Annotated in this window: 57 protein-coding genes (2 of these 57 only partly in view); 25 read left to right on the top strand and 32 right to left on the bottom strand. The window is 60.1% G+C overall.

Annotated elements, in window-relative coordinates:
• A protein-coding gene (locus tag QF010_RS27200; RefSeq protein WP_429534287.1) for a ferredoxin--NADP reductase crosses the window boundary here: on the bottom strand, positions 1 to 650 show its 5' portion. The gene continues 127 nt to the left of window position 1, outside the view; the window shows 650 of its 777 coding nt (coding positions 1–650); the start codon lies at positions 648 to 650; its stop codon lies beyond the left edge, outside the window.
• Positions 651 to 994: 344 nt separating this feature from the next.
• On the opposite strand from QF010_RS27200, the gene QF010_RS27195 reads away from it, so the two are divergent.
• Together QF010_RS27195 and QF010_RS27190 are read left to right on the top strand one after the other, a co-directional pair.
• Entirely contained in the window at positions 995 to 1726 is a 732-nt protein-coding gene (locus QF010_RS27195) for a helix-turn-helix transcriptional regulator (RefSeq protein ID WP_429534286.1), read from the top strand.
• 175 nt (positions 1727 to 1901) lie between these two features.
• Positions 1902 to 3026: a methyltransferase gene (locus QF010_RS27190; protein ID WP_429534285.1), complete on the top strand. Its 1125-nt coding sequence runs from the start codon at positions 1902 to 1904 to the stop codon at positions 3024 to 3026.
• A gap of 82 nt (positions 3027 to 3108) precedes the next feature.
• On the opposite strand, the gene QF010_RS27185 is transcribed toward QF010_RS27190, so the two are convergent.
• Genes QF010_RS27185 through QF010_RS27175 form a run of 3 tightly spaced genes read right to left on the bottom strand, consistent with a single transcriptional unit; the run spans position 3109 to position 5787 of the window.
• Positions 3109 to 3279: a DUF2474 domain-containing protein gene (locus tag QF010_RS27185; protein ID WP_080932640.1), complete on the bottom strand. Its 171-nt coding sequence runs from the start codon at positions 3277 to 3279 to the stop codon at positions 3109 to 3111.
• 57 nt (positions 3280 to 3336) lie between these two features.
• Positions 3337 to 4344 carry a cytochrome d ubiquinol oxidase subunit II gene (gene cydB / locus QF010_RS27180; protein ID WP_008149156.1) on the bottom strand — a complete coding sequence of 336 codons (1008 nt, stop codon included), beginning with the start codon at positions 4342 to 4344 and terminating at the stop codon, positions 3337 to 3339.
• Positions 4345 to 4347: 3 nt separating this feature from the next.
• Complete coding sequence (locus QF010_RS27175) at positions 4348 to 5787, bottom strand: cytochrome ubiquinol oxidase subunit I (protein ID WP_033054250.1); 1440 nt, start codon at positions 5785 to 5787, stop codon at positions 4348 to 4350.
• 361 nt (positions 5788 to 6148) lie between these two features.
• Here QF010_RS27175 and QF010_RS27170 point away from each other — a divergent pair, with 361 nt between their 5' ends.
• The 3 genes from QF010_RS27170 to QF010_RS27160 all read left to right on the top strand — a co-directional run bounded on the left by QF010_RS27170 (position 6149) and on the right by QF010_RS27160 (position 8051).
• Positions 6149 to 7387, top strand: coding sequence for an MFS transporter (locus tag QF010_RS27170; protein ID WP_033054249.1), 1239 nt, complete (start codon positions 6149 to 6151; stop codon positions 7385 to 7387).
• A gap of 84 nt (positions 7388 to 7471) precedes the next feature.
• Complete coding sequence (locus QF010_RS27165; RefSeq protein ID WP_033054248.1) at positions 7472 to 7750, top strand: type II toxin-antitoxin system RelE/ParE family toxin; 279 nt, start codon at positions 7472 to 7474, stop codon at positions 7748 to 7750.
• 13 nt (positions 7751 to 7763) lie between these two features.
• A complete protein-coding gene (locus QF010_RS27160) occupies positions 7764 to 8051 on the top strand; it encodes a HigA family addiction module antitoxin (protein ID WP_033054247.1) in 288 nt (95 codons plus the stop codon).
• Positions 8052 to 8057: 6 nt separating this feature from the next.
• On the opposite strand, the gene QF010_RS27155 is transcribed toward QF010_RS27160, so the two are convergent.
• Both QF010_RS27155 and QF010_RS27150 read right to left on the bottom strand, forming a co-directional pair.
• The gene (locus tag QF010_RS27155; protein WP_033054246.1) at positions 8058 to 8609 is read right to left on the bottom strand and encodes a DJ-1 family glyoxalase III; all 552 of its coding nucleotides are present in this window, start codon (positions 8607 to 8609) and stop codon (positions 8058 to 8060) included.
• Between the two features lie 66 nt (positions 8610 to 8675).
• A complete protein-coding gene (locus QF010_RS27150; RefSeq protein WP_429511856.1) occupies positions 8676 to 9131 on the bottom strand; it encodes a DUF4879 domain-containing protein in 456 nt (151 codons plus the stop codon).
• 214 nt (positions 9132 to 9345) lie between these two features.
• On the opposite strand from QF010_RS27150, the gene QF010_RS27145 reads away from it, so the two are divergent.
• Together QF010_RS27145 and trmA are read left to right on the top strand one after the other, a co-directional pair.
• Positions 9346 to 10641, top strand: coding sequence for an NCS2 family permease (locus tag QF010_RS27145; RefSeq protein ID WP_429534284.1), 1296 nt, complete (start codon positions 9346 to 9348; stop codon positions 10639 to 10641).
• Entirely contained in the window at positions 10638 to 11717 is a 1080-nt protein-coding gene (trmA, locus tag QF010_RS27140; protein ID WP_429534283.1) for a tRNA (uridine(54)-C5)-methyltransferase TrmA, read from the top strand. Before QF010_RS27145 ends, trmA begins: the two co-directional genes overlap by 4 nt.
• A 54-nt stretch (positions 11718 to 11771) precedes the next feature.
• Here the strand turns inward: trmA and QF010_RS27135 are convergent, their stop codons facing one another.
• Positions 11772 to 12218: a DUF2442 domain-containing protein gene (locus QF010_RS27135; RefSeq protein WP_033054242.1), complete on the bottom strand. Its 447-nt coding sequence runs from the start codon at positions 12216 to 12218 to the stop codon at positions 11772 to 11774.
• Complete coding sequence (locus QF010_RS27130) at positions 12215 to 12643, bottom strand: hypothetical protein (protein WP_033054241.1); 429 nt, start codon at positions 12641 to 12643, stop codon at positions 12215 to 12217. The genes QF010_RS27135 and QF010_RS27130 overlap by 4 nt, the downstream gene beginning before the upstream one ends.
• A gap of 338 nt (positions 12644 to 12981) precedes the next feature.
• On the opposite strand from QF010_RS27130, the gene QF010_RS27125 reads away from it, so the two are divergent.
• The 3 genes from QF010_RS27125 (at position 12982) to QF010_RS27115 (ending at position 15335) form a co-directional block, all read left to right on the top strand.
• Complete coding sequence (locus QF010_RS27125) at positions 12982 to 13893, top strand: LysR family transcriptional regulator (protein WP_429511853.1); 912 nt, start codon at positions 12982 to 12984, stop codon at positions 13891 to 13893.
• 141 nt (positions 13894 to 14034) lie between these two features.
• Entirely contained in the window at positions 14035 to 14475 is a 441-nt protein-coding gene (gene aroQ, locus QF010_RS27120) for a type II 3-dehydroquinate dehydratase (protein WP_429534282.1), read from the top strand.
• 5 nt (positions 14476 to 14480) lie between these two features.
• The gene (locus tag QF010_RS27115; protein ID WP_033054388.1) at positions 14481 to 15335 is read left to right on the top strand and encodes a shikimate dehydrogenase; all 855 of its coding nucleotides are present in this window, start codon (positions 14481 to 14483) and stop codon (positions 15333 to 15335) included.
• Positions 15336 to 15371: 36 nt separating this feature from the next.
• On the opposite strand, the gene QF010_RS27110 is transcribed toward QF010_RS27115, so the two are convergent.
• Positions 15372 to 16049: a TetR/AcrR family transcriptional regulator gene (locus tag QF010_RS27110; protein WP_033054235.1), complete on the bottom strand. Its 678-nt coding sequence runs from the start codon at positions 16047 to 16049 to the stop codon at positions 15372 to 15374.
• Positions 16050 to 16151: 102 nt separating this feature from the next.
• A complete protein-coding gene (gene quiC / locus QF010_RS27105) occupies positions 16152 to 18053 on the bottom strand; it encodes a 3-dehydroshikimate dehydratase QuiC (RefSeq protein ID WP_429534281.1) in 1902 nt (633 codons plus the stop codon).
• 307 nt (positions 18054 to 18360) lie between these two features.
• Here quiC and QF010_RS27100 point away from each other — a divergent pair, with 307 nt between their 5' ends.
• Positions 18361 to 19662, top strand: a complete 1302-nt coding sequence (locus tag QF010_RS27100) for an MFS transporter (RefSeq protein WP_429534280.1) — start codon at positions 18361 to 18363, stop codon at positions 19660 to 19662.
• A 46-nt stretch (positions 19663 to 19708) separates the two neighbouring features.
• Here QF010_RS27100 and QF010_RS27095 read toward each other — a convergent pair whose 3' ends face one another.
• From QF010_RS27095 to QF010_RS27080, 4 genes are all read right to left on the bottom strand, one after another.
• Entirely contained in the window at positions 19709 to 20587 is an 879-nt protein-coding gene (locus tag QF010_RS27095; protein WP_033054230.1) for a DMT family transporter, read from the bottom strand.
• Between the two features lie 43 nt (positions 20588 to 20630).
• Entirely contained in the window at positions 20631 to 21446 is an 816-nt protein-coding gene (locus QF010_RS27090; RefSeq protein ID WP_033054229.1) for a sugar phosphate isomerase/epimerase family protein, read from the bottom strand.
• Between the two features lie 2 nt (positions 21447 to 21448).
• Complete coding sequence (locus tag QF010_RS27085) at positions 21449 to 22261, bottom strand: Gfo/Idh/MocA family protein (RefSeq protein WP_429534279.1); 813 nt, start codon at positions 22259 to 22261, stop codon at positions 21449 to 21451.
• 113 nt (positions 22262 to 22374) lie between these two features.
• Positions 22375 to 23151: an IclR family transcriptional regulator gene (locus tag QF010_RS27080; protein WP_033054227.1), complete on the bottom strand. Its 777-nt coding sequence runs from the start codon at positions 23149 to 23151 to the stop codon at positions 22375 to 22377.
• Positions 23152 to 23328: 177 nt separating this feature from the next.
• Between QF010_RS27080 and QF010_RS27075 the strand changes: the two genes are divergently transcribed.
• The 4 genes from QF010_RS27075 (at position 23329) to QF010_RS27060 (ending at position 27964) form a co-directional block, all read left to right on the top strand.
• A complete protein-coding gene (locus tag QF010_RS27075; protein ID WP_429534278.1) occupies positions 23329 to 25077 on the top strand; it encodes an FAD-dependent oxidoreductase in 1749 nt (582 codons plus the stop codon).
• Positions 25061 to 25894: an aldo/keto reductase gene (locus QF010_RS27070; protein WP_429534277.1), complete on the top strand. Its 834-nt coding sequence runs from the start codon at positions 25061 to 25063 to the stop codon at positions 25892 to 25894. The genes QF010_RS27075 and QF010_RS27070 overlap by 17 nt, the downstream gene beginning before the upstream one ends.
• 216 nt (positions 25895 to 26110) lie before the next feature.
• A complete protein-coding gene (gene ypfJ / locus QF010_RS27065) occupies positions 26111 to 27004 on the top strand; it encodes a KPN_02809 family neutral zinc metallopeptidase (RefSeq protein ID WP_033054225.1) in 894 nt (297 codons plus the stop codon).
• On the top strand, positions 27005 to 27964 hold the full coding sequence (locus QF010_RS27060; protein WP_033054224.1) for an alpha/beta fold hydrolase: 960 nt from the start codon (positions 27005 to 27007) through the stop codon (positions 27962 to 27964).
• Between the two features lie 121 nt (positions 27965 to 28085).
• On the opposite strand, the gene QF010_RS27055 is transcribed toward QF010_RS27060, so the two are convergent.
• The 3 genes from QF010_RS27055 to QF010_RS27045 all read right to left on the bottom strand — a co-directional run bounded on the left by QF010_RS27055 (position 28086) and on the right by QF010_RS27045 (position 30218).
• Positions 28086 to 28679, bottom strand: coding sequence for an HAD family hydrolase (locus QF010_RS27055; protein ID WP_033054223.1), 594 nt, complete (start codon positions 28677 to 28679; stop codon positions 28086 to 28088).
• Positions 28676 to 29545 (bottom strand): acyl-CoA thioesterase II, encoded by an 870-nt coding sequence (tesB, locus tag QF010_RS27050; protein ID WP_033054222.1) that lies wholly within the window; start codon positions 29543 to 29545, stop codon positions 28676 to 28678. Before tesB ends, QF010_RS27055 begins: the two co-directional genes overlap by 4 nt.
• A 103-nt stretch (positions 29546 to 29648) precedes the next feature.
• On the bottom strand, positions 29649 to 30218 hold the full coding sequence (locus QF010_RS27045; protein ID WP_429534276.1) for a GNAT family N-acetyltransferase: 570 nt from the start codon (positions 30216 to 30218) through the stop codon (positions 29649 to 29651).
• Positions 30219 to 30303: 85 nt separating this feature from the next.
• On the opposite strand from QF010_RS27045, the gene QF010_RS27040 reads away from it, so the two are divergent.
• Positions 30304 to 31224, top strand: coding sequence for a histone deacetylase family protein (locus tag QF010_RS27040; protein ID WP_429511842.1), 921 nt, complete (start codon positions 30304 to 30306; stop codon positions 31222 to 31224).
• Between the two features lie 187 nt (positions 31225 to 31411).
• The gene (locus QF010_RS27035; protein WP_429534275.1) at positions 31412 to 32653 is read left to right on the top strand and encodes a TIGR03862 family flavoprotein; all 1242 of its coding nucleotides are present in this window, start codon (positions 31412 to 31414) and stop codon (positions 32651 to 32653) included.
• A gap of 226 nt (positions 32654 to 32879) precedes the next feature.
• Here the strand turns inward: QF010_RS27035 and rhlE1 are convergent, their stop codons facing one another.
• Both rhlE1 and yedA read right to left on the bottom strand, forming a co-directional pair.
• Positions 32880 to 34214, bottom strand: a complete 1335-nt coding sequence (gene rhlE1 / locus QF010_RS27030) for an RNA helicase RhlE1 (protein WP_429511840.1) — start codon at positions 34212 to 34214, stop codon at positions 32880 to 32882.
• Between the two features lie 52 nt (positions 34215 to 34266).
• Positions 34267 to 35193, bottom strand: a complete 927-nt coding sequence (gene yedA, locus QF010_RS27025) for a drug/metabolite exporter YedA (RefSeq protein ID WP_429511839.1) — start codon at positions 35191 to 35193, stop codon at positions 34267 to 34269.
• A gap of 163 nt (positions 35194 to 35356) precedes the next feature.
• On the opposite strand from yedA, the gene QF010_RS27020 reads away from it, so the two are divergent.
• Positions 35357 to 35809 carry an Lrp/AsnC family transcriptional regulator gene (locus QF010_RS27020; RefSeq protein WP_008149219.1) on the top strand — a complete coding sequence of 151 codons (453 nt, stop codon included), beginning with the start codon at positions 35357 to 35359 and terminating at the stop codon, positions 35807 to 35809.
• A gap of 22 nt (positions 35810 to 35831) precedes the next feature.
• Here QF010_RS27020 and QF010_RS27015 read toward each other — a convergent pair whose 3' ends face one another.
• From QF010_RS27015 to QF010_RS27005, 3 genes are all read right to left on the bottom strand, one after another.
• Positions 35832 to 36443: a 3'-5' exonuclease gene (locus tag QF010_RS27015; protein WP_046048736.1), complete on the bottom strand. Its 612-nt coding sequence runs from the start codon at positions 36441 to 36443 to the stop codon at positions 35832 to 35834.
• Positions 36444 to 36465: 22 nt separating this feature from the next.
• Entirely contained in the window at positions 36466 to 36945 is a 480-nt protein-coding gene (locus tag QF010_RS27010) for a LabA-like NYN domain-containing protein (RefSeq protein ID WP_046048735.1), read from the bottom strand.
• 137 nt (positions 36946 to 37082) lie between these two features.
• Positions 37083 to 37841, bottom strand: a complete 759-nt coding sequence (locus tag QF010_RS27005; protein WP_429534274.1) for a DUF2076 domain-containing protein — start codon at positions 37839 to 37841, stop codon at positions 37083 to 37085.
• Positions 37842 to 38019: 178 nt separating this feature from the next.
• Here QF010_RS27005 and QF010_RS27000 point away from each other — a divergent pair, with 178 nt between their 5' ends.
• A complete protein-coding gene (locus QF010_RS27000; RefSeq protein WP_033054208.1) occupies positions 38020 to 38694 on the top strand; it encodes a YciC family protein in 675 nt (224 codons plus the stop codon).
• Between the two features lie 257 nt (positions 38695 to 38951).
• Positions 38952 to 40025, top strand: a complete 1074-nt coding sequence (locus QF010_RS26995; RefSeq protein WP_429511837.1) for an endonuclease/exonuclease/phosphatase family protein — start codon at positions 38952 to 38954, stop codon at positions 40023 to 40025.
• Between the two features lie 121 nt (positions 40026 to 40146).
• Here QF010_RS26995 and QF010_RS26990 read toward each other — a convergent pair whose 3' ends face one another.
• The 5 genes from QF010_RS26990 to QF010_RS26970 all read right to left on the bottom strand — a co-directional run bounded on the left by QF010_RS26990 (position 40147) and on the right by QF010_RS26970 (position 46053).
• A complete protein-coding gene (locus QF010_RS26990; protein WP_429534273.1) occupies positions 40147 to 40983 on the bottom strand; it encodes an ABC transporter ATP-binding protein in 837 nt (278 codons plus the stop codon).
• Positions 40971 to 41774 (bottom strand): ABC transporter permease, encoded by an 804-nt coding sequence (locus tag QF010_RS26985; RefSeq protein WP_033054201.1) that lies wholly within the window; start codon positions 41772 to 41774, stop codon positions 40971 to 40973. Before QF010_RS26985 ends, QF010_RS26990 begins: the two co-directional genes overlap by 13 nt.
• Positions 41775 to 41783: 9 nt before the next feature.
• Positions 41784 to 42770: an ABC transporter substrate-binding protein gene (locus tag QF010_RS26980; RefSeq protein WP_429534272.1), complete on the bottom strand. Its 987-nt coding sequence runs from the start codon at positions 42768 to 42770 to the stop codon at positions 41784 to 41786.
• 398 nt (positions 42771 to 43168) lie between these two features.
• Positions 43169 to 44539, bottom strand: a complete 1371-nt coding sequence (locus QF010_RS26975) for an aspartate aminotransferase family protein (RefSeq protein WP_033054197.1) — start codon at positions 44537 to 44539, stop codon at positions 43169 to 43171.
• Positions 44540 to 44562: 23 nt separating this feature from the next.
• Positions 44563 to 46053, bottom strand: a complete 1491-nt coding sequence (locus QF010_RS26970; RefSeq protein WP_429534291.1) for an aldehyde dehydrogenase — start codon at positions 46051 to 46053, stop codon at positions 44563 to 44565.
• Positions 46054 to 46278: 225 nt separating this feature from the next.
• Here QF010_RS26970 and QF010_RS26965 point away from each other — a divergent pair, with 225 nt between their 5' ends.
• A complete protein-coding gene (locus tag QF010_RS26965; RefSeq protein WP_008152888.1) occupies positions 46279 to 47199 on the top strand; it encodes a LysR substrate-binding domain-containing protein in 921 nt (306 codons plus the stop codon).
• A gap of 65 nt (positions 47200 to 47264) precedes the next feature.
• Here QF010_RS26965 and hrpB read toward each other — a convergent pair whose 3' ends face one another.
• Positions 47265 to 49781: an ATP-dependent helicase HrpB gene (hrpB, locus tag QF010_RS26960; protein WP_429534271.1), complete on the bottom strand. Its 2517-nt coding sequence runs from the start codon at positions 49779 to 49781 to the stop codon at positions 47265 to 47267.
• A gap of 110 nt (positions 49782 to 49891) precedes the next feature.
• Here hrpB and QF010_RS26955 point away from each other — a divergent pair, with 110 nt between their 5' ends.
• The gene (locus tag QF010_RS26955; RefSeq protein ID WP_429534270.1) at positions 49892 to 50311 is read left to right on the top strand and encodes a polyribonucleotide nucleotidyltransferase; all 420 of its coding nucleotides are present in this window, start codon (positions 49892 to 49894) and stop codon (positions 50309 to 50311) included.
• 29 nt (positions 50312 to 50340) lie between these two features.
• Complete coding sequence (locus tag QF010_RS26950; protein WP_033054191.1) at positions 50341 to 51246, top strand: cation diffusion facilitator family transporter; 906 nt, start codon at positions 50341 to 50343, stop codon at positions 51244 to 51246.
• Here the strand turns inward: QF010_RS26950 and QF010_RS26945 are convergent.
• Positions 51231 to 52247, bottom strand: coding sequence for a DUF6515 family protein (locus QF010_RS26945; RefSeq protein ID WP_429534269.1), 1017 nt, complete (start codon positions 52245 to 52247; stop codon positions 51231 to 51233). The genes QF010_RS26950 and QF010_RS26945 overlap by 16 nt on opposite strands.
• Positions 52248 to 52683: 436 nt before the next feature.
• On the opposite strand from QF010_RS26945, the gene QF010_RS26940 reads away from it, so the two are divergent.
• Positions 52684 to 53163: an Lrp/AsnC family transcriptional regulator gene (locus QF010_RS26940; protein WP_007937367.1), complete on the top strand. Its 480-nt coding sequence runs from the start codon at positions 52684 to 52686 to the stop codon at positions 53161 to 53163.
• 149 nt (positions 53164 to 53312) lie between these two features.
• Positions 53313 to 53522: a DUF2788 domain-containing protein gene (locus tag QF010_RS26935; RefSeq protein WP_007937369.1), complete on the top strand. Its 210-nt coding sequence runs from the start codon at positions 53313 to 53315 to the stop codon at positions 53520 to 53522.
• On the opposite strand, the gene QF010_RS26930 is transcribed toward QF010_RS26935, so the two are convergent.
• From QF010_RS26930 to QF010_RS26920, 3 genes are all read right to left on the bottom strand, one after another.
• Positions 53517 to 54158 carry a pseudouridine synthase gene (locus QF010_RS26930; RefSeq protein ID WP_033054187.1) on the bottom strand — a complete coding sequence of 214 codons (642 nt, stop codon included), beginning with the start codon at positions 54156 to 54158 and terminating at the stop codon, positions 53517 to 53519. The genes QF010_RS26935 and QF010_RS26930 overlap by 6 nt on opposite strands.
• A 70-nt stretch (positions 54159 to 54228) precedes the next feature.
• Positions 54229 to 55728: an AMP nucleosidase gene (gene amn / locus QF010_RS26925; protein ID WP_178082220.1), complete on the bottom strand. Its 1500-nt coding sequence runs from the start codon at positions 55726 to 55728 to the stop codon at positions 54229 to 54231.
• Between the two features lie 21 nt (positions 55729 to 55749).
• Positions 55750 to 56171 carry the end of an acyl-CoA dehydrogenase family protein gene (locus QF010_RS26920; RefSeq protein WP_429511829.1) on the bottom strand. 1228 nt of this gene lie beyond the right edge of the window, so 422 of the gene's 1650 nt are visible here — the last part of the coding sequence; its start codon lies beyond the right edge, outside the window; its stop codon occupies positions 55750 to 55752.

Below are 56171 nucleotides of genomic sequence, written 5' to 3'. Positions count from 1 at the left end.
TGCTCGGCCGTCAGCGCCAGGCCTGCCGCCCGCTCCAGCTCGCCATTTTCGATCAGCGCAGTGATCCGGCCGCTCAGCGCGCCAGGATGCTGCTCGCGGGTGACGGTGGTGATGAACTGCAGCTTGTGCGCAAACTCCGCTAAATAGTCGCGCAGGGCCAACCCGCTGACGAGGTCCTGATAAGCCAGTTCCCGGGCTTCGCGCACACTGTAGACCAGGATGATTCGTTCGAATTTCTCCCAGATCTCGAAGTCCTGCAGGATCGACAGAAACGGCGCCAGGCCGGTGCCTGTGGATAACAACCAGAGATCACGACCGTCGACAAAGCGATCCAGCGTCAGGTAACCAAAGGCCTGACGCTCGACCAGCAGCGTATCGCCGACTCCCAGCCGACTCAGCTCACTGGTGAACTCCCCGCCTGGCACCACAATGGAAAAGAATTCGAGGAACTCGTCATAGGGCGACGACACCATGGAATAGGCGCGCCATACGGTGCTGCCATCAGCCTTGGTAACGCCCAGCCGGGCGAATTGCCCTGCACGGAAACGAAAACCCGGATCCCGGGTGGTCCGCAGTGTGAACAGACTGGGGGTCAGCGACTGGACCTCGAGCAAGGTCTGGCGAGTGAATTTTTCTGCGCTGGCGGTCATGGGGTGCTCCATTCAACAGATAGCCACAGTGTCCCGCAAACCGGAGGGCTTAAACACCGCTGATTTGTAGTGGCTTTAGCCAGGGACTCATTCATATTAACTTCATAATACGACTTAACATTAACCACCCGGTTAACGCACAAATTCAAGGCTGATTAAGCAAACCCGACATTTCGTTATCTATACCAGTACTCCCTAACGTTAGAACCAGATACTTGCTTAAAAATCGCAAACAAAGCCAAAAAGTCTCACACAAATATAGGAAACGTCCTACACTCGGCTCGTGCCAGATCATTGGATCCAAAAAAGGCACCCCCATGTAATGCCACATCTGGAGATACACAATGGAGAGGTGGAAGGAATCACAACTCAATCAATTATCACGGGCAACGGAGATTGATATTGCCTACCGGATTTCACTGGGTTTCGCGAAAAATATAGGCTTTAAATTTTTTGCCTTTTCAACGACATATCAAACAAAAACTGACCACTTTAATACAATCCAGCTCAACAACTACCCTACGGACTGGAACATTGAATATGAACAAAAAAAATTCAGCGCAATAGACCCGGTAGTGGCTCACTGCAATCACTCCAGATTGCCTGTCCTTTGGAGCGAAGAACTTTTTTCCAAAACCCCATGCTTGTGGGATGCGCTTGAGAAACAAGGATTGCAGCACGGCTGGTCGCAATCGGTCCATGACGAGGACAGTGGTGTTTGCAGCATTCTGAGCCTGGCCAGAAGCCATTGCCCGATCACTGCGTTTGAGCTGTATGAAAACCTCGGTTTTTCAGTGTTCATCGGGCGCCACCTGCATACGTTGATCGCACAGACACTGCCCAGGAAATCGACCAAGCCACCCGTGCCGCATTTGTCCCCCCGCGAGATCGATGTATTGAAACTGGCGGCGGATGGCAAGACTGCCTATGAGAGTGCCAGAATCCTCAATCTCAGCGCACGCACAGTCAATTTTCATGTGCAAAGCGCGATTCTGAAACTGGGGGTCAATAACAAGATTTCCGCAGTCATCGCCGCCACCAGGGACGGTATTCTCAATAGCAGCGCGATACGCTGACCGAAAAAACCTGCAAGTAATCCAAAAGAAAAAAACGTACCATTTGCGGTCCTTCTTGAGTGTTGACGTGTGAGCCTTCACGACGCAGTACACTCGGACGGTCTCGCCCGCTACAACGCCCTTGGGCTGCGGGACACCTGTTGATGACCCCGTTGATTACCCAGAGCCCCGCCTCATGCCCTTGCTCGAAACACCCTTCGCCCGACTCGACCTGATCCGCCAGCCCGAACAGCAGAACGAACCGCTGCAGGCCTTTGACGCCGCAGACGAATACCTGCTCACCCATCTGGCTGACCAACAGCCCTCGGCCGACACTCGGGTTTTGGTGCTCAACGACAGCTTTGGCGCATTGGCCGCCAGCCTGGCGGGCAAGGTTCAAGTGACCAGCAGCGGCGACTCGTTCCTGGCCTTTCAGGGTCTGGAAAAAAATCTGATCCGTAACGGCCAGGCGTTTGATGCCGTGCCAAGCGTACCGGCCAGCGAAGCCTTTTCAGGCCCCTTTGACCGGGTACTGATCCGGGTCCCGAAAACCCTCGCCTTGCTGGAAGAACAACTGATTCGTTTGCAGGGTCAACTGGCGCCGGGGGCTCAGGTGATTGCTGCGGCGATGATCAAGCATTTACCCCGCGCCGCGGGCGACCTGCTGGAACGCTACATCGGGCCGGTGCAAGCCTCGTTGGCGGTGAAGAAGGCTCGGTTATTGTTCGCGACCGCTGAAGTCAAAGCGCCTGTCGTGTCTCCCTACCCGACCCGTTATCGACTCGACGCCCCTGAGATCGAACTGCTGAATCACGCCAATGTGTTCTGCCGCGAAGGGCTGGATATCGGCACGCGAGCGTTTTTGCCGCACCTGCCAACGAACCTCGGCTCAGCGCGGGTTGCCGACCTCGGTTGTGGCAACGGGGTGTTGGCCATCGCCAGCGCCCTGCAAAACCCCGAGGCCCACTACACGCTCGTGGACGAGTCGTACATGGCCGTGCAATCGGCAGCTGAAAACTGGCGCGCGGCGCTGGGTGACCGGGAAGTGGTCGTACGTGCCGGCGATGGTTTGGCGGGTCAGGAACCTCAGTCTCTGGACGTCGTACTGTGCAACCCTCCGTTTCACCAACAACAAGTCGTCGGCGACTTCCTGGCCTGGCGCATGTTCCAACAGGCCCGAGAGGCGCTGGTGGTAGGCGGCGCGTTGTACATCGTTGGCAACCGTCATCTGGGTTATCACAGCAAGCTCGCGCGGTTGTTCCGCGGTGTCGAGCAAGTGGCGGCCACGCCCAAGTTCGTGATCCTTAAAGCCCGAAAATAATCCCAGGCAAAAAAAACCCTCCAGCACAGGAGGGTTGTAAATCCGTGCCGCAAGGCAACGGGATGGGATCTGGTGCAAAAAATCAGTGGGTCGTCAGGCCCGCGGCATTCATGAACATGCGCATCAGGCTGGCCACGATGAACAGCGCCACAACGCTGCCGGCCCAGATCATCGCCAGCCAGCCGAGTCGCTGCCAGAGCGGCTTTTTCTCTGCTGCTTCGATTTCCTGCAAGGAATGTTTACCCGCCTTCATCGCAATCTCCTCTGAAGAAATGACGCAGGTATCAGCCCTGCGCCACTGTCGCGTGCTCTAGTGATAGCCATCTTCGTGGGTGACCTTGCCGCGGAACACGTAGTAGCTCCAGAAGGTGTAACCCAGGATGAACGGGATGATGAACAGCGTGCCCACCAGCATGAAGCCCTGGCTTTGCGGCGGTGCGGCGGCGTCCCAGATCGAGATCGACGGCGGCACGATGTTCGGCCACAGACTGATGCCCAGACCGCTGTAGCCGAGGAAGATCAGCACCAGCGTCAGCAGGAATGGCGTGTAGTGCGCATTGCGAGCCACCGCGCGGATCAGACCGTACATGGTCACCAGCACCAGAATCGGTACCGGCAGGAACCAGAACAGGTTCGGCAGGGTGAACCAGCGAGCGGCAATCTCGGCGTGGGCCAGCGGGGTCCAGATGCTGACGATACCGATCACCGCCAACACCACGAAAGCCAGTGGCCGAGCCAGGTCATGCATCTGCTCCTGCAACTTGCCTTCGGTCTTCATGATCAGCCAGGTGCAACCAAGCAGCGCATAAGCCACCACCAGCGCCACGCCGCAGAACAGGGTGAACGGCGTCAACCAGTCCAGTGAGCCCCCGGCAAATTGGCGATTGACCACCGGCAACCCATCGATAAATGCCCCCAGCGCTACGCCCTGGAAGAACGTCGCGGCAATCGAACCACCGATGAACGCCTTGTCCCAGAGATGGCGCTTGTCGTCCCTGGCCTTGAAGCGGAACTCGAACGCCACGCCCCGGAAGATCAGCCCGATCAGCATGAAAATCAGCGGCAGGTACAACGCCGAGAGCACCACCGAATAGGCCAGCGGAAAGGCCCCGAACAACGCTGCGCCGCCCAGCACCAGCCAGGTTTCGTTACCGTCCCAGACCGGCGCGACGGTGTTCATCATCACGTCACGATCGGTCTTGCCCGGAATGAACGGGAAGAGAATCCCGATCCCCAAATCGAAACCGTCCATGACCACGTACATCATGATGCCGAAGATGATGATCACGGCCCAGATCAGCGGAAGATCAATACCCATGAGTCAAATCTCCTTGGTCAGGCTGGGGCTGTGGTCGCTGTCACCGTTGTCATCGGCGGCGGACAGCGGACGGGCCGGCGTGCGTTTCTGGCCAGGACCACCATCGTTGGTTTCCTTGCCTTCGTCGATCTTCGGCCCTTTGCGCACCAGGCGCATCATGTAGCCCAGGCCGGCACCGAACAGCGCGAAATAGACCACGACGAACATGATCAACGTGATGCTCATCTGCATGAAGCTGTGATTGGAGGACGCATCCGCCGTGCGCATCAGGCCATAGACCACCCAAGGCTGACGGCCGATTTCAGTGGTGAACCAACCGGCGAGGATCGCGATCAGGCCAGACGGTCCCATCCACAACGCCAGGTACAGGAACGGCCGCGAGGTATAGAGCTTGTCGCGTTTACGCAGCCACAGGCTCCACAAACCGGTGAAGATCATCAGCATGCCCAGACCCACCATGATCCGGAACGACCAGAACACGATGGTCGAATTCGGCCGGTCTTCAGGCGGGAACTCCTTGAGCGCCGGGACCTGTTTGTCCAGCGAGTGCGTGAGGATCAGGCTGCCCAGATACGGGATCTCTACCGCGAATTTGGTCCGCTCTTCTTTCATGTCCGGCCAGCCGAACAGGATCAGCGGGGTCGGCTCATCGCCGTGGTTTTCCCAATGACCTTCGATCGCGGCGATTTTCGCCGGCTGATGCTCGAGCGTGTTGAGGCCGTGGAAGTCACCGATGACCGCTTGAATCGGCGCCACGATCAAGGCCATCCACATGGCCATCGAGAGCATGGTGCGGATCGCCGGGTTGTCCTTGCCGCGCAGCAAGTGCCAGGCCGCCGAGGAACCGACGAAGAAGGCGGTCGCGACGAACGCTGCCGTCGCCATGTGCATCAGGCGGTACGGGAACGACGGGTTGAAGATTACCGCCAGCCAGTCCACCGGAATCACCTGGCCATTGACGATTTCGTAGCCTTGCGGCGTCTGCATCCAGCTGTTGGAAGCGAGAATCCAGAAGGTCGAGATCAAGGTGCCGATGGCGACCATGACCGTGGCAAAGAAGTGCAGATTGCGCCCGACCTTGTTCCAGCCGAACAGCATGACACCGAGGAAACCGGCTTCGAGGAAGAAGGCGGTGAGTACTTCGTACGTCAGCAGCGGCCCGGTCACGGAGCCGGCGAAGTCCGAGAAGCGGCTCCAGTTGGTGCCGAACTGATAGGCCATGACGAGCCCGGAGACCACGCCCATGCCGAAGTTGACGGCAAAGATCTTCGACCAGAAGTGGTACAGATCGCGGTACGTGTCGTTATGGGTTTTCAGCCACAGGCCTTCGAGCACCGCCAGGTAACTCGCCAGGCCAATGGTGATGGCGGGAAATAGAATGTGAAACGAAATGGTGAACGCGAACTGCATCCGGGCGAGATCAAGTGCCTCCAAACCGAACATAAGTCTTCCTCTGTCAGGTAATACCGGCTGAAGGCTTCTGGCCTACACCCACTGCCCCCACGGATATGGAGTGTGGCGAATTTGAATTCGTTCTTTTTTTACAAACATCACAACGTAGGGAGTCTGGCCATCTGGCCGCCGGATCAATTCCACGAGCGGTCTTGATCTGGATCAAGCAACGTTAAAAGAGTAGTCCCATTTTTGACGATGGACGGTGTGGTCTTTTGCCGCGTGACAGGTTGCCTCACCGATGGGGGCCAGGCATATCGGTGTCTAGCTAACGAAATTTCCCAGCCCTGCAACTTCTGGTTACAGCTTGGTGATAATCTCGACCCTCCCATCGCTCAAGACCGGCCCTCAGATGCCCAGCCAAGCGCCCTTGCTGTTACGTCATCACCGCCCATTTATCGCGTTCTGGCTGGCTCGGGTGTTTACCGCCAGCGGCTTTCAGATGCTCACGGTGGCCATTGGCTGGAACCTCTACCAACTGACCGGCAATGTGCTCGATCTGGGCCTGGTCGGTCTGGTGGAGTTCGCCCCGCGGGTGCTGTTCATGCTGCACACAGGGCATGTCGCGGACCGTTATGACCGGCGCAAGGTGGCGGCAATCTGTCAGTCCCTGCAAGCGTTGATCGCCCTGTCGCTGGCCATCGGTAGCGCGACCGACAATGTCACCCGGGAGATGATCTTCATCCTCGCGTTCCTGCTCGGTGCCGCCCGCTCCTTCGAAATGCCGACCACTCAGGCCCTGTTGCCGAGCATCGTGCCCAGCGCGCTGTTCCCCCGCGCCGTCGCCGCCGCCCAATCCGCACAGCAATCGGCGACTATCGTTGCCCCGGCCCTCGGTGGGTTGCTTTACGCCTTCGGCAGCGTCTGGGTCTATGGCCCGACAGTGATCCTCTACCTCATCGCCTGCATGCTGATGCTCAACCTGCCTGCACGGCAGACACCGCTGAACAAGGGCAAGGCAACCCTGGATTCGCTGTTGGCGGGCATCCGCTTCATTCGTAGTCGTCCGGACATTCTCGGGGCGATTTCTCTGGATTTGTTTGCGGTATTGCTCGGTGGTGCGACGGCGTTGCTGCCGGTGTTCGCCAAGGACATCCTGCTGACCGGCCCTTGGGGCCTTGGCCTGCTGCGCTCGGCGCCGGCAGTCGGTGCGCTGCTGATGTCGCTGTACCTGGCGAGATTTGCCGTGGAGCGCAAAGTCGGACGGGTCATGTTTACCGCAGTGGGTGTATTCGGCGTCGCGACCATTGCGTTCGGCCTGTCGACCTCGTTCTGGTTTTCCCTGGCGGTGTTGGTGGTGTTGGGCGCGGCGGACATGATCAGCATGGTGATCCGCGCCTCCTTCGTGCAACTGGAAACCCCGGATGAAATGCGCGGCCGGGTCAGTGCCGTGAACGGTTTGTTCATCGGCGCCTCGAACCAGTTGGGCGAGTTTGAATCCGGCTTGACCGCCCACTGGTTCGGCACTGTGCCAGCGGTGGTCATGGGCGGTATTGGCACATTGGTGGTGACCGGGGCGTGGATCAAACTGTTCCCGACCCTGGCTAACCGCGACCGCATGCATGTGTCGGTGGAAGAAGTGAAGGTATAGAGCAGTTGCCAATCACACTTTTGCCGAGCGGGTGCAATACATAGATAGGGCAGCTGGTGTAATGTATCGCCTTACACTTGTCCCATGATCAAATCCTTTCAGCACAAAGGCCTTCGTGGCTTCTATGAAACAGGTTCGACTCGTGGGATCCGCGCAGACCATGCGAAGCGTCTGTCTCGAATGCTTCAGTTCATGGACCGCGCCATGCTACCTGGCGATCTGGACCTCCCGGGATGGCGATTGCACCCACTCAAGGGAGAGTTGACCGAATATTGGTCACTGAGCGTTTCGGGGAACTGGCGAGTTATTTTTCGTTTTATCGGTTCAGACATCGAACTGGTCGACTATCTGGACTACCACTGACAGGAGGCAGGACATGCCCATGCACAACCCGCCACACCCTGGCGAAACCCTTTTGATGGATGTATTGCCTGAACTTGGCATCACCGTCACAGAGCTGGCTCGGCACCTGCGATTTGCGCGCCCGCATCTATCGCGAGTGCTGCATGGCCACGCGCCGATCAGTCCTGATTTGGCGGTACGCCTGGAGCGGGCTGGAATTGGCAAGGCCAGAATGTGGCTAGGTATTCAGACCGACTACGATCTTTGGCAAGCGGAGCATCGTGAGCAACCGGTCATCGAACCCATTGCCGTCCACGCCTGACACTCTCTAAACCACCAACTCCCCCGCCACCGCCGCTCGCCTGGCTTTGCCGCAGAGTTGTTCCACCAGCGTCAGGGCGAATTGCAATGCCGCCCCTGAACCTTGGGCAGTGATGCAGTTGCCATCGACCACCACCGGTTGATCGACGAAAGTGCAGCCCGACAGTTGATGGCTGGCCGATGGCAGGCAGGTCATGCGCCGCTGACGCAGTACGCCAAAGGCTTGCAGCGCCAGCGCCGGGGCCTCGGCGATGCCGGCGAACAGGCGTCCGGCCGCCGCCTGATCCTTGATCAATTGTTGCAGGGGTTGATGCGCCGCCAGATGTTGCGCCCCCACGGCACCGCCGGGCAGGACGATCAGATCGAACGGCTGGGCCAGCATATCCACCAGCATCGCATCGGACGTCACTCGGGTGCCGCGCGCGCAGGTGAGCATGCGCCGCCCCTCGATGCTGGCCACCACCACTTCGACCTTGGCACGGCGCAGCACATCGATCAGGGTCACTGCTTGCAGGTCATCGATGCCCTCGGCGAGGGTAATCAGAGCTCTAAAGGTCATGGGCGCAGTCCACTGGATGATCTTTAAAGCGTAGTCAGCTTTCCTGCCCCTTGTTCGAGCCGGCCGTTACTTGATGTAAAGCTGCGTCGACAGCGTATTGCCGGGCGAGTTGATCGACGTGTTGCTGAAGGTGAACGTGCCTTCCTGTTTACCCGCCAGATCGAAGACATACAGATAGCCGACGGTTTTTTTCCCGACAGTGCAATCGGTCAGATTGCCGTTATCAAAAGCACAGACCGGGGTCCGGGTGCCGTTCATTTCAAAACCATCCAGCGCGACATGCGCGCTACGACCGTAACCGACTTCCAGCACGTAGACCTTGATGTTCGGTCCACTGTGATTGCAGCGGGTTTGCTCTTGCCCTTGGGCAATGTCTTCAAAGCCGCAGCCCGGCGACTCGACCTTGAGTACCTTCACCTGACTCAGCGGGGCCGCCGATGCAGCCGAGGCGGTGTGTGCCCCCAGGAAAAAGGCGATCGCCATTGCGAATACGGCAATCAGACGTTTATTCATGCAATACATAAGTACCCCCAAGACCAGCGCGCAGTATGGCGCACTTGGCTTTACCGCAAAACATCGACGACGATCGCAGCCATAAGCAGCCATAGCCCCACGCTGCTGGTATGATGCGCGGCTTTTTCCGACCCACAGAAAATTACCAGGCGCCAGCAGCGGTCTGTGCTTTGCTGTTGAGGTCGATACATTCACGGCGCCTGGCGCGCCACGGGGAGCAGACATGCTGGAAAGGCTGTTTCAACTCAAGGCACACAACACCAACGTGCGGACCGAAATTCTGGCGGGCTTCACGACCTTTTTGGCCATGGCCTACATTCTGTTCGTCAACCCGAGCATCCTCGGCGAGACCGGCATGGACAAGGGCGCGGTGTTCGTCGCCACGTGTCTGGCAGCCGCCTTCGGCTCCACGGTGATGGGCCTGATAGCCAACTACCCGATCGCTCTCGCGCCGGGCATGGGCTTGAATGCCTTCTTTACCTACACCGTGGTCCTGCACATGGGCCACACCTGGCAAGTGGCGCTGGGTGCGGTGTTCATCTCCGCCGTGTGCTTCTTCCTGCTGTCGATCTTCCGCATCCGCGAATGGATCATCAATAGCATCCCGCTGCCGCTACGTTCGGCGATTGCCGCCGGTATCGGCCTGTTCCTGGCGCTGATCGCTCTGCATAACGCGGGCATCGTGGTCAGCAACCCGGCCACGATGGTCGGCCTCGGCGATTTGAAACAACCGGCCCCGATCCTTGCGACCCTCGGCTTTGCCCTGATCGTGGCGCTCGAAGCGCTTAAAGTGCGCGGCGCGGTACTGATCGGCATTCTGGCAGTGACCATCGTTTCGATCGTGATGGGCTTCACCCCGTTCGGCGGCGTCATGTCGATGCCACCGTCCCTGGCCCCGACCTTCCTGCAGCTGGACATCAAGGGCGCCCTGGACATTGGTCTGGTCAGCGTGATCTTCGCGTTCCTGTTCGTCGACCTGTTCGACAACTCCGGCACCCTGATCGGCGTCGCCAAGCGCGCCGGCCTGATGGGCAAGGATGGCCACATGCCGAAAATGGGTCGCGCCCTGATCGCCGACAGTACCGCGGCCATGGCCGGTTCGCTGCTGGGCACTTCGACCACCACCAGCTACATCGAATCCGCAGCCGGCGTGAGTGCCGGCGGCCGCACCGGCCTGACCGCTGTTGTCGTGGCGATTCTGTTCCTGTTGGCGCTGTTCTTCTCGCCATTGGCGGCCAGCGTTCCACCCTTTGCTACCGCACCTGCACTGCTGTTCGTCGCGGTATTGATGACATCCGGCCTGGCCGAAATAGACTGGGACGACATCACCGTCGCCGCACCGGTCGTGGTCACTGCTCTGGCCATGCCGTTCACTTATTCCATCGCCAACGGCATCGCCTTCGGTTTCATCTCCTGGACCGCGATCAAGTTGCTGTCCGGCCGCGGCCGTGAGCTCAACTCGGCACTGGTGATTCTGTCGATTCTGTTCGTGATCAAGTTGGGTTGGTTCAACGCATGACTTTTGATTCCAAGGCTTACGCCGTTCAGCTCGAAGAGAAGGTCACGCGCCTGCGTGACCTGTTGGCCCCGTTCGGTGCGCCAGAACCTGCGGTGTTCGACTCGCCGCTGAAAAACTTCCGCCTGCGCGCCGAATTCCGCCTGTGGCGCGAAGCCGGTGAGCGTCACTACGCGATGTTTTCCCAGGAAGACAAACGCACGCCGATCCTGATCGAAGAGTTCCCGATCGCCAGCCTGCGCATCAACGAGTTGATGCCGCAGCTGAAATCGGCATGGAAAGCCAGTGCAGCCCTGAGCCACAAGCTGTTTCAGGTGGAGTTCCTGACCACCCTGGCAGGCGATGCGATGATCACGCTGTGCTATCACCGCCCGCTGGACGAGCACTGGCACGCGGCGGCGTCGAAACTGGCAGCCGACTTGAACGTCAGCATCATCGGCCGCTCCAAGGGCAAACGCGAAGTGATCGGTCACGATTACGTGGTCGAGCAGATGGACGTCGGCGGTCGCACCTTCAGCTATCGCCAGCCGGAAGGCGCGTTCACCCAGCCCAACGGCACCGTGAACCAGAAGATGCTCAACTGGGCTTACGACTCACTCGGTGATCGCTCCGACGATTTACTGGAGCTGTATTGCGGCAACGGCAACTTCACCTTGCCGCTCGCGACGCGCGTACGCAAAGTGCTGGCCACTGAAATCAGCAAGGCGTCGGTCAATGCCGCGTTGAGCAATCTCAGCGAAAACGCTGTGGAAAACGTCATCCTGGTGCGCTTGTCTGCCGAGGAGCTGACCGAAGCCCTGAACGAGGTTCGTCCTTTCCGTCGTCTGCACGGTATCGATCTGAAGAGCTACGAGTTCGGTAGCGTCTTCGTCGATCCGCCTCGCGCCGGCATGGATCCGGACACCTGCGAACTGACCCGTCGCTTCGACAACATCCTCTACATTTCCTGCAACCCTGAAACCCTGGCGGCCAACATCGCCCAGTTGCACGACACCCATCGCATCACCCGATGCGCAATGTTCGACCAGTTCCCGTGGACCCATCACATGGAATCCGGGGTGTTGTTGACCCGGCGGTAATTGCCAGTACCCGATACAAATCAGCCGTCATCACGACGGCTTTTTTGTGGGTGTTCAATCGGTGGCATCTGTCTTGCGCGGACGCCCGCCCTTGCGGCCATTCACCCGCGCAGCCTCGGCTTTGGCGGCGCTGCTTTGGCGACCATTGCGCGAGGCGATGACCGAGGCGGCCATGTCCATCAGCGGCTTGCTAGCCGAAATCATCCCGGCGATGGAAACGTGCAGATTCTTGCCCTCGTGGCAGAGCGCAGTCCCGGAAAAGCCGACTTTCAGGTCTGCGAAATCCTCGACCTCGAAATCATCAAATTCCGGATAGTGCTGCACGGGCAACAGCACGCCACTGCCATCAATGAAACTGACCGCCAGACACGGTTCTACATAAGCCACCGAAGTCACCCGCAAACCGCTTTTGTGGCGCACTTGCCCACGCTGGATGGCTTCATCCAGCACCGTATCGGTCACGGGCCGATCGACCAGCATGCCTGCCTGTATCGTTTTCATAGCTGGATCTCCACGCCCTCTGGAACGCCGATCAGCGCCAGCAGGGTCTTGTTCGTCTCGGGTTCATAGCAAGCCGAGCCAATCATCCAGGTCGTACTCGCAATCCTTTTTACCACCACAACTTCGCTGGACTGCCAGTCCCATATCTGATGATCGAGACAGACCGTGTTCAGCTTGTCCCACCAGATGGTACGAGCACGCCGCAAGTGGACCGGTTGTCGCAGCGCATGACGCAATCCTTCCAGCACGGCAACAGGTGGCCGGTTTGAATGAGGAACCACGTCCCACAACTCGACACTGTTATGCCAGAAGCTGAATTTGAAGCGCGCACTCCAGCTCCCGGCGTCCACATGCGCGTGCGGCGGACAGTGTTCATCACGCAACATGATCACCATTGAAAACCCTTTGTAGCTGAACAATCTCATGCTAACCCATCCGTTAGGTTAATGAGTCCAAAGACTCGACATTCCCTGGAAAATCCGACAATTGGCTCTTCGCTAAACCGTCATCACGACTCTGAGACTAGCGCCAAGCCTCGCCTCGGACCGGTGGATAACCGCGCAAAATGGTAAGCAATCCTTTCCTCGATCCCAAAAAAAGCCGTCACGAGGACGGCTTTCCTGGTTTTCTACACAATCACTGAGGCTGATTTTTTCGGTACTCGGTCGTGGTCATTCCGGCGTAACCCCAATTATCGGTGTCGACTTAATTCATCTACAGTGGCGGAATTCAGTCCTTCATTTGATCCCTGGTGTAATCAATCATGCAGCGACAATTCGACGATCTTCAGCTGGGCAGCATCGAACTGTTTTGTCTGGCGGCCGAAGCCGGCAGTTTTACCGCCGCCGCGCTGGTGGCTGGCGTGACGCCCGCCGCCGTGAGCCGCTCGGTGTCGCGCATGGAGGAACGGCTGGGCGTGCGGTTGTTCGCCCGCACCACCCGCAGCGTCAAACTGAGCGACAGTGGTCGGCGGTATTACGAGGAATGTCGCCAGGCGCTGGCGCAATTGGTCGAGGCCCAGCGTGAGGTCATGGGTCAGCAGCAACAGCCTTCCGGCACCTTGCGTATCAGCATACCCACCACCTATGCCCATCACCGGATTCTGCCGTTGTTGCCGGCTTTTCGGGCACGCTTTCCAGCGGTGAAGGTTGAGTCGCACATCAGCAATCGCAACATCGATTTCGTCGGTGAAGGCTATGACATGGCGATCCGCGTGCGGGCGATTCCGGATTCCGGCCTGATTGCCCGACAGTTGGAAGACGCCGCGCTGGTAATGATTGCCAGTCCTGACTACCTCAAGCACGCGGGCACTCCACAAACGCTGGATGATCTTAAACAGCACGAGTGCATCCAGTACGAATTGCCCAGCAGCGGTAGGCGGATTGCCTGGCTGTTCAACGACAACGGCGTGCACCGGGAGATTCTCGCCGAGGGCAATCTCAGTTGTTCCGACGACGTACTGGGCGGCGTGACCCTGGCCAAACATGGCGCGGGACTGTTTCAGACCTATCGCTTTATCGTCGAAAACGAATTGGCCGATGGCTCGCTGGTGGAAGTGCTCAAGCCATATGGCGGACGCTCGCGACCGTTCACCCTGCTCTACCCGCAAACTCGCCATATGCCGTTGCGATTGAGGGCGTTCATCGATTTCCTGGTGGAGCATCTGCCCCGCTGAAAAACCAAAACCGTCCGATCACCGCACACATTAACCCCGAGACTCGCCTCTTCAATTGACCAAATTAACCATCTAGTACATTTTATCTCCACAGGCTGAAACCCTCGGCCAATGCCAAAAACAATAAGTGGAGAGACCCCGATGCCCCCTATCGTTCTGGTGCTCAACGGCCCGAATCTGAACCTGCTCGGCACCCGTGAACCGGCGACTTACGGCCACGAAACCCTGGCCGACATCTCAGCGTTGTGCGGTCGTGCCGCCGAAGAGTTCGGCCTGGCGGTGGAGTTTCGCCAGACCAATCATGAAGGCGAACTGCTCGACTGGATTCACGCCGCGCGCGGCCGTTGCGCCGGGATCGTCATCAACCCGGCCGCCTGGACCCACACCTCGGTCGCGATCCGCGATGCCCTGGTCGCCAGCGAATTGCCGGTGATCGAAGTCCACCTGTCCAACGTTCATGCTCGCGAGCCCTTCCGCCACCACTCTTTTGTGTCGGCCATCGCCACGGCGGTGACGGCCGGTTTCGGCAGCCACGGCTATCGCCTGGCGCTGGAGCATTTCAGCCAACGTTTGAAGGGGTGAACGCCGTGACTCAGACCAATGCTGTACTGGCCGGACTGATCGGCGCCGGCATCCAGGCCTCTCGCACCCCGGCGCTGCACGAGCATGAAGGCGATGCCCAGGGTTTGCGTTACCTCTATCGTCTGATCGATCTGGACCAGTTGAAACTCGACAGCAGCGCCCTGCCCGACCTGCTGATGGCTGCCGAGCGGATGAACTTCACGGGTCTGAACATCACCTTTCCGTGCAAGCAGACGATCATCCCGCTGCTCGACGAGTTGTCACCAGAAGCTAGAGGCATTGGAGCGGTGAACACGGTCGTGCTGAAGGACGGCAAACGCATCGGCCACAACACCGATTGCCTGGGCTTCGCCGAGGGTTTCCGTCGTGGCTTGAAGGGCGTTGCCCTTGAGCGCGTCGTGCAAATGGGTGCCGGTGGCGCTGGCGCGGCAGTGGCCCACGCCCTTTTGAGTGAAGGCGTACAGCTGCTGAACATTTTTGACGTGGACCTCAGCCGTGCCCAGAGCCTGGCGGACAATCTCAATCAACATTTCGGCGTCGGCCGGGCGGTGGCGGGCCATGACTTGCCGAGCACCCTGGCCCAGGCTGACGGCCTGGTGAACACCACCCCCATGGGCATGAAAAAACTGCCGGGCATGCCAGTGCCGGTGGAATTGCTTCACGGTGGGTTATGGGTGGCGGAGATCGTTTACTTCCCGCTGGAAACCGAACTGCTGCGCAACGCCCGCGCGCTGGGTTGCCGAACGCTGGATGGCGGCAACATGGCCGTGTTTCAGGCAGTGAAGGCGTTTGAGTTGTTCAGCGGTGTGGCGCCGGATGCGCAGCGGATGCTCGAGCACTTTCAGAGCATGAATGGCTGAACGGATGCGGTGAGGGGGCAATCCCCTCACCCCACGTCAGGCCTGCAGATAGCGCAAAACCGACTCGCAAATCATCTCTCGATGACGTTGCTTGATACTTTCGTCCGGCAAGTCGACCTGAAAGATCTCACCGAAAGTATGGCGGTTCGACACGCGATAGAAGCAGAACGAGCTGATCAGCAGATGCACATCCAACGGCTCGAGCCCGGCACGGAACACGCCTTCTTCAGCACCGCGGCGCAAAATCTCGCCCAGTGAATCGAGGATTGTGTTGTTCATCGCCTTGATCGCATCGGAGCGCTTCACGTATTCAGCGTTGTGAATGTTCTCGATGCTGACAATCCGCACAAAATCGACGTTGCGATCATGGTGGTCGAAAGTGAATTCCACCAGCCGCCGAATCGCTTCCACCGGCGCCAGTTCGGTCAGGTGCAGACGGTTTTCGGTGCTGCGGATATCGCCGTAGAGTTTCTCCAGCACCTCGACGTAAAGCTGTTCCTTACTGCCGAAGTAGTAATAGATCATGCGTTTTGAGGTATGGATGCGCTCGGCAATCGCATCGACGCGAGCGCCGGAAAGCCCCTGCTGGACGAACTCGACAATCGCCTCTTGAAGGATATTCTCGCGGGTCTTTTCCGGGTTGTTCTTGCGACTCTTGCGCGGCTCGACAATCGGTTCGTCGGGCGCTGCGGAGAGTTCTGAAGTTATCGTCATTGCGGGCTCACGGCCATCACTGCACAGGTTGGCGATTATGAGCCGCGCCGCACAGTGAAGGAAGCCGCGCGGCAGCGGTTTGTTTCCGTGTTTACGATTTTCCTACAACTTTGCCTGACGTACAGCACCGCTTCGCGACTTGGCCATGGCCGCCAGTCGCACCGCGACGTTGGCTGCGCCGTAACCTGCGTAGCCGTTCTTGCGCTGGATGATCTCGAAGAAGAAGCGCCCTTCGAACGGTTCGGTATACACATGGAACAGCTCGCCACCCTGGGCGTCGCGATCGTAAAGCACATTGTAATAGGCCAGTTCGCTGAGGAACTCGTCGTCGAAGTCGAACCGCGCAGCGAGGTCATCGTAGTAATTGAGCGGGATATCCAGCAGCGGTACGCCTGCCTCCTTGGCCCGGCTGACTTCGGCAAAGATGTCGTCGCAATCGAAGGCGATGTGATGCACGCCGGAGCCGCGATAACTCGACAATGCGTGTGAGATTGCGGTGTTGCGATTCTCGGAAATGTTCAGCGGCAGGCGGATCGAACTGTCCCGACTGCGCAGCGCCCGACTCTTCACCAGGCCATACGGATCAGGCAGCACCACCTCATCGTCCGCTTCGAAATCCAGCAGGCTTTTATAGAACAGCACCCAACTGTCGAGGCTGTCGGCCGGCAGCGCCATGGCCATATGGTCGATACGCTTGAGGCCGCCACTGGCCACGGCGGCGGGTTGCAGATTGAAGTCGGTGCCGTAGACATCGGCGTCCTGGTCTACCAGATAAATCAGGCTGCCATCCGGCGCGCGCACTGCGGCGAGCTCCAGTTCATTGGGGCCAACCAGCCCGCGATACGGCTGACCTTTATAGGCCACGGCCCGCGCCAGCGCGCTGGCGCTGTCCTTGACCCGCACGGCGGTGGCGCACAGCGATGGGCCGTGAGCCTCGAAAAAACTGTGGGCGAACGAGTAAGGCTCAGAGTTGAGGATCAGGTTGATATCACCCTGACGCAGCAGGCTGACGCTCTTGGAACGGTGTTGTCCTGCCTTGACGAAGCCCAGCCGCTCCAGCCAGTGGGACAGCTTGGCGCCAAGGCTTTCGTCCACGGCGAATTCAAGAAACTCGATGCCGTTGTACTCGCTGGCCTTAGGTGTCTCGAACAGAATGTCGACAGTCGCCGGGGGCTCGGCTTCCTGCGCCAGACGTTCGCGGGTTTTCTCTTCCAGGTACAGCAACGAGCGCAAACCATCGGCGGCATTGGCCCGTGGCGGCGCGGCGCGGAAGCCGTCGTTGAAGATCTCCAGCGACAATGGCCCGGTGTAACCGCTCTTGATGATCGGCGCGAGGAAACCCGGCAGATCGAATTCACCCTGGCCCGGGAAGCAGCGGAAATGCCGGCTCCACTCCAGCACGTCCATGGCCAGGATCGGCGCGTCGGCCATTTGCACGAAGAAAATCTTGTCGCCGGGAATCTCGGCAATCGCGCTCGGATCACCCTTGAGCGACAGCGTGTGAAAGCTGTCGAGCAACACGCCGAGGTTTGGGTGATCAGCCTGACGGACGATGTTCCACACCTGTTGATAAGTGTTCACGTGGCGGCCCCAGGCCAGCGCTTCGTAGCCGATCCGCAAACCACGGGCACCCGCGTGCTCGGCCAGCAGGCGCAAGTCGTCGACTAAAATCTGTTCGTCACCGATAGAGTCGGCCGAAGCGTTGCTGCACACCAGCACCAGGTCCGTACCCAGTTCCTGCATCAGGTCGAACTTGCGCTCGGCCCGCTCCAGGTTGCGTGGCAGGCGGTCGCGGCGGCAGCCCTCGAAATCCCGGAAGGGTTGAAACAGCGTGATCGCGATCCCGAGGTCGGCGCACATCTGTTTAATTTCCCGCGGACTACCGTCGTAGTAGAGAAGGTCGTTCTCGAAAATCTCCACCCCGTCGAAACCGGCGGCGGCGATGGCTTCAAGTTTTTCCGGCAGGGTACCGCTCAAGGACACGGTGGCAATGGAACGCTGCATATATCGACTCCCGGTGGAGGCTTCGGCTACAGGGAATTTGCGCCGCTTTTAAAAGAATGAGCGAATTATTGAGCCGGGTTGTTTAATGAGCAATTCAAAGTGTACTACCCAGTTAGTTTTGCGTGCGATTATCGAACACAATGGCCCTTGGCGAATTGACGATTTTTCGTCCACTGCGCAACATCGACTCCACATTGAGCCCGGTCACACACCTCGGTCTCGGTGACCAAAGACCCAGAACACCACATAAAAACAATCGGTGGCCTACATGACTCCTTCTCAAAGCTCTCCCGTGGAGCGTTCCTCCATGACTTCTGCCACTGGTGGCATCGGCGACAAGATCCGTGGCGCGATGGCGGTCGGCAAAACCCGTTGGGGCATGCTGGCGCTGGTGTTCTTCGCCACCACCCTGAACTACATTGACCGCGCCGCACTGGGCGTGATGCAGCCTATCCTGGCCAAGGAAATGAGCTGGACGGCGATGGACTACGCCAACATCAACTTCTGGTTCCAGGTCGGCTACGCCATCGGTTTCGTGCTGCAAGGCCGGTTGATCGATCGGGTCGGCGTCAAGCGCGTGTTCTTCTTCGCCGTGCTGCTCTGGAGCCTGGCGACCGGTGCCCATGGCCTGGCCACTTCGGCCGTCGGTTTCATGGTCTGCCGATTCATTCTGGGTCTGACGGAAGCCGCCAACTATCCGGCGTGCGTGAAGACCACCCGGTTGTGGTTCCCGGCCGGCGAACGCGCCGTGGCCACCGGCATCTTCAACGCCGGCACCAACGTCGGGGCGATGTTCACGCCAATGCTGCTGCCGCTGATCCTTCATGTGTGGGGCTGGCAAGCCGCGTTCCTGTGCATGTCAGCACTGGGCGGGATCTGGTTGCTGTTCTGGGGCTTGAAGTACTTCAACCCGGAAGATCATCCGAGCGTTAAACAATCGGAACTGGACTACATCCAGAAGGAAGTAGAGCCGGAACAATCCCGCGTACCGTTCTCGAAAATCTTGCGGATGCGTGGCACCTGGGCCTTCGCCCTGGCTTACGCGATCACCGCGCCAGTGTTCTGGTTCTACCTCTACTGGCTGCCACCGTTCCTCAATCAGCAATACAACCTGGGGATCAACGTGACCCAGATGGGTATCCCGCTGATCATCATCTACCTCACTGCCGATTTCGGCAGCGTCGGCGGCGGGATCCTGTCCTCGTTCCTGATCGGCCGCGGCGTCAACCCGATCAAGGCGCGGCTGATGTCCATGTTCCTGTTCGCCTGCTGCATCGTCGGCGTGATCATGGCGGCGGGTTCGAGCAGTCTGTGGGTCGCGGTGTTCGCCATCTCCCTGGCCATCGGTGCGCACCAGGCCTGGACCGCGAACATCTGGAGCCTGGTGATGGACTACACGCCTAAACACATGATGAGTACGGTGTTCGGCTTCGGTGGCATGTGCGCGGCCATCGGCGGGATGTTCATGACCCAGTTGGTCGGCCACATTCTGACGATCACCAACAACAACTACACCGTGCTGTTCACCATGATTCCGGCGATGTACTTCATCGCGCTGATCTGGATGTACTTCATGGCACCGCGCAAGATTCCTACCGTCACCCCGTAAAACCTCTCCTCTTGGCAGGCCTGATTCCAGGCCTGCCCTGCTTCTCTCACCGACGACTCTGCTGCCAGGCTGCCGCCAACCCGCTGCAGCAAATTACCGCGATCCCGACCACCGTGGTCAGGGTCGGCGTGTGAGAAAACAGCAACCAGCCCAGCAAGCCGGCAAAGACAATCTGGCAATAACCGAACGGCGCCAACAATGCAGGGGCGGCGTGACGGAAGGCTTGTGTCAGAAACAGGTGAGCCGTCATCCCGCAGGCGCCCAGCGCCACCATCATCAATCCATGGCCCAGGCTGGGGACTTGCCAGAAGAATGGCACCAGCGCGCTCATCACCAGGGTGTTGCACAGCCCGGCGAAGAAGTTGCTGGTGGTCGGGCTATCAATGTTGCTGAGCTTGCGGGTGAGCAACTGATAGAAGCAGAAAAACAGCGCCGAGCAGAGCGGCAGCAACACCGCAGGGGTAAAGAGTTCTCCGCCGGGATGGACGATGATCAACACGCCGATGAACCCGCAAATCACCGCAATCCACTGGCCACGCGTGACGTGCTCGCGCAGCAGTGGCACCGACAGCGCAGTCACCAGAACCGGCGCAAGAAAGTTGACCGCCGTGGCTTCCGCCAAGGGGATGTACTGCAAGCCGGTGGTGAAAAACAGACTGGTGCCCAACAGGCACAACGCCCGCAACAGCTGAAGTAACGGCCGTTTGGTTCGTAGGACACCAAGCCCGGATTGCGGTAGAAAAATCCCGGCCATGAGTAAGGTGTGAACCACATACCGGGCCCACACCACCATGACGATCGGGTAGAAGCCCGAGAGGTATTTCGACAAGGCGTCGTGACTGGAAAACAGGAAGGTCGCAACGACGATCAGCAGAATCCCTTTGAAGGGTTGGTTTACACCGGAGAGCGGAGTGCTGACGGTCATTCGGTATCCCTTTTGTTTTGCATCAACTAGTTAAAAGCATCCCTTACAGCCGCGCTAACAACTCATGGGTTTTACTCAACGCCATCCGCGCCCGCTGCAACCCGCTCACGCCCTGCTCAAGCAACTTCACGGTGGGGATCTCAAGGCTCAACGGAATATCGGCCGGTAAATACTGCAACAACCCCGCCAGATCACAATCGCCATCGCCCGGAAAACGCCGCTCGTTACGGGCCTGGCGCAGAATCTCTGCCATGTCATTCGGCCGTGGCCCGGCAACGTCGCACAGCTGGGCATACCGTAACCGTGACGGGGCAACTCTGGCCAGAGCTTCCAGCCGCGAAGCCGAACGGTCGAAGTGAAACGCATCCACCAACACCGCGCCGTTTTCACGCCCCGCGTTTTCGACGATGCGCACCGCCTGTTCGAGATTGCGCGCATCGGTCCACGGCATGAACTCCAAATGCGGATGAAGCCCGTAAGGTGCCGCCAGATCACACAGCCGAGCGAAGTTGTCGGTGAGCCGCTGTTCGTCAGGATCGTTACCGGCCACCAGCAATTCACTGGCACCGAATTCGGCACCGACCGCCAGAATCTTCTCGAAATCGGCGACGACGGTTTCCGGTTTAAGACGCAGGATCTCGACATCCAACACACGAATGCCGGTCTCGCGCAGTCGCGTCAACGTCTTGCGCCGTAACCCGATATCGGCGACCAGCGCAAAGTGGTGTTCTTCAGGCGTCGCAGGCTCCAACCGTAATCCGACATGACTGTAACCAGCCTGTGCTGCCACTTCGACCATCTCCGGTGGTGACAATTCCAGCACCGTCAGGCTGGCCAGGGAAAAGATCCGATCGTTCATGGTCATTCCTCGATCAAGGTCGGTGCGCAGGCACGACCGGTTTCGGCGGCCTCGCGTATCGCTTCAATCAGCGCCAAGGTGCGGGCGGCATCCGCGACGCTCACCAACGGCTCGACTTCCCGACGCGCCACACGCACGAAATGCTGCAACTGCAAACGCAGCGCTTCATCGGCGCTGAAGTTTTCCTGCACCGTCAGCAACGGTTGATGCCATCCCCCATCGGTATCAGCGTAGTGCCAGCGCTTAAGTTGCGGAATGCTCAACGCACCGCCGGTCCCGGCGAGCAGATAACACGGTTGATCGGCCTGACGTGGGTACACCGGGTTCTCGCCGCAATCCAGCTCCCAGCTCCAGGGCGCCGCGACCGCATCGGAACCGGTCAGGCTGCCCAGCGCGCCGCTGTGCACCAGTTCATAGGCGCGGACGATCAACGGATTATGCCGACGATGATGACCGACCAGCACCGGAACGCCGGTGGCTTTCGAAGCGCCGACCAGTTCGCGGACTTCATTCAAGTGCACGCCCACCGGTTTTTCCAGCAGGACCGGCACGCCGACAGCGAGGCAATCAAGTGCGGTGCTGACGTGCAGCGTATTCGGATTGGCGACGATCACCGCGTCTGGCTTGACCTGCTCCAACATCTGACGGTGATCAGCGAAATACGCCACGCCCCACTCCGCCGCCAGCCCCACTGCCTGCGGACCCGGATCGGCCACTGCGCACAAGGTTGCTTCCGTCAGGGATTGCAGATGCCGGTAATGCTGCTGGCCCATATTGCCAGCCCCGATCAGGGCAATACGCAAGGGTGAACTCATCGTGCGGTCCTCTTGTGATCATTGTTGGAAGGGCGACTTCCAACAATTTAGAACCTGGTTCCAGATTCTTACACAAGCAAACCGAAAAAGTGTGCGAACAACGCACACATCAATCAGCTGAACAACTCAGACGCCAGACTGGCCGCCGACAGTTCCTCAGTAAACCTCAACAACAATGGTGCCAATTCATGCAATCGCGCCCCCGGCATCCGCGCGCTGGGCCCCGCGATGCTCAGCACGCCGATGACTCGACCATCACTCGGATGTCGCACCACCGCAGCAATCGCCGAGGTGCCCACCGCCGAACTTTCCTCGACCCAGGCATACCCCTGCTCCCGCGCCATACGCAGGCGCTCCAGCAGTTCGATGTTGGAACGTGGTGCATTCGGCCCAATGTCCTTCGGCCGCTCGCCACCCTGCCGTTCGACCAGGGACAGCGCCTCGGCATCACTCATACACGCCAGCCATGCATGCCCCGACGCCGTATAAAACAGAGGCGCATCGCGGCCCATGTCCGGGTCGTAGCGCAGGCCGGAACGGGCGCCCTGGGATTTGGCGATCCAGATCTGCCGCTCACCTTCAATCACCCCAAGCCGCACCAGCTCGCCGGTTTCCTGGGCGAGGCGGTCAAGCACCGGCTGCACAATATCGGCACCGCTACCCGACAGGTAACGGAAACCCATGGCCACCAGTTTGGTCGACAGGTGATACCGCAGGTTCTCTGGATTTTGTCGCACGTAACCCAGCCGAATCAGCTCGGCGAGCAACCGGTGGGTCGCGCTTTTGGGAATATCCAGTTGCTCCGCCAGCGTCTGCATCGGCAGGCCCCGTGGGTCACTGGTGAGGCTTTCAAGCACGCTGAAAACACGTTCGATCTGACTGCCGGCCATGGGAAGTTCCACACAAAATTTGTCCGATTCTAGAAGACAACCGACCGAATGCGAAATCTGGAACCCACTGTCCGATAACCGCCCGCTTTACCCGGTGAAAGGTTGCCGAGTTCGATTACGCTCCTATATTTTCTGGAATCAAATTCTAAAAAATACAAACCGCTGGAGCTTCAGACGATGCCTGCCGAATCAAATAATCTCCCGGATATCGATTGCGACGTGCTCATCGTCGGCTCCGGTGCGGCGGGACTGTCCACTGCAGTCACCGCGGCGTGGCACGGCCTAAAAATCATCGTGGTCGAAAAAGATCCAGTGTTCGGCGGCGCCACAGCATGGTCCGGTGGTTGGGCGTGGGTGCCGTGCAATCCCCTGGCCCAGCGCGCCGGGATCGTCGAAGACGTCGAGCAGCCGCGCACTTACCTGAAACACGAATTGGGCGAGCGTTACGAGCCGGCCATGATCGATGCTTTCCTCGAAGCCGGTCCGCGGATGGTGGCGTTCTTTGAGCAGCACACCTCGCTGCAGTTTGCCGACGGCAACGCCATTGCCGATATTCATGGCGATACACCGGGCGCCGGCACGGGAGGACGCTCGGTCATCGCGGCGCCTTACGACGGGCGAAAAGTCGGCAAGCTGCTTAAGCGTCTTCGCAAGACCATGCGGGAAACTTCGTTCATGGGCATGCCAATCATGGCAGGCGCGGACCTCTCGGCATTTCTCAATCTGACCCGCTCGCTGTCGGCGGCCTGGCACGTGACCCGGCGCTTTTCGCGGCACCTGCTCGATCTCGCTGTGCATGGTCGGGCGATGCAACTGGTCAACGGTGTCGCGCTGGTGGCTCGGCTGGCAAAGTCCGCCGAAGACCTCGGCGCATTGCTCTGGGAGTCGGCGCCCGTTACTGAGCTGCTGCGCGATGGCGATCAGGTTCGAGGCGCGATGGTCAGCACCGCCAAAGGCAAGGTTCGCATCCGTGCGCGCAAGGCCGTGGTGTTGGCGGCCGGTGGTTTTGCCAATGACATCGAGCGGCGCAGGGCATTGTTTCCCCGTACGCCAACCGGGCACGAACACCTGGCGTTGCCACCTCTCGGCGTCTGCGGCGATGGCCTGCGACTGGGCGAAAGCGCTGGCGCGCGGGTGAACACCGATCTGGCGTCGCCCGTCGCCTGGGCACCGGTTTCGCAAGTGCCACACAAGGACGGCAGCCTCGGCCACTTCCCGCACATCATCGAGCGCGGCAAACCGGGGATCATTGGCGTGTTGAGCAACGGCCAGCGCTTTGTCAACGAAGCCAACGGCTACTTCGACTATGTGACGGCCATGGTCGCCGCCGCCCCGAAGGGCGAAGCAGTCGTCTCCTGGCTGGTCTGCACCCATGGCTTTCAGCGGCGTTATGGCCTGGGTATCTCTCGGCCGTTTCCGCTGCCGCTGTCATCCCTTATCCGCAGCGGCTATCTGAAAACCGGCAACACCCTTGAGGAACTGGCCCAGGCCTGCGGCATCGACCCGAAAGGTTTGCGCAGCACCGTGTCCGAATACAACCGGCACGCGCGCAAGGGTGAAGACCCGCTGTTCGGTCGCGGTTCGACGCCTTACAACCGCAAACAGGGTGATGCGTTGCAACAACCCAACCCTTGCGTCGCACCGATCGAACAAGGCCCCTTCTATGCCGTGAAAGTCCAGCCCGGCTGCTTCGGCACCTTCGCCGGCCTCAAGGTCAATGAACATGCCCAGGTGCTCGGCGAATCGGGGGAGGCCATCGCCGGGCTGTACGCAGCAGGCGGAGACATGGCCAGCATCATGGGCGGGCACTACCCCGCCGGCGGCATCAATCTGGGCCCGGCGCTGACCTTCGGCTACATCGCCGCGCGACATATCGCAGGTATTACCGCTTACGAACAGGAGATCGACTATGCAGCGCATCGTTAACGCACAGGGTTTGAACATGCCCAAACTCGGCCTCGGCACCTGGCCGATGCTCGGCGAGGAATGCACTCGCGCCGTGGAACAGGCCTTGGCATTGGGTTATCGGCACATCGACACCGCCGCGGCCTACAACAATGAAGACGCCGTCGGCCAGGCGCTGGTGAACAGTCCTACCCCTCGCGATCACATCCACGTCACCACCAAAGTCTGGTGGGATCAGCTTCAACCCGATGCCATGCGCCATTCCATGGACCGCAGCCTCAAGGCCTTGCGCAGCGATTACGTTGACCTGTTCATGATCCACTGGCCGACCACCGACTGGGACTTGCCGAGCACGATCGAGACCCTGGTGTCATTCAAGGAACAAGGACTGGCGCGCAACATCGGTGTGGCGAATTTTCCACTGCCGTTGTTGCGCAAAGTCGTCGAGGAACTGGGTATTCCGCTGTCAGCCATTCAGGTCGAGTACCACGTACTGCTCGGACAAAACGCTCTGCTGAACTACGCCCGCCAACATGATCTGGCGCTGACGGCCTACACGCCACTGGCCCGCAACAAGGTCTCGGACATCCCACAAATCCGGCAGATCGCCGCCAAACACGGAGTCCTGCCAACGCAAGTGGCACTCAAGTGGCTGCTTGATCAACCGAACGTGGCCGCCATTCCAAAAGCCCGCAGCCAGGCCAATCAACTGGCCAACCTGGCAGCGCTCGAGGTGAATCTGGATGACGAAGACCGAACGTTGATCGCCGGTTTGTCCAAACGCGAACGCCAGGTCAATCCAGACTTTGCGCCAGTGTGGGATGCGTTCGACCGTTAATTTCGCCGACGCAGGTGGTCGCCTGCTCGATAAAAACCCGTCGCCTGAAGGAATTAGATGGGTTGTCCGTGTTCAATACGAGTCTGGAAGACTTCCGGCAACCCATCACAGGTTGCCGGGAAGGCTGCTGTGCGCAACAAAAGATGGACGACCGGACTGGCGCCGCTCCCACTCAGCAGCAACACTCATCCCCACGGACACTCAGAGGATTCCCACATGCTATGGAAAAAAGGCCGACGCAGCGACAACGTGGTCGATGCCCGTGGAGATGATGTCGGCGGTGGCGGTGGCGGGATGCGCTTCGGTGGCGGCAAGGGCCTGAGCCTGACGGCGATTATCTTGATCGTCGGGATCGGCTGGATCACCGGCCAGGACCCGATGCAAATCCTCGGGCAACTGACCGGGCAGATGAGCGAGCAATCGGCACCGGCCCCGACTCAAACCCGCAAGGCGCCGCCGGCCACTGATGAAGGCGCCGAGTTCGTGCGCTCGATCCTCGGCGATACCGAAGACACCTGGGGGCAGATTTTCCAGCAGGCCGGTCGTCAATATAAGGACCCGACCCTGGTGCTGTTCAGCAACCGCGTCAACTCGGCCTGTGGCCTGGCGACATCTGCGACCGGCCCGTTCTATTGCCCGGCGGACCAGAAGGTCTACCTGGACATGAGTTTCTTCCAGGAAATGTCCCAACGTTTTGCTGCCGCTGGCGACTTCGCTCAGGCCTACGTGATCGCTCACGAAATCGGACACCATGTGCAGACCTTGCTTGGTGTTTCCGCGAAAATTCAGACCGCTCGCCAACAGGGTCGGCAGATGGAAGGCGACGGCGGTTTGCTGGTACGCCAGGAACTGCAGGCCGATTGCCTGGCCGGAGTCTGGGCCAACAACGCGCAGAAACGGCTGAACTGGCTGGAACCCGGTGACATCGAAGAAGCCTTGAACGCCGCCAACGCCATCGGCGATGACCGCTTGCAACAGCAAGGTCAGGGTCGTGTGGTGCCGGACTCGTTTACTCATGGTACGTCGGCGCAAAGGGTGCGCTGGTTCAAAACCGGATTCGCACAAGGCCAGGTCGGCCAGTGCGATACCTTTGCAGCGAAAAACCTATAAATGAATAAGTGGCTGTTAGCTCTACTGATCACCTGCGCAAGCGCCCAGGCTGCCGAGCATGCGGTCAAGGACGTCAGCCCCGGACGCCTGTTGCTGACTTCAGGTGAAATCGCGGTGGGCATCGGCCCGGCGCCGAAGAAAATCGAACGCGTGCTGATCATCATCCATGGTCGATTGCGCAATGCCGACACCTATCGCCAGAGCGCCGTGCGCGCGGCCGAACAGGCCGGGCAAAGCGCGAGTACCTTGGTGATCGCACCGCAATTTCTCAATGAAACCGACGTCACGGCCCATACCGTGGCTGACAGCGTATTGCGCTGGCAGGGCAATGACTGGATGGCGGGCGGTTTATCCACCGCTCCACTTTCCATGAGCTCCTACGCGGCGCTCGACGAAATCATCGCCCGAATCGGCGATCGAAAACAGTTTCCGGACGTGAAGCAGATTGTCATTGCCGGTCACTCCGGCGGCGCTCAGGTGGTGCAGCGATACGCGTTGCTGGGCCACGATCAGCCAGCGCTCAAGGCGGCCGACATACAGGTGCGTTACGTCATCGCCAACCCATCGTCTTATGCGTACTTCGATGAACGACGGCCGGTGGCGTTCAGCCACGCCGGTTGCCCGAATTTCAATCGCTGGAAGTACGGGCTGACGGATTTGCCCGCCTATGCCAAAGGGCAAAACGCCAAGCAGCTGGAGGAAAACTACGTCAAACGCGATGTCGTTTACCTACTCGGGCAGCAGGACAGCGACCCGAAGCAGCCGGCGCTGGATAAAAGCTGTGAGGCCCAGGCTCAGGGAGCCAATCGATTGGCACGCGGGCGCAATTATTTTGCTTATCTGAAGCGGCTGCATCCTCAAGGTTTGAGTCAGCAACTGATTGAAGTGCCCGGGGTCGGGCATGACGGGGATGGGATGTTTAACTCGCCGCAGGGGCAGAAAGCGTTGTTCGGTCAGTGAATTCTGTATTGCCTGATCTGACGCTATCGCGGGCAAGCCCGCTCCCACAGGTTTTGTGTTGTACAAAATATTGTGATCAACACAGAACCTTGTGGGAGCGGGCTTGCCCGCGAAGGGGCCCTCAAGCCGACAACATTTCCCGCAACACCACGCAATCGGCGGCATGCCAATCCGTCAATTCCGGCCACGGATTATCCGGCAGGTTCACCAACACCGTCCGCGCCCCTGCCGCCCGACCGCAATCCAGATCAAAGCGGTAGTCACCGACCATCACCATCTCACTGGCCGGGACATTCCAGGCCTGGGCCAACTTCAGCAAACCACCGGGATGCGGTTTTGGCGGTGCTTCATCACGGCCCAGCACATCCTCCACCGCGAAGCAGTCGGCCAGGCCGATCGCCTCCAGCGTGACATGCGCCAGTTCGCGCGCATTGCGCGTGAGAATACCCAGGCGATAACCGCGCCCGGCCAGCTCACGCACCAGCTCTACCGCACCCGGAGCCGCTTTCGAACCGAGCGCCAGGTCTCGTTCGTGTTCCAGCAACCACGCATGTTTGGCGGCGGCTTCATCGGCCGGCAGCGCGGCGAGGTGGGTCAGGATGTCGTCTTCGGCAGGAATCGCCAACGCCACGCGGATCGCCGCGAAGTCATGCACGGCCACCGTCAGGGTGCCGTCCATGTCGAACACCCAGTGCCGCACCTCGGCCAGGCTCATGCCCAATCCTTACGGTGGCGAATCAGGCCTTCCTGCGTGACCGACGCCACCAGTTGCCCGGCACGATTGAACACGCTGCCACGGGAGAAACCGCGCGAGTTGCCCGCCCAAGGACTGTCCATCGCATACAGCAACCAATCATCGGCGCGTAGATCCTGATGGAACCACAGCGCGTGATCGAGGCTGGCGACCTGCATGTCTTTCTGCCAGACCGATTTGCCATGGGGCTGCATCGATGTGGTCAACAGACCGAAATCCGAGGCGTAGGCCAGCAGGTATTTATGCAGCGCCGGCGAATCGGCCAAAGCACCGTCGGCGCGAAACCAGACGTATTTGATCGGATCGGACGGTTGCGGGTTGTAGGGATCTTTCTCGGTGATCGGGCGAAACTCGATCGGTTTCGGGCACAGCAGTTTTTCACGCATGTGCTCGGGAATCAGGTCCGCACGCTGCTGAGCGAGCTCCAGCTCTGACGGCAGGTTTTCCGGGCCGACTACGGTTGGCATCTCCGACTGATGCTGGAAGCCTTCTTCGTCGTACTGGAACGACGCACTGCAGGTGAAAATCGGGTTGCCCTTCTGGATCGCCGTCACCCGGCGCGTGCTGAAACTGCCACCGTCGCGTACCCGATCAACCTGATAAACCACGGGCAGCGCGGAATCGCCCGGACGCAGGAAATAACCGTGCATCGAATGCACGTGGCGCGCTTCTTCGACCGTCTGACTGGCCGCCGACAGGGACTGACCGATTACCTGACCACCGAACAGCTGACGAAAACCCAGGTCCTGGCTGCGGCCACGGAACAGGTTTTCTTCAATCGGCTCCAGGGTCAGCAGGTCAACCAGATCATCCAACACTTGGCTCATTCAGACTCTCCTCACACAACGCATGCCGCGCAGTCTTGGCTGCGACGGTCGATTCAATTTCTGGCCAGGGCCCGTGGGAGCCATTGTAAACGTCCGCGCCGGCTTATCCATGCAAGGTTTGCAGCCATTGTTCACGGGTGATGCGGTACAGCGCATGGTGACGCAGGGGATGATCGGCCGCGAGCATCGGGTGATCGAAATCATCGGCTGAATCATGGTGCATGCCGATGGCCTGCATGACTTTCTGCGACGGCGTGTTGGTTTCGGTGGTGAAGGACACGACTTCTTTCAGCGCCAACCGGTCAAACCCGCAGCGCAGAGCGGTCCACGCCGCTTCACTGGCATAACCAAGGCCCCAGTGCTCGCGGGCCAGGCGCCAGCCGATTTCGGTGGCTGGGGTAAAACGCGCGTCGAAACCGACCACGGCGAGCCCGGTAAAACCAATAAATGCCCCGGTGTCCTTGCGCTCCAGCGCCCAGAGACCGAAGCCATTTTCGGCAAAATGGCCACGAATCCGCCCGATCAGCGAGGCACTTTCCAGACGACTCAAGGGCGCCGGAAAATATCGCATCACTTGTGGATCGGCGCACATCGCCGCAAACTCCGGCAAATCCTCATCACGCCACTGCCGCAACAGCAATCGCGCGCTCTCGAGTTCCTGTATCGGTTCCATCGTGCCCCCCGTTCCCATGCCACAAGTCTACATCGCTGGTAGGATCCTTCACTCTTTCCTACCGACCGTCCTGTATAAATCAGCCATGCCCCTGCCCCTGATCTACCACGAAGACTACAGTCCCGAGTTCCCGGCGGATCACCGCTTCCCCATGGACAAGTTTCGCCTGCTGCGCGATCACCTGGTGGACAGCGGACTGACCCGGGACGCAGACCTGCTGCGCCCCGACCTCTGCCCGCCAGAGATTCTCGCGCTCGCACATGACCCTGCGTATATCAAACGCTACATGGGCGGCGAGTTGTCCCGCGAAGACCAGCGGCGCCTCGGCCTGCCATGGAGCGAAGCCCTGGCCCGGCGCACCGTGCGTGCGGTTGGCGGCTCGCTGCTGGCCGCCGAGCAGGCGCTGGAACATGGTTTGGCCTGTCACTTGGCCGGCGGCACCCATCACGCGCATTACGACCATCCCGCCGGGTTCTGCATCTTCAATGACCTGGCGGTGATCAGCCATTTCCTGCTGGAAAGCGGCCGTGTGAACCGGGTGCTGATCTTCGACTGCGATGTGCACCAGGGCGACGGGACTGCACGTATCCTGCACAACACCCCGGAAGCAGTGACGGTTTCCCTGCACTGCGAGAAGAACTTTCCTGCACGCAAAGCCGAAAGTGACTGGGACATTCCACTGCCCAAGGGCATGGGTGATGCCGACTACCTGAAGGTGGTGGACGATGCGCTGAATTATTTGCTGCCGCTCTACCAACCTGACCTGGTGTTGTACGACGCCGGTGTCGATGTGCATAAAGATGACGCGCTCGGCTACCTGAAGCTGACCGACGAAGGTGTTGCCGCTCGCGATGAAAGTGTGATGCGTCATTGCCTGGGCCGGGATATCCCGGTGGTTGGCGTGATCGGCGGTGGCTACAGCAAGGACCGCAAGGCGCTGGCGCGCCGTCATGGAATCCTGCATCACAGTGCGCAACGGGTCTGGCAGTCATCAGGTTGTCATTGAGGTGTGAGTCTTTACCCACAATGCCTGTGGAACTGCCTGTGGATAACCTGAGTGAAAGCGCCTACAGGCCATGCTGCATATAGCCTGCAAAGGGGTGGTTGTTTTTTGATCAGCTTCTTCAGCAACGCTCACTATGATTCGTGCTGATAGAATGCGCGGCTTATTCCGCCACGCCGCAGCTCTCGCCATGACCCAACCCTCGCCCTCCTCCTCTTCTCACGTTGTCATCATCGGCGGCGGCCCTGCCGGATTGATGGCGGCTGAAGTGTTGAGTCGGGCCGGGATCAAGGTCGACCTGTACGACGGCATGCCTTCAGTGGGGCGAAAATTCCTGCTGGCCGGTGTGGGTGGCATGAACATCACCCATTCCGAAGCCTACCCGGCATTTCTCTCTCGCTACGCCGAACGCGCGCCGCAGATTGCGCCACTGTTGCGGTCATTTGGCGCTGATGCGCTGTGCCAATGGATTCATGACCTGGGCATCGAAACCTTTGTCGGCAGCTCCGGCCGAGTCTTTCCTACCGACATGAAAGCCGCCCCCCTGTTGCGTGCCTGGCTCAAACGTCTGCGAGACAGCGGCGTCGTTATCCACACCCGTCACCGCTGGCTCGGTTGGGATGACAGCGGTGGTTTGCGCATCGACAGCCCCGAAGGCGAAAAAACCGTCAAGCCTGACGCAACCTTGCTGGCCCTCGGCGGCGGCAGCTGGTCGCGGCTCGGCTCGGACGGCGCGTGGATGCTGCCACTGGAACAACGCGGCGTAGGACTCATGCCGCTGCAACCGAGTAATTGCGGCTTCGAGGTGGAGGCCTGGAGCGAGTTGATGGTCAGTAAATTCGCCGGCGCCCCGCTGAAAAACATCGCCATCGGCCTCAATGACGACGTGCCGCGGCTCGGGGAATGTGTGATCACGGCAACCGGGATTGAAGGCAGTTTGATCTACGCCCTGTCGGCGCCGATCCGCGAAGCCATCAATCAGCACGCCTCGGCAACCATTCACCTGGACCTGCTGCCGGGCAGGCCTGTGGATAAAGTGCAGGCTGCGCTGAGCAAGCCGCGTGGGTCTCGTTCCATGTCAAAACATCTGCACAGCCAGCTCGGGATCGATGGTGTAAAAGCGGCGTTGCTGCGCGAACTCACTCCGGCCGAATCCTTCGCTGATCCGGCGCTGCTGGCACAAGCGATCAAGGCGTTGCCACTGACGTTGGTGAAAACCCGCCCACTGGACGAGACCATCAGCAGCGCCGGTGGCGTGATGTTCGAGTCGATGGATGAGCGTTTGATGCTCAAGCAACTGCCAGGCGTGTTCTGCGCGGGGGAAATGCTGGATTGGGAAGCGCCGACGGGCGGCTATCTGCTGACCGCGTGTTTCGCCAGTGGGCGAGCGGCGGGGTTGGGGATGGTGGAGTGGTTGAAGCGAGGGGCGTGATGTGTTGGCCACACGTACTTCTACAGCCTTCGAGATCCACCCCTCACCCCAGCCCTCTCCCCAAAGGGTAGAGGGGGGAAAGGGAGCAGATCTCCACGCCTTTCAAATCCGGAGTTCGACTCAGATCTTTCAGGTCGATGTAGCTTTAAGAACAACTCGATCAGTCCCCTCGCCCCTCTGGGGAGAGGGTTAGGGTGAGGGGGTGGATCTCAAGCCGATCACACCATCAAGGCTTCTTCTTACGCGGCCCGGTATTAAACACCGGCACCTTCCGCACAGGTTTGATCGAAGGCTCCGGCGCCGACGCATCACCGCTCTCAACCCACTTGCCCAGATTGCGTTTACCGCCACCGGAGGTCTTTGGCTTCTTCGGTTTTTTCGGCTTCTTGACCACCTGACCGCTGGCATCGGTATCCGGTACCCGGTGCTCAGGCTCGAAGTCATGCTCCATCTGGCGAGGCAATGTCTGACGGGTCAACGTCTCGATGGCCGACAGCAGATTCACTTCATCGGCGCAGACCAGCGAAATCGCCTGCCCGGTTGCACCCGCGCGACCGGTACGACCGATGCGGTGGATGTAGTCCTCGGCGACGATTGGCAGGTCGAAGTTGATCACCAATGGCAAATCTTCGATATCCAGACCACGGGCTGCAACGTCGGTGGCCACAAGAATCTGCACTTCACTGGCCTTGAAACGGTCCAGTGCGCGCTGGCGGGTTGCCTGCGGTTTGTCGCCGTGGATGCCGTCGGCGTTGATGCCCAGGCCCTGGAGTTTTTCCACCAGCGCGTCCACGCCGTTGCGGGTCTTGGCGAACACCAGCACCTGCTTCCACTTGCCCTTGCGCATCAAGTGAACGAACAGTTCCGACTTGCGCTTCTTGTCCACCGTCACCACCCATTGCTTGACGGTGTTGGCAGCCACGTTGCGCGGGCTGACTTCGATGCTCAACGGATCGTTGAGCATTTGTCCAGCCAGCAAGCGAATCGCGTCGGAGAAAGTCGCGGAGAACAACAGCGTCTGACGTTGCTTGGGCAACACGCGGTAGATATTCCCCAGTTCCTCGGAGAAACCCAGATCAAGCATGCGATCGGCTTCGTCCAGAATCAGGGTTTGCAGCTGATTGAACTTGAGGGCCTTCTGGCGATACAGGTCGAGCAAACGACCCGGCGTCGCCACCAGCACGTCAACACCCTTGCGCAGCTTCATCATTTGCGGGTTGATGCTGACGCCGCCGTACACCGCGTAAGTGCTCAACGGCAGGTTCTCGGCGTACTGACGCACGGCTTCGTGAACCTGTTCGGCCAATTCGCGGGTCGGTACCAGGATCAGAGCGCGTACCGAGTTAGACGCCACTTTCGGCCCTTCCATGGCCAGCAATTGCAGGAGCGGCAGCGCGAAGCCGGCGGTCTTGCCAGTCCCGGTCTGGGCGGCCGCCATCAGGTCGCGACCGGCCAGCACCGCCGGAATGGCTTGCGCCTGAACCGGCGTCGGGGTCTGGTAGCCGAGCGTCTCGAGAGAGCGCAGCAAGGGTTCGATCAGGCCAAGGGTGGCGAAAGTCATGGGATTACCGTAGGAAAAATCAGCGCGGGTGTGCAATGGCGCGCAGTTTACCCTAATTCACACGGGATTCTGTCGGCACCGCTACGGCAGGTTGAACGGGAGCTCGACGCCACTGCGGCAATCCGATCAGCACCACGGCGCTGATGATCACCAACATGGCCAGCGCTTCTTCGATCCCGATGGTCTCGCCGACAAACACGATCCCCAGCAACACCGCCACGGCCGGGTTGACGTAGGCATAACTGGTGGCCGCCGCCGGCCGCACGTTTTTCAACAGATACATATAAGCGTTGAAAGCGATGATCGAGCCGAAGAAGGTCAAGTAGGCCAGGGCCGCCCAGCCTTCGATCGGCGGCATGGCTTCCAGATGCTCACCACTCAGCGCACTGCCGATCAGCAGCGCTACGCCGCCCACCAACATTTCCACGGCACTGGCCATCGCGCCCTGGGGCAACGGCAAGTGTTTGCTCCACACCGAACCGAAGGCCCAGGACGCTGCCGCGAATATCAGCAACATGGCACCCAGCGGGCTCGATTGCAGGTTGGAACCGAGGTTGAGCATGGCAATGCCGATCAGCCCGAGCACAATCCCCGCCCATTCGAGACGGGTATTACGCGCACCCCAGAAATATCCGCAGAGCAAGGTAAACAGCGGCACCGTCGCCACCGCCAACGCAGCCACCCCCGAGGCGACGCCCATGTGTTCGGCCACGCTCACCCCGCCGTTACCGCACGCCAGCAGCAAAATCCCGATGATCCCGGCGGCTTTCCACTGCGCCCAGGTCGGTGCCGGCGCCCCGCGCCAACGCAGGAACGCATACATCAACGTCCCGGCGATCACGAAGCGGATACCGGCGAGCAGCAACGGCGGCCAGTACTCCACGCCGATGCGAATCACCAGGTAAGTCGAGCCCCAAATCACGTACAACGCGAAGAAGGCAGCGATCAACGGTAAGGGAAAACGACGTAAGCCAGGCATGGGGCAGCTCGTAGGCAAGACAAGTGAACAGCTATTCTAGAAAGGCCAGCGGCGTAAAATAAGTTACAAAACCTGTTTATAGCGCCGGTACACTTTTCAAAACACGGAGATCATCGCTATAAACCGTGTTTTCGAAAGTCAGTCATTTTTCAGGAGTCCGACGATGGACAAATACGACCGCATGCTCCTCAGCGCCCTGTTGGAAAACGGTCGTGCGTCCTATGCCGACCTGGCGCGCAAAGTGAACCTGTCCGCTCCGGCCGTAGCCGAGCGCGTGGCCAAACTCGAAGCCTGCGGGGTGATCACCGGTTACCAGGCGAAAGTCGACATGGCCAAGCTGGGCTTGCCGATCCAGTGCGTGATCGAACTGCGTTTGAACCAGCACGGTAACCAGAAGGCCTACGACGATTTGATCAAAATCCCGCAACTGACCGAATGCCATCGAGTGACGGGTGATCCGTGCGTGATCATGCAAGCGGCCGTGGGTTCGATGCCGGAGCTGGAAGAGTTGATCAACCGGATCGCCAAGTTCGGGTTCAGCAAGACGTCGATTGTGTTGTCGAGCGCGATAGAGAAGCGCGTGCCGTTGGGGCAGTTGGAAGGGAATGGCAAATAATCCCCTGTAGGAGCTGTTTCTGTCAGAACCCGCGATGGCGCTTGAGATGCTCATTGATCTTCGCCGCCGGCACTTTCTGCAAGCTCACCAACAGATCATGCGACAACTCCCGCAACCCATGCTTCTGTCGCAACTCCTGCGCCAGATGCGCCGTCAGGTTGGCCGCCATCTCGGCATCGGCCATGGCCCGGTGAGCTTTACCGGTGTGGGGCAGGTTGGCGAACGTGGTGAGGGTGCCGAGTTTGTGGTTCGGCGCGGCGGGCATCAAACGGCGGGCGAGTAGCAGCGAGCAGGCAAAGTTCTGCAAACGGGTACGCTTGATGCGGCCAAGCTCAAAGTCCCAGAACTTCTGGTCGAACGCGGCGTTGTGGGCCAGCAGCGGTGTGATGCCGACGAATTCATTGACCTCGTTCATCACCTGCTCCGCCGATGGCGCGGTGCGCAGCATGGCGTTGCTGATGCCGGTGAGTTGCTCAATGAAGGCCGGAACGCGCACGCCGGCATTCATCAGGCTTTGGTAACGCTCGACGATGCGCCCCTGTTCAAGGATCACCACGGCAATTTCCGTGGCCCGGCAGCTGCTGCTCGGGGAGATCCCGGTGGTTTCAAAGTCGATGACTGCTATGCGTTCCAAACCTGTTTCAACTCCGTAAAAATCAATTCTTGAGCAGCAACGCGCCTTCGATCGGCACATAGCGGCTGGCGGCGCGGATCAGCGAATTGGCCGTCAGGCCCGGCACGCCGTAGGCCACGGCTTGCACCCCGTGCTTGGTGATGATGCGCTCCAGCAACATGTCGAAATCACCATCACCAGAGGCCAGCACCACTTCGTCGACATGATCGGCGGCGTCCATGATGTCGAGGGTGATGCCCACGTCCCAGTCGCCCTTGGCCGAGCCGTCGCTGCGCTGGATGTAGGGCTTGAGCTTCACGACGAAGCCGAGGTTGCGCAGGATCTGCTGGAATTGCTGTTGTTTGCTGTCGCCGCGATCGATGGCGTAGGCATAGGCCTCGACGATATCGCCCTGTTTGCTGATATCAGCCCACAGCGCGGCATAGTTGAAATGGCAACCATAGGCCTGACGCACGGTGTAATAGAGGTTCTGGACATCGGCGAACACTGCGATTTTTTTCACCGGTCATCCTCGTTGGCGCGCCGGAGCGCGGGCAGGATCAGGCACCAGGCCCGAAAAGTGGCCCAGTATGCCAGTCTGAAGGATTGTTCCGCGAATAATCGGCCCGAAGCGCCGTAGCGCTCCGGACGAATGGCTTATCAGACGAAGGAATCGTCGTCGCCGCCGAAGAACGATGAGCTGTCATCGCTGTAGTCGGCGTCGGTAAAGCCGCCCTGATCATTGGCGTTGTCCGCCACGCGCTGATCCTCGCCCCAGCCGTTGTCACCACTCTGATCGTTGACCTGAGCCGGTTCTTCCTTGATCACTTCAACCACTTCCGGCTGCTGATTGTGATGGAACAGGCTGCTGATGCCTTGCGCCAGCATCACGCCACCGGCCACACCGGCGGCGGTTTTCAGCGCACCACCGAGGAAACCGCTGCCAACCGGCTGTTGTGGTTGTGCGTAATTCTGCTGAGGCGGCGCCGCACCGAAGTTTTGTTGTGGCGGCTGCGAGTTGAACGACGGCCGCGCCGGCTCACGCCAGCCGCCACCGCTCGATGCAGGTGGGCTTTGGGTAGGCGCTGGCTGCGGATCACGGGAACCGCCACCAAAGATGCTCGACAGGAAGCCACCGCTGCTCGGTGCCGCAGCAGCCGGCTGAGCCTTGGCCGATTGCAGTTCGGCCTGCAATTGCTGGACTTGCCGGGCGAGTTGTTTGTTCTGTTCGTCGAGGCTTTTGATGGCGGCCTCTTGCACCAGAATCGCCTGGGTCATGAAATAACCCGCCGCAGGCTGGCGAGTCAGGTGTTCCTTGATCCGCGCCTCGGCCTGGGCGTCGCGCGGGGCTGAGTCCGTTTCGGCCTGTTGCAGCCGGGAAAACAGTCCATCGATCAGGGTTTGTTCTTCGCTGTTCATGGCGACCTCGTAGATTGCCGGAGAAATCGTTGTCCTTTTCCAAAGAGGATAAGGCGCACGACCTTAATGGAGGCTGAAACAAGTTGTTTCAATAGCCTTTACCGAACGTTTACGTTTGCGCCCCAAAGCGCATCATCGGTTAAAGTGGGCCACTGCTTCCAACCTGCGATACCGACTGATGAATTCGTTCGATGTGCTGCGTGACTCTCTGTATTTCTTCAAGCGCAATCTGGGCCAGATCGTGCGGCTGTGCCTGCCGCTGGTGATCTTCGAGTCGCTCCTGCAACAAGTGGTCGACCACTCCACCGAGCCGGACAGCTTTCCCGGTATCAGCGTGATGGTCGGCTTGCTGGTTTATCCGCTGTACACCGCCGCGCTGATCCTGTTTCTCGATGCCCGCAGTCGTGGCGAATCACCGCGCAATCGCGACCTGCTGGCGATGTCCGCGACACTGTGGCCACGCTTCGCCCTGCTCACCGCGCTCAACACCCTGCTGATCCTGATCGGCCTGTCGCTGTATTTCCTGCCGGGCATCTGGCTGATGGTGACGCTGGCGTTTGGCGAGTACCTGCTGGTGCTGCGCGGCTTCGCACCGCTGGCGGCGATGAAGGAAAGCCTGCGCCTGACCCGCGGCCATTTCCTGCGCATTCTGGTGTGCATTCTCTGTGTCATGGGCCCGTTGTGGGTGCTCAAGGGTGCGACCCTTGCGGTCTATCCCGAACCGCAGAACCCGGTGATTTCCCTGCTGATCGACAGCGCTCACAGCTTCCTGCAACTGTTCGTCAGCGTGGTGCTGTTCCGCTTGTTCATGCTGATCGACGAGGTGCCCGAGAAAATTGACGGGCCGCTCTGACTAGACGACGCGCAACTTGTAGCAGCTGGCGAAGCCTGCGTTCGGCTGCGCAGCAGTCGTAAAATCAGTGCTCTCGGTGAATCAGGTAGACCGCGCTCGCCGGATTTACGACTGCTGCGCAGCCGAACGCAGGCTTCGCCAGCTGCTACAGGGGGGCGTGTTACGGCTAATTGATGCGCAGGCCGTTTCGCCCTTGGGCTTAAGTCCGACGCTCGGTTATGCTCAGGCTCAACTTTTGTAACGCTATAAGCCGAGCCATGACCCGTCTACTGCGCTACACCCTGCTGGGCCTGTTGACCCTGACCGGCCTGATTGCCCTGATCTACAACCTGACCTGGCGCCCCGAAGCCAAGGAAGCCCTGCCGGTCAGTTGCAACGCCCAGGCACCGACGCTGGTGCCCGGTCAGGCGCTGAAGGTGATGACCTGGAACGTCCAGTACCTGGCGGGAAAGCGCTACGTGTTCTGGAATGACCTGGCGGCCGGCAATGACGAAAAACCCACGCCCGAAGACATGGCCTTCAGCCTCGATGAAGTGGCGCGGGTGATCCGCGACGAGCAACCGGATGTCGTGCTGTTGCAAGAACTCGATGAAGGCGCCAAGGCCAGCGATTACCAAAACCAGTTCAAACTGCTTCAGGAGCGGGTCGCAGACCTGTATCCGTGTAGCGCTCACGCCTTCGACTGGAAAGCCGACTTCGTGCCGGAGCCGCACATCTTCGGCAGCGTCGGCCGGCAGCTGGCCACCCTCAGCCGCTACCAGATCAAACACGCCGAACGCCTGCAGTTACCGGTCGAACCGGCCAACTTCATCACTCGCCAGTTCAAACCGAAAAATGCCTTGATGGTCACGTACCTGCCGTTGAGCGACAGCAGTCAGATAGCGGTGCTCAACACCCATCTGGACCGCGTTATCCCGCCCGACGAAACGCTGCAATCCCAGGTGACGGCCACGGTCAAAGTCCTCGACAAGCTCGAAAGCCGCGGCACGCCGTGGTTGATCGGCGGGGACTTCAGCCTGTTGCCGCTGGGGCAATATCGACGCCTGCCCGACGAGCAACGCACGCCCTACTCCGCCGACAGCGCGCTGCATGTGCTGTGGGACAAATACCCGATGATCCCGACCAACAACGAAGCCAGCGGCATCGACCGGGCGCGGTGGTTGACCCATTACCCGAATGATCCGGGCTTGAACGGCCCGGACCGGACTGTCGACTACCTGTTCTACAGCCCGCGGATCAAACGGGTCGAGGCGACGGTGAGACAGGACGACACCTTGCGGATCTCCGATCACTTGCCGGTGATCGCCCGTTTCCTGCTGCCGGCCAACTGACAACGAGCAACTGTAGGAGTGAGCCTGCTCGCGATGGCGTCGTGTCAGTCGACATCAATGTAGCTGGAACACCGCAATCGCGAGCAGGCTCACTCCTACAGGGATTGGTGCAAGGCTGGCATCAATGCACCTCCTCCAAGTCGTCGTGCAATAGCCCGAAGATCTTGCGTTTCATGTCGATGAACGAGCGCTCCATGACCATGTCCAGGGTCCGTGGGCGTTCGATCGGCACGTCCAGAATCTGCTTGATCCGACCCGGCCGTGCGCCCATCACGTAGACCCGGTCACCCAGCAGAATCGCCTCGTCGATATCGTGAGTCACGAACAACACGGTCTTCTTGCTGTTGCCCCAGACCCGCAACAACAGCTGCTGCATTTGCAGGCGCGTCTGGCTGTCGAGCGCTCCGAAGGGTTCGTCCATCAACAGGATTTGCGGGTCGTTGGCCAACGCTCGAGCAATGGCGACGCGCTGCATCATGCCGCCGGACAGCTGCTTGGCGTAGTTGTCAGCGAACCCGGTCAGGCCCACTTCGTTGACGTAGTAGTCGACGATTTCCTTGCGCTGAGCGGCGGCCATACCGCGACGTTTGAGGCCGAACTCGACGTTCTGCCGCACCGTCAGCCACGGGAACAGCGTGTAGCTCTGGAACACCATGCCGCGATCCGCACCCGGCCCTTGAACTTGCTGGCCCCCGACGTAGATCTCGCCTTCCGTGGGCTCATTCAATCCGGCGGTGAGGTACAGCAGACTCGACTTGCCACAGCCCGAAGGCCCGACCAGTACAGCGAATTGCTGATCCGGCACTTCGAACGACACCTGATCCAGCGCGGTGAACACTCCCCCATCGGGCTTTTGATAGCGAAGGCTGACCTTGTCCACTTGCAGCCGTGGCGCGGCGTGTACCGGCGCAGCCTGTGGCGTGATGAAACGAGGGTTGACGGCGCTTACTGAGCCCATGCGGCGATCCTCAGACGGAGAAAACGGAACAGTTGATCGGTGACCAGGCCCAGCAGGCCGATGATCGCGATTGCCAGGAAAATCACATCCACTTGAAAGCCGCGCATGGCTTTAAGGCTCAAGTAACCCAGACCGCTGGAGGCCGCGACCAGCTCGGCGACCACCAGGTAAGTCCAGGCCCAGCCCATGGTCACGCGCAAGGTGTCGAGCACACCCGGCAACGACGCCGGGGCGATCACATGCAGCACCGCATCGCGACGGTTCGAGCCCAAGGTGTAAGACGCGTTGATCAAGTCCTTGGAGATGCCTTTGGACACATCCGCGATCATCACCAGTTGCTGGAAAAACACGCCGAAGATGATCACCGACACCCGCTGCTCCAGACCGATGCCGATCCACAAGATAAACAGCGGCACGAACGAAGTTACCGGCAGGTAACGGATGAAGTTCACCATCGGTTCAAGGAACGCCTGAACGATACGGAAGCTGCCCATCAGCAACCCCAGCGGCACCGCCACCAGCGACGAGACGATGAAACCGACCATCACCACCTCGACGCTGGCCCACACATGCTGGCCGAGTGTGCCGTCGCGGCTCAGGCGCACGGCGGCCTCGACCACCGCGCCCGGTGTCGGCAGGAACATGCCCGGCACCACGCCGCCGTAAGACAACCCGGCCCACAGGCCGACCAACAACACCCAGGCCAGACCGCTCGCGCTCCAGATCACTGAAACCGGCAAACCGGTCTTGGGCGTGATGCAGCGGCTCAGCCATGAATTGCGCTTGAACATGCAAACCTCCTAGAGCGGGCTGACGAAGCGGTTGTCGATCAGGTCGTCATTGCTGACGTTGTAGGGTTTGCCCTGCAATTCACTGGCGGTCTCGTTGGCCAGTTTGATCAGCGGTTCGCTGTCGCCCGGTTTGCCCGGCGCGCCGAGGAGTTTTTCGCTCATGGCCTGATCGTAGAAGCGCACACCTTGCGCCGCGGCGGCCAGTTCCTTCGGATCGGCGAGGTAACCGCCAACGCCTTTGGCCATGATTTTGTAAGCTTCTTGCGGATGATCCTTGGTGTACTGCACCGCTTTGTACAAACCGGCCACCAACGCCTTGACGTCTTCCGGCTGCTTCTCGATGACCGTGCAGTTGAGCGCGACCACGTCGACAATCACGCCCGGCGTGCTACTGCTGTCGATCAGCACCTTGCCTTGTTGCTTGCTGCGAACCATCGACAGGTGCGGTTCCCACGTCACGGCGGCTGGCACGCGACCGGCGATGAACGCGGTGGCGGCGTCGTCGGCCGTCATGTTCTGCACGGTGATGTCGCTCATTTTCATGCCGTGCTTTTTCAGCAGGTAAGACAGCCAGAACTGCGAAGTCGACCCTTCGTTCACCGCCACGGCTTTGCCTTTCAGCTCCTGCAGACTCTTGATGTCCTTGCCGACCAGAACACCGTCGCCACCATGGCTGTCATCCAATGCAGCTACAGCCTTGAAGCAGAATTGCGGGCGGTACTTGAGCACTTCGTCGATGGTCGACGCCGAGCCCGACAATTCGCCCGAGGCTTGCGCGGCCATGTACATCGAAGCCTCTTCGACGACAGGCAATTCGACGGTCAAACCATTTTCCTTGAAGTAGCCCAGATCCTGAGCCAGGTAGAGCGTGCCGTAGCCGACCCACGTGGTGTGGCCGATAGAGAGGGTGCCGGCCTGGACGCTGGTGGCGACCGTCGCGGCGATGGCGGTGACCGCCAGTGGATGTGCGAAGCGGATAAGCAAGGACTTGATCATGGAGCACTCCCAAAGCTGTTGATTTAGTTTTGTCATGGGCAGTACGGCCAGCGGCCTTGGGTTCGCTGTCACCTGCGGTCTCTGGTGGACTTTTTGGTGGGCAGCGTTCGGCTTGCTGGCGAAGTCGATGTTGGCCCAAGGCCGGGATTAGGAAAATTAGGAAATATGTCGAGGCGAGCGATGAAAAAACTGGGTAGCGTGCGCTGCGAAAGGGCGGGGTTGGCGGGGGTGCACGGGGTGGGTGCAAAAGCCTGGAGAGGTGTGTTGAATGGGTGAAAGCAATCGCGAGCAGGCTCACTCCTACAGGAGTTCTGTGTTGCCCTCTCTACCAAGGTCACACAGATCCAATGTAGGAGTGAGCCTGCTCGCGATAAGGTCCGCAGGACCTTCAGTCAATCTTAAAGTCGGCCGAATTCCTGCGCCGTACGATCAACGGCTTTCAGGGTCTTGCCAACCAGTTCATCAACCTCTTCCCGACTCGCAATCAACGCCGGCGCCATGATCATCCGCCCCAGCGTCGAACGAATAATCACCCCCTCTTCAAACCCAATCGTGCGGCAACGCCAGGCAATATCATTCTCATTGGCAAAGCGCTTGCGACTGGTTTTATCCTCGGCCAATTGCAGCGCCGCCACCATGCCGACACCCTGAATATCGCCCACCAACGGGTGATTGCCGAACACCTCGCGCAAGCACTGTTGCAGGTACGGCCCGATGTCGTCCTTGACCCGCGTCACCACCCCTTCATCGCGCAATGCCGTGAGGTTGGCGATGGCCACCGCCGCCGCTACCGGGTGCCCGGAGTAGGTCAAGCCGTGGGCAAATACCCCGCCCTGCTCCACCAATACCTGAGCCATTTTCTTCGACAGAATCAATCCGCCCATAGGGATGTAACCGGAGGTCAAACCCTTGGCGATCGACAGCGTGTCCGGCTCGAAACCGAAGTGCTCGTGGGCGAACCATTCGCCGGTGCGACCGAAGCCACCGATCACTTCATCAGCGCACAACAGCACGTCGTATTTACGGCAAATCCGCTGAATTTCTGGCCAGTAACTTTCGGGCGGAAAGATCATCCCGCCAGCGCCCTGGAACGGTTCGGCGATGAACCCGGCGACCTTGTCCGCGCCGAGTTCGAGAATCTTCGCTTCCAGTTGCTGCGCCGCCAGCAGGCCAAATTCGGCCGGGGTCAGGTTGCCTTCGTGGGCGAAAAAGTACGGTTCATCGATGTGTTCGATGTCGGGGAGCATGCCGCCCATTTCGTGCATGAACTTCATGCCGCCGAGCGCCGTCGCCGCCAGGGTCGAGCCGTGGTAACCGTTCCAGCGACCGATCATGATTTTCTTCTCGGGCTTGCCAAGAACCTGCCAGTAACGCCGTACGGTGCGGATCAGCACCTCGTTGGCCTCGGAGCCGGAGTTGGTGTAGATCGCGTGGCTGTAGTGCCCTGGCAACAGGCTGAACAGCAGCTCCGACAGCTCGATCACCTGCGGGTGGGTGGTGTGGAAAAACATGTTGTAGTACGGCAGCTGCTCCAGCTGCCGGGTCGCGGCGGCAGCCAGGTCCTTGCGCCCGTAACCGAGGTTGGTGCACCACAGCCCGGACATGCCATCGAGGTAACGCCGACCATCGTTGTCCCACAAATGCAGACGCTCGCCACGGACCATCACCCGAGGCCCTTCATCGTTGAGCGCTTTTTGATCGACGAATGCGTGGATGTGGTGCGCAGCATCGGCGGCCTGGTAGTCGCGGGTTTCACGTGGTGTGGTCATCGCCAGTTCTCCGTTTCTTGTTGTTATCGCAATTGAAACCAGGTGGTCTTCAACTGGGTGTATTTATCGAATGAGTGCAGCGACAGGTCGCGGCCGAAACCGGATTGTTTGCCGCCGCCGAAAGGCACGGTCACGTCCAGCGCATCGACGCTGTTGACCGACACCGTGCCGGCTCGCAATTGCCGCGCCACGCGGTGGGCGCGGTTGAGGTCGTCAGTCCACAGCGACGCGGCCAAACCGTAGACGCTGTCGTTGGCCAGTTGCAAGGCGTGGGCCTCGTCATCGAACGCCGTGACCGCCAGCACCGGGCCGAACACTTCATCGTGAAACAGCGGCATGTCCGGGCTCACACCGGTGAAAATCGTCGGCTGAATGAAGTTATCGGAGCCGTTGAACATCGACTGTCGACCGCCACAAACTTTCGTCGCGCCTTGGCGTTCGGCCTGCTGGATGAACGTCATGATGCGCGCGGTCTGGCGGCTGTCGACGATTGCGCCGGCGCGGCTCGACGGGTCCAGCGGATCACCCGGTTGCCAACGTTCGGCGTGCGCCTTGAGACGCTCGACGAACTCGTCATGAATCGAACGCTCCACCAGCAGGCGCGAGTTGGCCGAGCAGACTTCGCCTTGATTGAAGAAGATCCCGAACGCGGCTTTCTCGGCGGCCAGATCCAGGTCCTGACAATCAGCGAACACCAGATTGGCGCTCTTGCCGCCGCACTCCAGCCACACCTGTTTCAGGTTGGATTGCGCCGAGTACTGCATGAAATATTTGCCCACTTCGGTGGAACCGGTGAACACCAGACAATCGACGTCCGGGTGCAGACCGAGGGCTTTGCCAGTCTGCTCGCCGAGCCCCGGCAGCACGTTCAGCACGCCTGCTGGCAGGCCGGCTTCCAGCGCCAGCGCAGCCAGACGCAGGGCGGAAAACGGTGACTGCTCGGCCGGTTTTAGAATCACCGAATTACCCGCCGCCAACGCGGGTGCGAGTTTCCAGGCGGCCATGTCCAGCGGGAAATTCCAGGGCACCACGGCCGCAACCACGCCCAGCGCTTCGCGGGTGATGGTCGCCAGCACGTTCTGTGCGCTCGGGGCGATCTGGTCATAGAGTTTGTCGAGGCTTTCGGCGTACCAGCGAAACACCCCGGCGGCGCCCGGTACGTCGATGTTGTAGGCGTCCATCACCGGTTTGCCCATGTTCAACGAATCGAGCAATGCCAGTTCTTCACGATGGGTCATGATCAGATCGGCCAGGCGCAACAGCACTTGCTTGCGTTCACTCGGCGAACGCGTTGACCAGGTTCCGGCCTCGAACACGTGCCGCGCATTGCGCACTGCTGCGTCCACGTCTTCATCGCCGCACGCGGCCACGTTGGCCAGGCACTGGCCGGTGGCCGGATTGATCGCGGCGAAGGTTTGCCCCGACTGCGCCGCACGGGGTTTGCCGTCGATCACGGCTTGATCGGGAAACCGCAGCGCAGCGGCTTTGTTTTGCCAGAATGTAAGCTCGAACACGTTCAGATGCTCCATGGGCTTTTCTTGTGATTGGATGGTGGCCCAGCCCCGTGTCCACGAAAAATAGTAAAAATGTTTTCGCAGACCATGAAAAAACTGGGCAGCCAATCTCCCCGGTGGCGCGGTATGTGGTTATTGTTCAAGCACAACAACACCGTCGTCAGAACGGATGCAGTCGGCGCGAAAATTGCCTGGATGTCGAAATCATCCACCCCGAGGTTTGCCGTGGCTGCCTACAACCTGCGTCAATTGAAGTACTTCATCACCACCGTCGAATGCGGCAGCGTCGCCGAGGCGTCGCGCAAGCTGTACATCGCCCAGCCGGCGATCTCCACGGCGATCAAAGGCCTGGAAGACAGCTTCGGCGTGCAACTATTGATCCGTCATCACGCCCAAGGTGTGTCCTTGACCCCCAGCGGCGCGCGCTTCTATCGCAAAGCTCAGGAACTGCTTCGTATGGCCAAGGAGTTCGAACAGAACGCCCTCGCCGACAACGACGTGGTGGCCGGGCAAATCGATATCGGTTGCTTCGAGACGGTCGCGCCGCTGTACCTGCCGCAACTGATTGCCGGGTTCTCGGCGCTGTATCCGGGGGTGAAAATCCGCATCCGCGACGGCGAACAGCAAGAACTGGTGCAAGGCCTGACCTCGGGCACCTTCGACCTGGCGATCCTCTATGAGCACGATCTCGACGCCACCATCCAGACCGAACCACTGATGCCGGCGCAACGGCCTTATGCGTTGCTGCCGGCGGATCACCGCTTTGCCCAACTCAAGCAAGTGTCGCTGCGTGACCTGTGCCTGGAGCCGATGATTCTGCTGGACGTGCAACCGAGCCGGACCTACTTCGTCAGCCTGTTCGAAGAGTTGGGGCTGACGCCGAACATTGCCTTCAGCTCACCGTCAATCGAGATGGTCCGGGGCATGGTCGGGCAAGGCTTCGGCTTCTCGATCCTGGTCACCCGGCCGCATTCGGAGTGCACCTATGACGGCCAGAAAGTGGTGTGCGTGGACATCGTCGAAGACATCACCGGCTCAGGGTTGGTGGCGGCGTGGCTCAAGCGCGGGCAGTTGACCAAACCGGCGCAGTTGTTTGCCGATTATTGTCGGGAGCAGTTGACCGCGAAGGCTGCTACCAGGCCTTAATGCCTGGCACAACTGTTGAGCCAGTCGAACCCCCCTCGCCACAGGTTTGTGTTCGATCTTAGCGATTATTTACGAGGTTTGATCCGCGCGGTTGCCTCGGCCACCAGCGGATCATCCGGCCAGTAGTGCTTCGGATACCGCCCCTTCAAGTCCTTCTTCACCTCGGCATACGTGCTGCGCCAGAAGTTCGCCAGGTCCTGGGTCACTTGCACCGGCCGTCGCGCCGGGGACAGCAAATGCAACTTCACCACCTGCCGGCCACCGGCAATCCGTGGGGTCTCGGCCAGGCCGAACAACTCCTGCAACCGCACCGCCAGAATCGGCGGCTGCTCACTGTAGTCCAGACGAATCGATGAACCCGACGGCACGCTCAAATGATGCGGCGCCAGCTCATCTAGCCGTTGCGGCAGCGGCCACGGCAACAGGTTATGGACGATGCTCGACAGGTCCAGATTGGCGAAGTGACTGAGCCGCGAGACTTTGCCCAGATACGGCATCAGCCAATGTTCGAGGCTTTTGAGCAGGGCGGCGTCGCTGACATCCGGCCATTCACTCTGCTCTTTGCTGCTGAGGTCCAGCTGTCGCAGCAACGCCACTCGCGCTTGCCACTGGCGCAGCTCCGGAGTCCACGGCAACAGCTCCAGACCTTTGCGTCGCACCAGATTGACCAGCGCCTGACTGCGAGCGGTCTCATCGAGTCCGGTCAACGGCTCGCGGCTGAGGATCAATTCACCGACCTTCCGCTGACGCTCGGCGCGCAACACGCCTTCGCGCTCGTCCCAATCCAGTTGATCGACCACGCGCACTTGCTCGGCCAACACTGAATCGAACAGCGCCGGATCGAAATCCGCCGCCAGATAAATGCGTTCTTCACGCTGACCCTGACGGCTGCCGAGATCGGCGATCACCAGCCACGGTTGCTTCATCAAACTGTCGGCTTCGGCGAACAACGCTGCGCGACCGTTGGCCAGGCGATACTCCGCGCCACCGGCACGACGCTGCTGGGCAACGCGGTCGGGATAGGCCAACGCCAGCAACGCACCGAGCCAACGCGGATGATCCGGATCGCTGACCGGTTCCGACGCTTTACCCCGCAGGTAGCCGCGATATTGCCGCGCCAGTTGCCGGGCACGTTGCACGCCACCCTGAGCACCGCGTGCGGCGCGTTCTTCGCCGGACAACAGCACCAATCGGCTGTGCAGATCCGCCCCAGCGCCACGCAAAATATCCCGTTCACCGAGCAATGCCGCGACATCGCAGGCCATGTCGGCCAAGCCAAGCGCCTGACCGCGCAACAGCAAATGCGCGATACGTGGATGCGCCGGCAGTTCGGCCATGGCCTGACCGTGACGGGTCAGCGCTTCACCGTCCAATGCACCCAGGCGCTCAAGCAAGTCCTGAGCCTGTGCATAAGCGGCGGCTGGTGGTACGTCGAGCCACACCAATTGCCCCGGTGTCACGCCCCAGCGGCCGAGCTGCAACGCTAACCCGGCAAGATCGGCCGAGAGGATTTCCGCGCTGGCGTAGGCCGCCAATTGTTCATGCTGATCCTGCGACCACAACCGATAACACACACCCGGTTCCAAACGCCCTGCCCGGCCTGCGCGCTGAGTGGCGCTGGCTTTGGAAATACGCTGAGTATCGAGACGGGCCATGCCACTGCCCGGGTCGAAACGCGGCACCCGCGCCAACCCGGCATCGATCACCACGCGTACGCCATTGATGGTCAGGCTGGTCTCGGCGATGTTGGTCGCCAGCACCACTTTGCGTTTGCCGGCGGGGGCCGGATCAATCGCCGCACGTTGGGCGGCGAGGTCCAGTTCACCGTGCAACGGGCAGAGCAGAACCTGCGTGCTCTCGCCCAGTGCATCGGCCAGTTGTTGATGTACCCGACGGATTTCCGCCTGCCCCGGCAGGAACACCAGCACGCTGCCGGTTTCATCATTCAGTGCTTCGAGAATGGTCTGCACCAGACGCGGCTCGATGAATTCACCCGATTGAAACGGCCGACCCCAGCGCATCGCCACCGGGTACATGCGGCCTTCGCTGCGCAGGATCGGCGCGTCATCGAGCAACCCGGCCAGGCGTTCGCCTTCCAGCGTTGCCGACATCAACAGGATTTTCAGCGGTTGGTCGTCACGAAACAGCTCCCGGCCATTCAGGCTCAAGGCCAGCGCCAGATCGGCGTCGAGGCTGCGCTCGTGGAATTCGTCGAAGATCAGCAGGCCAACGCCTTCGAGCGCCGGGTCATCCTGCAAGCGTCGGGTCAGTATCCCTTCGGTGACCACTTCGATGCGGGTGTTGGGGCCGACTTTGCTGTCAAGACGAATGCGATAACCGACGGTTTCGCCGACCTTCTCGCCCAGCTCACTGGCCAGACGCTCCGCTGCCGCCCGCGCAGCCAAACGGCGCGGTTCAAGCATCAGAATGGTCTGCCCGGCCAACCAGGGCTCGTTGAGCAAGGCCAGCGGCACGCGGGTGGTTTTACCGGCGCCGGGCGGTGCTTCGAGCACGGCTTCGTGGCGTGTAGCCAAGGCTTCACGCAGGGCGGGTAAAACTTCATCAATCGGCAAAGAAATCATGCTGGCTCCCAAACAGAGGGCCGAGTATAACGGCGAACTGCTTGTCGCTCGTTGCTGTCCTAATTCATATCGACGACGCTTCGTTTTCCAGATGACTCAGGAGATTTCATATGCGTGTTCCCTTTCGCTTGATTGGCGGTGTATTGGTCGCGACGTTGTTGACCCAGGTGACCGCTTGCGGATCGATTTTCTACCCTGACCGTCGCGGTCAGATTGACGGCAAGATCGACCCGGCCATCGCCGCGCTCGATGCCATGGGCTTGCTGTTCTACATCATCCCCGGCCTGATCGCGTTTGCCGTGGACTTCGCCACTGGCGCAATTTACTTCGCACCCGGCGAGACCGCCCAGGTGGCCCCGGAAAAACTTAAGGAAGCCATCGGCGCCGACGGCAAGGTCGATAACCACAAGTTGCAGACTATTCTCGAAACCGAACTGGGCCGCAGCTTCCCGCTGGATGACCCACGCCTGATCCAGCACAAGGGCAGCGCCCAGCAACTGGCCATGTTCGGTCTGCAACCAGCCGCGTAAACCGTGCACTTAAAGGAATAGCCGCACTTATGATCTCCAGCTCCGAACACGCCCGCCTGCTGCGGCTGGCGACCCGTGCCTCGGTGGCGGTGGCGTGCACGTTGATCGTCGCCAAAGCCATCGCCTGGTGGTTGAGTGGGTCGGTGAGCATGCTCGCCGGGTTGACCGACTCGACCCTCGACGGCGTCACCTCGCTGCTCAACCTGCTCGCTGTGCATTACGCCTTGCGCCCGGCCGACGATGATCATCGGTATGGACACGGCAAGGCCGAGTCGTTGGCGGGCATGGCTCAGGCGTTGTTCATTGGCGGCAGTGCGGTGCTGATTGCCTTGCAGGCGATTGATCGACTGAAACACCCGGAACCGGTGGGAGCGCCGTGGATCAGCATCGGGGTGATTGTGTTTTCCCTGGCGCTGACCCTGGCCCTGCTGATGTTGCAACATCGGGTCGTCAAGGCGACCGGCTCCAACGCGGTGCGCGCCGACTCCCTGCATTACCGCTCGGACATGCTGCTCAACGGCAGCATTCTGGTGGCGCTGGTGCTCGCCGGGTTTGGCTGGCATCAGGTCGACCCTTGGTTCGGGTTGGGGATTGCCGCCTACATTTTTTGGAGCGCGATTCAGATCGCCCGAGAGAGCTTTATGGTGCTGATGGATGAAGAACTGCCCTCGGACGTCAGCCAGCACATGCTCGAACTGGCCTGCAGCGTACCGGGAGTATTGGGGGCGCACGACCTGCGTACGCGGGTTTCCGGCAACCAGTGGTTCGTGCAGTTGCACCTGGAATTGCCGGGGGATCTGACCCTGTCAGTCGCTCACGGCATCAGCGACCAAGCCGCCGATGCCATTCATGCCGCGTACCCGCGAGCCGAAGTGCTGGTGCACGCCGACCCGCAGGAAGCGGTACTGGCAGGCAGGGATCAGAAAGAAACCTGATAACCGCGACTGCTCAGGCAGTTGCCCTGGGCCTGACGGTAGGCTTGCACCACCGACGGGTCTGGCTGGTAGGTGGCCGTTCGCGGATCGAAGCCACTCTGCTGCACCGCGTATTGATAGCACTCGTAACCGTCCTGGTTGACCTGCTCTGGCGACTGGCCGTTGGCCGGATACGCCACCACGTCATAACCATTGCTGACCGGTTGCGGTTGCACGGGCGGTTCGACCACGACGTAATCCTGAGTGCTTTCCTGATAGGCGTAATAAGAACCGGCCGCCAGGAACAACAGCGCACCGCCGATCCACACTTCGCGCGCGTAATCCGGCAAGTAGCTGACACGAATCCCGCGTGGCGGCTGAACCACCACGTAACGCGGGCCTTGTGGGCGATACCAGTAGCCGCCGGAGTAGAAGTAATCCTGACCACGGTACGGCACACGGTAATCACGGTCGGGGAAGCGATCGATCACATGACCGGGACGATACTGCGGACCAGGTCCCCAGCCATTGCCATGCCCATCCGGGCGACCGGCCCAGCGATGGTCATCGGGACGCGGGCCGTTGTTCTGCCAATGCTGGTTGTAATCGTTGCGCCGCGGGACGTCCTGGTAGTAACCACGCTGCGGCTGCTGGGTCTGGCGCACAGTGTCGGGCCGACCCTGAATCGGCAGGTCGTTGGCCGGTAACTGCGGCGGTGGCGGCGGCGAGCGAACCGGATTGTTGTAATCGTGCTGCGGCCGGGGCTGGTTCTGCCACTGGCCGTTGTTCTGATTCTGGCCGTTGTGCTCGAACTGACGGCTGTTGTCGCCACGAATGATGTCGTTATTCTGCGCACGCGGCTGGTTATTGCCGCCGTGGCCCTGATTGTTTCCCTGGTGGCCATCCGACCCGCGTTGCCCGCCATCGGGGCCACGGTTTTGCGGCTCATCGGCCAGCGATTGCGCAGTGACACTTACACACAGCAAACCAACACCGGCCAAACGCCAGATGCGCGACTTCATGCTTTTCCTCACTGCGGGTTAGGGCCTGTACGTAAGACTGGGAAAGCTCAGGCCGGTTCTGCAACAGGTTATCAGTCACGCAACTTATTTATTGAGGGCAGTCGGCAAATTCCGGGCAAAAGAAAAGGGAGACCCGTCGGCCTCCCTTTAGAGAACTTCGTCCGTGCTCGACGCTTATGACGTCGGCTCACCTCACGCCGTCTTCTGGACAGTGTGTAGCTCGGGGGCCGACACATCCCCTGTGGGGGTGGCGACCGCAGCTGGCCTGATTGGGCGAGCCGCTGTGGACTGTTTGTCCGAGCAGTGATTCTGGTGATAAGAATAGGCTCGCGGCGCCGGCAGAGGATTGCGAAGATTGCTCAAATAAACATCACTTGCGCAATTTTTAACCCTGGATAGATAATCCACCGCAATAGTTATGACAAAGGCCTGATTGATGAGCAAACTCGACCGATACGACCTGAGCATTTTGGCGGAATTGCAGCGTGACGCGCGCATCTCCAACCAGGAGCTGGCCGAACGCATCGGCCTGTCCCCCTCGCCATGCTCGCGGCGGGTCAAGCAACTGGAGGACGACGGTTACATCTCCCGCCAGGTGGCCCTGCTAGACCGCAAGATGCTTGGCCTGAGCCTGACGGCTTACGTGTTGATAGGCATGGACCGGCATACGCCAGAGCGGTTCGAGAACTTCGAAGCGGCGATTCGCACGTTACCGCAGGTGCTGGAATGCAGCCTGGTGACCGGGATGGATGCGGACTATCAGCTCAAGGTGGTGGTGCCGGACATGGACCACTATCAAAAGTTGCTGCTGGGACATCTGACCCGGATTGAAGGGGTGACGAGTGTGCGGTCGAGTTTTGTGTTGAATCAGGTGCTCAACAGTACTGAGTTGCCGCTGACTCACCTGCGCAGCTGAGACCAGTTTCTGTAGATCAGTAGGAGCTCCTACAAGGGTAGAGCCATGCGACGAATAGCTGCGACACACTGCCGCAGGTCAATACTTCGCCAATCCCCCATGCCGTATACTCCAGCGCCTTTTACCCCCGCCAGCGCTGGAGATGTCCGATGGATCCTGCAGTATTCGAAGAGTGGATGATGACTGGACTGGTCAGCATCCTGATCATTTTCATGGGTTTTATCGTCTGGGATCTGGCGAAGAAATCCAAGGCCGGACGCTTTGGCTCGTTCATCCTGTTCTTTGTACTGGGTCTGGGCGTGGCCGCGTTCGTGATCAAAAGCGTGGTCATCGGCCTGATCGAATCCGGCACGTTATAAACGCGCCGGCACTTCCTTCCACTGGCCCTGATCGAGCCCTTCGATCGACCAGTCGCCGATTCTGACCCGCACCAGACGCAACGTCGGCAAGCCGACCGCCGCGGTCATGCGCCGTACCTGGCGGTTGCGCCCTTCGCGAATCACCAATTCCAGCCAGCTCGTCGGCACGCTTTTGCGAAAGCGTACGGGCGGGTTGCGTGGCCACAGCTCAGGTTCTTCAAGCTGTCGAGCTTCAGCCGGGAGCGTCATGCCATCGTTCAGCTCCACGCCATCGCGCAAGCGTTGCAACTGCTCGGCGCTCGGCTCGCCTTCCACTTGCACCCAATAGGTCTTGGCCAGTTTGTGTTTCGGGTCGGCAATCCGCGCCTGAAGCTGGCCGTCGTTGGTCAGCAGCAGCAAACCTTCGCTGTCGCGGTCCAGACGTCCTGCCGGGTAAATGCCGGGGATCTCGATGTAATCCTTGAGCGTCGCCCGCCCTTCGCCGTCGCTGAATTGCGTCAGCACATCAAAAGGCTTGTTGAACAGAATCAGCTTCGGTTCGGCCGGTGGCGCTTTGGCGACACGGCGCGGGGCTGAGGACGATGGCGCAGGCTTCACGCCAGGGCGGCGGGAAACGGGACGTTGGGGACGAGACATGGGAAAAGGAACATCTAACGGTCAGGGCTGCTAATGCTAGTGCCCTGACCGCTAAATGACCATCTCGCAATCAGCGGAACGGCGGCTCGTCGAAGCTGCGCAGTTTGCGCGAGTGCAGCGAGTTGAGTTCGGTGCGCAACAGATCCACCGCCTCGATACCGATCTTCAAGTGCTGGCTGACCGCACGCTCATAGAAGGCGTTGGCCGAACCCGGCAGTTTGATTTCGCTGTGCAACGGTTTGTCCGAAACACAGAGCAACGTGCCGTACGGAACCCGCAAGCGATAACCTTGCGCCGCGATGGTGCCGCTTTCCATGTCCACCGCCACGGCGCGAGACAGATTGATCAGCGGACGCTCCTGAGCCCAGCGCAATTCCCAGTTACGGTCGTCGTAGGTCAGCACGGTGCCGGTGCGCAGGCGTTTTTTCAGTTCGTCGCCCTTCTCACCGGTGATATTGGCCGCCGCTTGCTGCAACGCCATCTGCACTTCGGCCAGGGCCGGAATCGGAATATTCGGCGGCACGACCCGATCGAGAATCCCGTCGCGGCGCATGTAAGCGTGCGCCAGCACGTAATCGCCAATCGTCTGTGACTGACGCAAACCGCCACAGTGCCCGATCATCAGCCAGCAATGCGGACGCAGCACCGCCAGGTGGTCGGTGATGTTCTTGGCGTTGGACGGGCCGACGCCGATGTTCACCAGGGTCACGCCGTGGCCGTCGCTGGCGATCAGGTGATAGGCCGGCATCTGATAGCGGTGCCAAACCACACCGGCGGCAATCGCCGAGGCTTCGCCGTGGTCCATGCTCTTTTCGATGATCACGTTGCCCGGCAAGACCATGCGCACGAAACGCGGATCGCTGCGCAACTGTTCCAGACCATGGACGATGAACTGGTCAACGTAGCGGTGGTAGTTGGTCAGCAGAATCCATGGCTGCACATGACGCCAGTCGCTGCCGGTGTAATGCACCAGACGGCGCAGGGAGAAGTCCACCCGCGCGGCGTCGAACAAGGCCAACGGCAGCGGGTCGGTGTTTTCCCAATCGTACAGGCCGTCGGCAATACCGTCGGTCGCGGCCGACAAGTCGGTACTGGGGAACACCCGCGCCAGCACGGCCGCAGTCACGCCGGAGCCCGCCAGCTCATCGCCCTGCTCGACCACGTACGGATAAGGAATGTTTTGCTGGCTGATGCCGACTTCCACGGTCACGGTGAAGTCGTGCATCAACGGCACGAGTTGCTCCAGCAAGTACTTACGGAAAGCCGCCGGATGGGTGACGGTGACGCTGTAAGTCCCCGGCAACTGAACCTTGGCGTAGGCGCGAGTGGTCTGTGGGACTTCGCCCTGGCAAAGGTAGGTCAGACGCAATTCGGGATAACGAAACATCGCACGCTGTTCGGCGTCCGGTTCGACTCGATCCTTGAGGTAACGCTTGAGCGCCTGGTTCAGCGCGGTGGTTGCACGATTGTGCAAGAGCGCAAGCCGGTCCACGGCTTGCTCGGCGGTTTGAACGACAATAAAAGCTTCGGTCACGATCAGCATCCTGTGTTCTGACTTGCAGGCCTTCATCTTGCCTGCAAGTCAGCGCGATCAGAAGCCCTGTGGTGTCGACCGGGCAACAATCGCTTCCACATCCAGCCCACGTGGCAACGCGCCATACACCCGACCGGCCGAACCGAGGCGGCTGGCGATGAAGGCTTCGCTGACGGTGGAGTTGCCCGCTTCCAGCAACAGCTTGGCCTGAAGGCCCAAGGCGATGTCTTCGGTGAGCTGCCGCGCACGATATTGAATGTCGCGGGTGTCCTTGAACGCGGCCTGCAATTGAGTGATGTGTGCGGCCAGACGTTTGTTGCCATGACCATCGCCCAATTCGCTGAACAATACGTCAAGCACACCCGGTTCCTTCGACAACGCTCGCAACACGTCGAGGCATTGCACGTTGCCGGAACCTTCCCACGTCGAATTGACCGGTGCCTCACGGTACAACCGCGGCAGGATGCTGTCTTCGACAT

It is taken from the genome of Pseudomonas silensiensis (genome assembly GCF_050434865.1).
Taxonomy (GTDB): domain Bacteria; phylum Pseudomonadota; class Gammaproteobacteria; order Pseudomonadales; family Pseudomonadaceae; genus Aquipseudomonas; species Aquipseudomonas fluorescens_W.
This window is presented reverse-complemented; position numbering and strand designations above follow the sequence as displayed.

Excerpts from the sequence above, each read along its gene's own strand:
- QF010_RS27130 (WP_033054241.1), bottom strand. The coding sequence starts at position 12,643 with ATGAGATTGTTCAGCTACAAAGGGTTTTCAATGGTGATCATGTTGCGT.
- QF010_RS27160 (WP_033054247.1), top strand. The coding sequence starts at position 7,764 with ATGCCCATGCACAACCCGCCACACCCTGGCGAAACCCTTTTGATGGAT.
- QF010_RS27020 (WP_008149219.1), top strand. The coding sequence starts at position 35,357 with ATGGACAAATACGACCGCATGCTCCTCAGCGCCCTGTTGGAAAACGGT.
- QF010_RS26990 (WP_429534273.1), bottom strand. The coding sequence starts at position 40,983 with ATGGGCTCAGTAAGCGCCGTCAACCCTCGTTTCATCACGCCACAGGCT.
- QF010_RS26930 (WP_033054187.1), bottom strand. The coding sequence starts at position 54,158 with ATGTCTCGTCCCCAACGTCCCGTTTCCCGCCGCCCTGGCGTGAAGCCT.
- tesB (WP_033054222.1), bottom strand. The coding sequence starts at position 29,545 with ATGAGCCAAGTGTTGGATGATCTGGTTGACCTGCTGACCCTGGAGCCG.
- QF010_RS27035 (WP_429534275.1), top strand. The coding sequence starts at position 31,412 with ATGACCCAACCCTCGCCCTCCTCCTCTTCTCACGTTGTCATCATCGGC.
- QF010_RS27165 (WP_033054248.1), top strand. The coding sequence starts at position 7,472 with ATGATCAAATCCTTTCAGCACAAAGGCCTTCGTGGCTTCTATGAAACA.
- QF010_RS27045 (WP_429534276.1), bottom strand. The coding sequence starts at position 30,218 with ATGGAACCGATACAGGAACTCGAGAGCGCGCGATTGCTGTTGCGGCAG.
- QF010_RS27195 (WP_429534286.1), top strand. The coding sequence starts at position 995 with ATGGAGAGGTGGAAGGAATCACAACTCAATCAATTATCACGGGCAACG.
- QF010_RS27155 (WP_033054246.1), bottom strand. The coding sequence starts at position 8,609 with ATGACCTTTAGAGCTCTGATTACCCTCGCCGAGGGCATCGATGACCTG.
- ypfJ (WP_033054225.1), top strand. The coding sequence starts at position 26,111 with ATGCTATGGAAAAAAGGCCGACGCAGCGACAACGTGGTCGATGCCCGT.
- cydB (WP_008149156.1), bottom strand. The coding sequence starts at position 4,344 with ATGGGTATTGATCTTCCGCTGATCTGGGCCGTGATCATCATCTTCGGC.
- QF010_RS26940 (WP_007937367.1), top strand. The coding sequence starts at position 52,684 with ATGAGCAAACTCGACCGATACGACCTGAGCATTTTGGCGGAATTGCAG.
- yedA (WP_429511839.1), bottom strand. The coding sequence starts at position 35,193 with ATGCCTGGCTTACGTCGTTTTCCCTTACCGTTGATCGCTGCCTTCTTC.
- trmA (WP_429534283.1), top strand. The coding sequence starts at position 10,638 with ATGACTTTTGATTCCAAGGCTTACGCCGTTCAGCTCGAAGAGAAGGTC.
- QF010_RS26935 (WP_007937369.1), top strand. The coding sequence starts at position 53,313 with ATGGATCCTGCAGTATTCGAAGAGTGGATGATGACTGGACTGGTCAGC.
- QF010_RS27070 (WP_429534277.1), top strand. The coding sequence starts at position 25,061 with ATGCAGCGCATCGTTAACGCACAGGGTTTGAACATGCCCAAACTCGGC.
- QF010_RS27100 (WP_429534280.1), top strand. The coding sequence starts at position 18,361 with ATGACTTCTGCCACTGGTGGCATCGGCGACAAGATCCGTGGCGCGATG.
- QF010_RS27095 (WP_033054230.1), bottom strand. The coding sequence starts at position 20,587 with ATGACCGTCAGCACTCCGCTCTCCGGTGTAAACCAACCCTTCAAAGGG.
- QF010_RS27170 (WP_033054249.1), top strand. The coding sequence starts at position 6,149 with ATGCCCAGCCAAGCGCCCTTGCTGTTACGTCATCACCGCCCATTTATC.
- QF010_RS26945 (WP_429534269.1), bottom strand. The coding sequence starts at position 52,247 with ATGAAGTCGCGCATCTGGCGTTTGGCCGGTGTTGGTTTGCTGTGTGTA.
- aroQ (WP_429534282.1), top strand. The coding sequence starts at position 14,035 with ATGCCCCCTATCGTTCTGGTGCTCAACGGCCCGAATCTGAACCTGCTC.
- QF010_RS27055 (WP_033054223.1), bottom strand. The coding sequence starts at position 28,679 with ATGAGCCTGGCCGAGGTGCGGCACTGGGTGTTCGACATGGACGGCACC.
- QF010_RS27040 (WP_429511842.1), top strand. The coding sequence starts at position 30,304 with ATGCCCCTGCCCCTGATCTACCACGAAGACTACAGTCCCGAGTTCCCG.
- QF010_RS27175 (WP_033054250.1), bottom strand. The coding sequence starts at position 5,787 with ATGTTCGGTTTGGAGGCACTTGATCTCGCCCGGATGCAGTTCGCGTTC.
- hrpB (WP_429534271.1), bottom strand. The coding sequence starts at position 49,781 with ATGATTTCTTTGCCGATTGATGAAGTTTTACCCGCCCTGCGTGAAGCC.
- QF010_RS27090 (WP_033054229.1), bottom strand. The coding sequence starts at position 21,446 with ATGAACGATCGGATCTTTTCCCTGGCCAGCCTGACGGTGCTGGAATTG.
- QF010_RS27190 (WP_429534285.1), top strand. The coding sequence starts at position 1,902 with ATGCCCTTGCTCGAAACACCCTTCGCCCGACTCGACCTGATCCGCCAG.
- rhlE1 (WP_429511840.1), bottom strand. The coding sequence starts at position 34,214 with ATGACTTTCGCCACCCTTGGCCTGATCGAACCCTTGCTGCGCTCTCTC.
- QF010_RS27145 (WP_429534284.1), top strand. The coding sequence starts at position 9,346 with ATGCTGGAAAGGCTGTTTCAACTCAAGGCACACAACACCAACGTGCGG.
- QF010_RS27080 (WP_033054227.1), bottom strand. The coding sequence starts at position 23,151 with ATGGCCGGCAGTCAGATCGAACGTGTTTTCAGCGTGCTTGAAAGCCTC.
- QF010_RS26950 (WP_033054191.1), top strand. The coding sequence starts at position 50,341 with ATGATCTCCAGCTCCGAACACGCCCGCCTGCTGCGGCTGGCGACCCGT.
- QF010_RS27135 (WP_033054242.1), bottom strand. The coding sequence starts at position 12,218 with ATGAAAACGATACAGGCAGGCATGCTGGTCGATCGGCCCGTGACCGAT.
- QF010_RS27085 (WP_429534279.1), bottom strand. The coding sequence starts at position 22,261 with ATGAGTTCACCCTTGCGTATTGCCCTGATCGGGGCTGGCAATATGGGC.
- QF010_RS27005 (WP_429534274.1), bottom strand. The coding sequence starts at position 37,841 with ATGAACAGCGAAGAACAAACCCTGATCGATGGACTGTTTTCCCGGCTG.
- QF010_RS27150 (WP_429511856.1), bottom strand. The coding sequence starts at position 9,131 with ATGTATTGCATGAATAAACGTCTGATTGCCGTATTCGCAATGGCGATC.
- QF010_RS26995 (WP_429511837.1), top strand. The coding sequence starts at position 38,952 with ATGACCCGTCTACTGCGCTACACCCTGCTGGGCCTGTTGACCCTGACC.
- quiC (WP_429534281.1), bottom strand. The coding sequence starts at position 18,053 with ATGCAGCGTTCCATTGCCACCGTGTCCTTGAGCGGTACCCTGCCGGAA.
- QF010_RS26955 (WP_429534270.1), top strand. The coding sequence starts at position 49,892 with ATGCGTGTTCCCTTTCGCTTGATTGGCGGTGTATTGGTCGCGACGTTG.
- QF010_RS27075 (WP_429534278.1), top strand. The coding sequence starts at position 23,329 with ATGCCTGCCGAATCAAATAATCTCCCGGATATCGATTGCGACGTGCTC.
- QF010_RS26985 (WP_033054201.1), bottom strand. The coding sequence starts at position 41,774 with ATGTTCAAGCGCAATTCATGGCTGAGCCGCTGCATCACGCCCAAGACC.
- QF010_RS26975 (WP_033054197.1), bottom strand. The coding sequence starts at position 44,539 with ATGACCACACCACGTGAAACCCGCGACTACCAGGCCGCCGATGCTGCG.
- QF010_RS26980 (WP_429534272.1), bottom strand. The coding sequence starts at position 42,770 with ATGATCAAGTCCTTGCTTATCCGCTTCGCACATCCACTGGCGGTCACC.
- QF010_RS27110 (WP_033054235.1), bottom strand. The coding sequence starts at position 16,049 with ATGACGATAACTTCAGAACTCTCCGCAGCGCCCGACGAACCGATTGTC.
- QF010_RS27125 (WP_429511853.1), top strand. The coding sequence starts at position 12,982 with ATGCAGCGACAATTCGACGATCTTCAGCTGGGCAGCATCGAACTGTTT.
- QF010_RS27185 (WP_080932640.1), bottom strand. The coding sequence starts at position 3,279 with ATGAAGGCGGGTAAACATTCCTTGCAGGAAATCGAAGCAGCAGAGAAA.
- QF010_RS27000 (WP_033054208.1), top strand. The coding sequence starts at position 38,020 with ATGAATTCGTTCGATGTGCTGCGTGACTCTCTGTATTTCTTCAAGCGC.
- amn (WP_178082220.1), bottom strand. The coding sequence starts at position 55,728 with ATGAAGGCCTGCAAGTCAGAACACAGGATGCTGATCGTGACCGAAGCT.
- QF010_RS27060 (WP_033054224.1), top strand. The coding sequence starts at position 27,005 with ATGAATAAGTGGCTGTTAGCTCTACTGATCACCTGCGCAAGCGCCCAG.